We start from the raw sequence: 57,671 nt of genomic DNA, 5'->3' as shown, positions 1-57,671 counted from the left end.
GTGTTTTAATGCAATTATGTCAGTAACAGGGCGTATACATGAACTCAATATTTTACCCGTAGGATCATGACTTGCATATTACCAATTAACATTTTTATGACATAATACTGTTGTTTGTCCCCTGAGATTTCCTTTTCTTCTATGGCTTTAATTATACCTGCTCCGTGCATTGGATAAACAATGTTATCGCCAATTTGAAACAAATAATCCACCTCCATATATGGTTATATTCTTTATCTTAACATATGTATAGTTTTTTATCAAATTTTTAATAATATCATAAAATCATTTGACCTGTCAACTGATATGTATAAATTAAACTTGGTGGTTGCTGCGTTATAGTTGGTGGTCCTGAATATAATTGTAACGACTATATCATCTATACTAATTATTTAATTTGAATTAAATCGATTTAAAAAACTTCCCGATAAATTAATGTTTCAAATAGTAAGATTTAGTGGTGAATTTAGGCTGAAATATGCTGAGGGTGGGTAACGAATGGAAAGTGGCTTACAGTATCAAAAAAAGATCAATTATTAGTCAAACAATCCTAATGATGGGCTTGGTAGTGTGGGCAGGTTTTAGTGGTAGAGAGTTTATATTCCCGTTTTAACTAAGTCTAGCATATTTTTAAATTACTACTTATTAATGAAAGTTCAGAGTGAGGTATTATTAATTGAGTCATGTCTGTCAGTTATATTAGCATTTGTAAATTTACTAGCTGGAACATGATTATCCTTATTATTTTTTCTTATAACAGTTGGAAAAGTGGGATGAATCCTCTTCTTTTTACGAAATTATATAACCTATAACTCGTATCATTCATCCCATTTCTTAAGCCTTACGTCAATCATAAATTCATTGTCATGAACGTTGGCAACTACTTTTCCGTCTTGCTTGTTTATAAGTTGTTGAACAATATGGAGGCCTAATCCAAGTTGTCCCCCACTTCGACTAGTATCCAATGTAAAGGATCGGTCAAAAATTCGATTAAGCTCAGTACGATCAATCTGCTCAATATCATTTACTACTCGTAACCGAAAATACTTTTCTTCTTCAATCAAGTTAATTGTTACATAGCTTTTGGCATAACGTAGTGCATTTTGAATAATATTAGTTACAATTCGATTTGTTGCCTTTTTATCAGCTAAAATAGGAGATACTGTCACTTCATCCATATGTACCTTTAATTGATTCTTCTCAAAATCATTGTAGAACAAGAGCATCGCTTCTACGACGATTTTATCAAAAAACTGTTGCTCCAGGATTAATGGCTTATCGGAGGAGTCAATTTGTGATAGCTCATAGAATAAATCAGCATCATTGTGAGATGGTCAATTTTCTTTTGAATGATACTTAAAAACTCTTTCTTGTCTGCATCAGATAAAGAAGGGTCAGCAAGCAGTTCGGAAAAGCCTTTAATGGATGTTAAAGGTGTCCTCAAATCATGAGAGATGTTTGTCACTTCTTGTCTTAGTTCTTTCTCTCTCTTAAACATATTCTGCTGATCCTGCTTGAATAAGTAAATGAGCTGGTTGATTTTCGCAATGAATTGAATCAGAATTTTACTATGTGTATTTGTGCGAACCAATTCATTTGTACCAAAATTCCCGATGATATCTTCTAATTGCTTCGTCATTCTTTTTATATCGTAAAGGAGAAGCAGAAGCATTCCGATACTAATGATTAGTAGAAAAATTAAAATAATGATAATCAACCAGCTGTTCACTTTCTTTCATCCCTTCCTCCATCAATCAATATTTTGTTTAGCGAATTTATTTGCCCCTATTAGTAAAAAAATCACCGAAATCACAATACCAGTAACCCAAGGACGATACTCGAATTGAACCTGAACCGTTTGTGTTATGAAATTCATTAAATTATCGTCTAATAGTGTACTTGGTGCATATAGATATAGTTCATTTATTCCTGAAATCGATCGGAGTAGTATCCGAAATAGGTCACCTGAAAATAGGAAGAGGAATAGCAACAAGATGAAGATATAGACATCGCCGACCTTTACCATCTTAAGCACATGGATGACAATAAATCCACTAACCACAATCGGTACCATATTGAAACAAGCTATTAGGAAATTCCTGACTGCTTCTTCCTCACTGGCCAACAGGCTCTCACCCAATACAATTGTTAAGGCTAGACCAATCACACATAGTAACAGAAAATACATGGATGTTAGAATGAGCTTCGACCAAAAGACGGTGTTCCGAGAACTACCGAAGGATACAGATTGTTTAATGATAGCCGTATCTTTACCAGTAAGTGCCGAATTAAAGATGAATCCTATGATCATAATTAGGAGTCCACCACTAATGACGTTTGAATAAAAAAACATACTAGTTGCGTATGGAAAATCTGGATCTGAATTTGGAAGAAGGTATAAAACAGCCGCAGCTGCAACAATTAAGAATAACCCAATAACCCCTGTAATATAAGGTCCTTTTTTGTGTAGTAAACGATAATGTTCGCTCTTCATGTAATTTATCATTTTTCTTTGTCCTCCACTAATCCTAAGAAATACTCTTCTAAATTCAGTGCTTCGAAACGAAACTCCATCACTAACACACCATTGGTAGTTAAGAGACGATTAATCTCTCCACCTTCTTCTATATGGTTTTGAATGGTAATACTATGATTAGGAAGTACTTTATATTGAATATCTGGATAGGCTTGCTCTAACAATTGGGCTGTTTTGGCGGTATTATTGACCTTAAGCCGAATTTGCTTTTTACTTTTTTCATCTAAATCCTCTTTACGTAAATCATCGACAATAACACCATTCTTAATAAAGACAAAACGCGTAGCTAATAATTGTAATTCACTTAAAATATGGCTGGAAATTAAAATGGTTATTTGTTTTTCTTCATTTAGCTTCAATAATAACTGACGAATCTCCATAATGCCCTCAGCATCTAAACCATTAATAGGCTCATCTAGAACTAAACAATCTGGACTACTTAGAAGACAAAGGGCTATACCAAGTCGCTGCTTCATCCCCATTGAATAATCTTTAAACCGTTTCTTCTTTTCATTGGCTAAACCAACAATTTGTAAGACTTCATAAATCCTCTTTTTCTCAACGACCCCTCGTTGAATTCGAAAATACTCAAGATTTTGAGTGGCTGTAAAATCAGGAAAAACTCAGGTGTCTCGATCATAAAACCCATTCTCTTTTGTGCTGTGGTCATTTCTTTGCCTGATTTCCCAAATAAGTGAATGTCTCCTGAAGTAGGAATGAATTGGCCTGAAAGCATTTTAAAAAACGTCGATTTGCCCGCACCATTCTTTCCGATTAGTGCACAAATTTCCCCTTGCTGTAATGAGAAATTAAGCGGTTTGATAATTTCATCTTCTTTAAAGGCTTTCGTCAAATGAAATGTTTGAATAATGGTATCCATCTTGTAGACTCCTTCGCTAAAATTCTTATTATACTTAGTCTAGCTTAGGTGTCTTTAATATCCCTTAAGCAAAACATAAAGAAATCATAAAGAATTCAAATGAGCATGAAGCCTACACCCCAAATTGTTCTTATATACTCATCAGAAGTGATTTCTGCTATTTTCTTACGAAGATTTGAAACATGAACACTAATCGTATTGTCATCGCCCAAGTAGGTCCGTTTCCACGTTCTTTCGTAAATCTCACTTTTGGAAAAGGCACGCTCAGGATAACTAATGAATAAGGACAGGATATCAAATTCTGCATTCGTTAATTGTAGCTCGTTTCCTTCTAAGGAGACAGATCGCTTTTCTGGATTAATTTTCAGTCCACGCCATACTTTCACTGGAGCTTGTGATAAATGACTACTTGATTTTCGTAATTGAACTTCAACTCTTGCAATAACCTCTTTTTGATGAAAGGGCTTGGTTATATAATCATCGGCCCCATTTTCAATACTTGAACTTTACTTTCAATGTCAACCTTGGCGGAGATAACTATAATTGGGATGTTGCTATCTTCTCTAATCTCTTTGATTAATTCTTCCCCACTTTTTCCTGGTAACATTAAATCTAATAAAATTAAGTCATATGTATCATTCTGAAGCTGCAACAGACCTTCTGTACCAGAATAAGCCACAACGGAATCTATCCCTACATTTGTCAAAATCACACTTAATAGTCGACTAATTTCTTGATCATCTTCTATGATTAAAATTCTTTTATCTTCATTCACAATTATCAGACCCCTTGGTTCGATCTTATTGATTAAATCTCATTATAGCGTATTTCCTTGACTTAAATGGATCTTCATGCGGTTTGAAATGTTGAATGAATGAAAAAAGAATTGTTTTTCGCTCGTTATGTAGGAGGATGGAGAGGATAATGGTTTTGTAAATATATTCAAATAGGCTCAACTACAAAAACTTTTACGAATTTACTATTATCTAAGTTAGTCTTAAATAGCCAAATAGCTTTAGACGAGCCAATATCAACATACAAACCAGAATATAAAAACGCACTATCATATAACGGAAAAGAAGTGACATTTCGACATTTGTCTACACATCGCTCTGGCCTCCCTAGAGAAGATATAAAAATATTACGCAAACGAATAAGTGAACATAAGGACGAGAAAGACAATCCTTATAAATATTATACAGATCAAGATTTGCATTAATTTTTATAGATTTTGATTTAAGAAAAGAAATCGATAAAAAATGGAAATACTCAAACGTCGCAATTGGTTTACTGGGAAATGTATTAGCCGAAATAGTAGGATTAACCTATGAAGAAGCTATTACGTCACATATTTTGCACCCGCTCGGTATGAAGAATACATTTGTAACAGGAAATGAAGAACAACATTCACGATATATATCAGCATATAACAAAAAAGGTGAAAGAATCCCGCCATTTTTACTCCCCGCCATTAGTAGTACAGGTGGATTAAAAAGTACAATGAATGATATGCTTCAATACTTAGAACATCAAATGGGCATCCTAGATAGTCCTTTAAAAGAAGAAATTGAATGTACCCATGAATTTCAAGCAAAAACACCATGGAAAAATTATAATATGGGATTAGGTTGGTTAATTGCAGAGAAAAAATGGAGTGACTATCCAGTTATATATCATGATGGTAAAACGACTGGCTTTCATACGTATTGTGGTTTTATCAAAGAAAAACAAATCGGTATTGTAGTTTCTTCAACTATTCAATTAAAAAACATAAGGTTGATTCAAATTCTATTAAATCTTAGTAGAGTGGTAAACGAGGATATAGCAGAATCAATATTTAAACATAACTTAAATAAGCCGGGATAAAAATAATAATGTCATAAGTTAGTTCTTGTTTCTAAAAACTCTTCCTTCTACTATGTCTAGTTAAAACAAACAATGGGCGATGGTGATGAACAACTATTAATTCATGACCCAACGGGTGTTATAGTATGCAGAATAACTTACACACTTTCTTGACATGCCCCTCAAAAGCAATTGATGCATACATTTCCTTTTACAATTATGAAAGATATCAACAACGATTAAACGGCCTTAGCCTATTGAATATAGAGCTAAAGCCGCTTAAATCATTTTCTGAATATCCACTGTCTATTTAACAGGGGGCCGTTCAGATCAATTACTGTCTTTTCCTATTTCTTAATCTTCTACTAAAATAATTTCACCGTTTAGAGTGACTTCCTCTTCTATGAAAATTAAGTTATTTTCTTCTGATTGCTTAAGGGTTATTTCCTCTTGATTAATAATACTTTCTTGCTCTTCTTTAAAGGATTGAGATTCATTTGATCGTTCCACAGAATCTAGTGGAGTGCTCTGTTCTAAATGTTCTTGAGATTCTTTTCCTAAACTTTCTAATGGTACTAAATTGACGTCTTGTTGACTATAATTGTTTGATACTCTCGGTGTGTTCTCATGAGCCAAAACAGAACTTGCCATCCCAATAAAAGCAATAGAAATGAAAATAGCAGTAGAAAGAATAGTGATAGGTTTACTTCCCGCTTTCACTTTTAAAATGTTCGTCAATCTACTTTTTAAATTTCTTTGCCCAGCTGCAAAAGTTACCCCTAGAAAATCAAATTCTGAATCCTGATTTGCCCTATGCATGATATTTAATATCGTTTCTCCATACTTTTTTCTCTCCGCGTGAGACATTCTTATGACAACATCCTCATCACAAGAAAGTTCACTCCATTTCGTCAATTCCTTTTGTAAGACATAAATTAAAGGATTATACCAATGTAGAATCATTGCAAGTAACATAGCTTGTTTTACCCATAAGTCTTTTTTCTTAAAGTGCGTTAATTCATGTTTAATAATCATGTCTAATTCATCATCTGGAATATCATACATCGGTAATACGATTGTTGGTTTAACAACACCAACTAAAATAGGACTTATATTTACTTGACAGAACGTCAATTTTATATTGGTTTGAAGGTTCATTTCTTTTATATTTTTGCTCAGAAGAGATTGTGCGAAATGATCGTTTGGTATGGATACATAGTTTGCTTTTAACTTTTTAATAAATGTTTGATGTACATAGTAAACTCGCAAACTCGCTATAACCGTGCCTACCAACCAGATAGCAAATAATATTTGAATGACTAATAACGGTAACGATAGACTAGTTTCATTAATAGAATAATGACTTAAAGAATAGAACAGCGTCTCTTCTTGTTTAACTGAAGGGAATAATTTAAACAGTAAAAAAATCGGGACAAGGAATAAAAAAAGAGATAGCATTCTATTCCAATAGTGCCACTTGGCACTGAACATGCCCTTTGAAAGATAGGTACTCAAGCAAGAAAATAATAGAATACCACTTCCGGCAACGGATAAAGCAATGAATATACTTACCCACTCATTCATTATCACACCTACTTATCTGAAAACCATTTTTTTAGTTCATCTAATTCGTTAGAAGTAACCTTGTCATCGTAAAGGGTTGCTAAAAAATTCTTAACTGATCCTTGATACATTGTATCTAATAGACTTTGTGCTTCTTTTTTCTTGTATTCTTTTAACGATAGGCAAGGGGTGTACGTATTTGATCGGCCTTCCCGTTTTACAGATAACAAGCCTTTATCAACAAGTCTGGATAAAAAGGTGGCAATCGTTTGACCCTTCCATTCTTTACCTTCCTTTTCTGAAAAAAAGTCTAATAATTCACTTGATTTAACTGGGTGATTCATCTTCCAAATCACTTGCATTAATTTCATTTCTGTTTCAGATAAACTTTGAAATTTAGACAAAATATTCATCTCCTGTAAAATTTTATATTTACAATCCAATCACTACAGTGCTATAGTTCATATTATACTACAAGTTAGTAGTATTAATCAATGAACCTTTGCACTTTTATCGATAGGAAAGGAGAGTTGTTCCATATGATGTAAGGAATAGTATCTACATTGACATTTAAAATAAGAACGAGATAAAGGAGAAATTTAGCGTGAATATACGATTACTTTTTAAGTGTGGATTTTTACTAATGATTTGTCTTCTTATCATCACAGGCTGCTTCAAAGAGAACTCAGAGGAAGAGGGACAAGTTACAAATACTGATTTGAATAATAATCCATTTGAATTGGATGAGGAAGAAACAGTTATTTTGGGCTCAATTTTTCATGGATATCGTAACTTAGAGTTTGATGATAATGAAGAGGTACTTCCTTTATCCTATGATGGAGATGAATTAGTATTAGATTACTATGTCCAGGCAGAAGGAAAAGCTACCAATGTTGGTTTTCTAGTGTATGTGGATGGGATTGCACAACCTTACAAGCTAAATACGGCAAATTCTGATTATCAATATATGCACATTCTTGATTTAGAAGAAGAAAACAAAGATACACCACTTCAGTTTATATTTACACCTATCACTGGTAAGAAGGGAGAGACTGTTAACGTAACCACTACTAGCATATATAACCCAGCATTTATTCCCGACATGAAAGAAACAACATCCTATGGTGGTTACCATGATCGATTAGAAGTAACACGTCCATTAGTCTTTCAAGAAAATCCGGACCCTATAGATTCAGCTAGTCTGACGAGTGAGGTATTAAACGATGTTCGTCTATCGATTGAACCAGTGACAGAAGATTTAATGGATAAACTAGGTGGAGGAGTGATAGCGATTGATTCAGAAATGCTAGAGGTAGATGTGTTTAGTATGGTAGATATAGAAACGAAACCAGACGTAGAGACGACCTTCCAAATAAATGATCAAGAAAAACTACATGTGACGTTTAAGATAGTTGGCCATCCAGGGGTAATCTATCAGAATACATTTTACCTAAATCATCAAGCACTCTCTAATCAAGAAGGAGAGACCTCATTTCAAACAGAGCTAACTAAAGGGGATGTTTCTGTCATTGATGTGGAGCTTGATGTGGGGAAATTGGATGATTTCAGTACATTTTATGTTGTTTCAACACCTGTGAACTCTGAAGACTTTTATGATGACGGGGTTTCATCTCTGAAAACACCATCCTTACTATTATATAAATGAATGGAGAATAAGTGATGAACGCTAAATTTATTATCTCTGTAACCATCTTACTTCTATTTTTCATCGTAGGATGTACTAATCAAGAGAAGGAAGAAGAGCAAGAGAATATAGAAGATACTTCTAATCAATCGGCAGAAAAAGTAGATTCAGCTCTTGCTTCTCCCCCTCCTGTTGAGACTTTTAAAGATTTAAATCAAGTAAAAGGAGATATACGGAATGTGCATTATGCGGAAAATGGACATATTTTAATATCAGCTGAGAGTTTATATTTATTCGATGTAACGGCAGAGAATATAATAGCAGAAGTTTCACAGGAAGAAGCTGAAACTGAAAAAATTTGGATTGTTGAAAATGGATATGTTGCGATCAGAGAAACTCTTAATGACAGTACAGAAATGCTAGGAGGAACAGCTCAATATCAGGTCATATTTTATAATGATGAGCTCGAAGTTGTTTCGGAGTTTGACTTGCAACAGTTGATAGATGAAGAGGATTTGTTTTTGTCCTTACAGGAAATTTCTTTCAGTAAAGATGGGACAAAGATGAGTTATGCGACACACTTAGGGTTATATCTTTATGACTTTGCGACAAAGCAGAAGACGAAAGTAGTTGATTTGACATTGGAGGATATGGAGGCACGTTCTTATATAGCAGCATTTGAACAAATCGGTTTTATTCGTGATGAAACACAGATCGCTTTTAAAGCACAAACCTTGCCAACACAACTTGATCAACCTTCTTTTGACACTTGTGGAATAGTCGATATAGATGGTTCTAATTTGTTTAATCGGACATTCGATGAATATACTTGCAAGCGATTGACAGCTTATGATGAATTGCTGTTATTAGCAGAAGACCCTGTGGTTGCCTCAGGTAGATTACTGGTAATGATGAATGAGACTGAAGAGACAACGATACATACCTTAATAGAGAAAGAAGAAAGCGGCACGATATCAGGATCAGATAAAGGAGCGTATTTTGCCACATCCATTATAAATAACAATGATTTTACGATTCGTATTTACCAAACAGAAGATGGACAATTAGTAGGTGAGCAACAAGTTACTGCAGATGAGAATGGTCTCTATCTCTCCCATGATCCGATTGTAAAGGTCTTAGACGATACGAAGACTGTCATCGTTTTACTAGGTTCCAAACGAGAGGATATTGAAACGAAGATGTTGATTAGTCATTTTTAAACTTGTTACTTTACATGAAGGGAGAGTTCGCTAATGAAGGTATCGTTTAAAGAGATTTCCAAACAGTATAAGAACAAAAACGCCTTGAAAAACTTTACTTCTGATTTGGAAAACGGTATCTATGGTTTATTAGGAGAAAATGGAGCTGGAAAAACAACGTTAATTAATATCTTTGTTGGCATTTTAAAAAGTGACCAAGGCCAAATATTAATTGACGATGTTGATATAAAAAATCTCGGAATTGATTTTTTATCTCGTATTGGCTATTTACCACAGTACCCACAGTTTTATAAGCATTTTAAAGTAATCGAGTTTTTGCGATATATGTCGTCATTAAAAGGGATTCCAAAAGAACAAGGAGAAAAGAGGGCAAGAGAGTTACTGCAAACGGTTAATCTCAGTGAAGCAACTCATATGAAAATTGGTGCATTATCTGGAGGAATGCGACAACGAGTTGGTATCGCTCAAGCTATGCTGAATGACCCTGATATTTTAATTTTGGATGAACCAACGGCTGGACTTGATCCTCAAGAAAGGATTCGTTTCCGTAATTTAATTACGAAGTTTTCAAAAAATCGGGTTGTATTGTTAGCAACCCATATTGTTTCAGATATTGAGCATGTAGCGAATCAAGTTATTTTACTAAAAAAAGGAGAACTTCTCAAACAAGGGACTCCTCAGACACTTACTGATGAGATAAAAGGCAAAGTATGGTCTATCACAGTGACAGATGAATTACTAGAAGAAAAACTTGATCTAAAAATTAGCAGCATGATGAGAGAGGATGATGGTATTCATTTAAGAGTTATTGCAGATGAAAAGCCAGATATCCATGCGGTCAATGTGAGACCGAACTTAGAGGATGTATTTTTGTATCATTCTAGTGAGGGCGAAAAATGGTAAAATTAATTTATTTTGAATGGCAGAAACATTTCTTGAAAAAGTCTTTAGTTATCGTGATTATCTGTTTTAGTTTAATAAATATCATCAAAATATATACTGAGTATCATGAAAATTCCTTGCTATCCTCAAAAACGAACCCAGGGTGGAGTGAATTGTATTGGGAAATGTATGAGAAATTTAGCGGTATGATGACAGATGAAAAGGTTGAAGAACTGATGTCTATCTATAAACCACTAGAACAACAAACAGCAGAGAAGACAGCCAGTACAGAAACTAATAACCCGAACACATATACCGGAAATATATATAACGATCATTTATTTTTCCAATGGAATTTTGTTAATCCAATGGAATATGCCTACATGTATAAACATTATGCAGCTAATGTCGTAAGGAATACGGAAGAAAACTTAGTATTTTTTGAATCGGTGGGAAATGAATATGAATATAAAAAAATAGGATTATCATGGATCGGTTTGATGGAAGAAAGATCGAAACGTTTCCTATACGGAAATGTTCCAATACTATATTCACTATGACTTTTCTGCTTTTCTTGTTTTATTGATATGTTTATATGCTTTAATGAGTGTATTTATAACTGAAAAGGAAACAGAAATGGATATGCTTTTGTTGACTACAAAAGCAGGAGGATGGAAAACGACTTTCGCGAAATTACTTTCTGCTTTCTTCTTTGTCTGTCTCATCTCTTTTTGGTTTGGGCTAATTGATTTTTGTCGCGTTTGCTAGTTTTTTTTGGTTCATTAGAAGCTGTTTTTTTCTCCAGTTTATGCGATTGAAAACTTTGTGAATACGTCCATCAATATAAGTTTATGGGGATATGTATTTATATCATGGATGGTAAAAACGCTAGGAATTCTAGTACTTTCAATCTTCTTTTTATTCGTTTCTCTTTTCTTTAAAAATGCCTTATTTCCTTTTGTAGTTAGTTTATTTCTTACATTTGGATTGATTTATTTTCAAGAGGCATACATGGGTTCAGAGCGAATTATGCTAAAGGTTATGAATCCCTTTTCTTTAGTTGTTCATCGAGAATTATTTAGTAAAACAGAATTTGTGAACATAATAGGCTTTCCTATACTTAGTTACACAGCAGCAATATGTATGGCAATCGTATGGGGAATCATTTCTTTATTCGGTATCCTCACATTTCAGAAAAAAATACTATGTGCCGGATGGGAGTGAAGTAGCTTGTCCATATTAGGTTATGAGATGAAAAAAATGTTTCTTTATCAAAAAGGATGGTTATGGATTAGCATCTATTTTGTTATTAGTTTAGCAGTTCTTCTCCTTTTTGACACACCGAAAAATCTAGCTATGGAAATGAACGCTTCTTCGTATCAATATTACTTGGATTTAGTCCGTGGTCCGCAAACAGAAGAAGCAGAACAACTCTTCGCAAATGAAGCAATGAATATTTCGGAAGCTCGGGTAACGTTGACAAAAGTATATGATCATTATTATGACGGGAAAATTTCGGAAGAAGAATTACATGTTACGACCCATTCATTAGAAAAGATTGTAGAGAATGAACGAGGTTTCCAACTTATTTTGATCAATATATGTATGTGCGTGAAAATCCAGAGAACCGATATTATTTATCTACAAATGGCTGGGACGGTCTATTATCTACAGATCAACTAGACTTTGCTTTACTGCTGTTGTTACTAGTATTAGTGACACCTGTATTTTGTATGGAATATTCTAGTGAAATGAACTCTCTTCATTTAACATTAAGCAAGGGTACAAGAGTTCATGCTGTATCTAAAATATTGTTAGTATTCATCACCGTTATCGTGATTTCAATCTTATCGGCAATGTTGAAATACGGATTCTTTAATATGAAGTATGGCCTAGAGAATGGAGACTTTCCTATTCAAAGTTTATCTTACTTTGGGACATCTCCAAAAAATCTTTCATTAATTTCAACATTTCTTTGGTCAACAGGTTTAAAGATATTCGGTAATCTGAGTTTTGCCATGTTGATTATGCTGTTTTCCGTATGGACAAAGAAATATGCATTAACGCTATTTTCTTCAACTGTCGTCATTTTGCTTCCTTATTATATATTTACGCTGGAATCTTCGAAATATTTTTTACCAGGACCATTGGGTTTTATGCTTTCTACTGGTTTTTTTAGAGGAAGTGAATATGAGTATAACCTACTTACTGAGCAGATGGATCTAATATTATTTAAAGAGGTCACGATGACTACTATGTTTATCTTATTAGCTATTACGTTTTGTGTAGGCGTTTGTGCTTGGGTAATGATTCTCAATTGTCATACGAATGCATGGCTAGTAAGGAACGCCGTTATAAGTTGGAATCTTCCTATAGATTGTTTTTCCTGTGTATTGTTGTCGCTAGTCTTGTAGGATGTGATACATCCAATGAAGCTACGAATAACAATGATATTTTTAACTCGATTTCTAGACAAACGTTTGAAAATGAGTCCTATTTTTTTTATATAGATGAAACAGATTTGGATGATATTCGACCTGTATTTGAAAGTAAAGAAACAGGAGAAATAAAAAACCTGATGATAAGTCCTTTATCATCGTTAACCAATGTGGAACACTACATATATGGAAATGGCCCGTTTGTCTATTATATGAAAATGGATTATGATAAGTCAGGCTTTTATAAGGAAACAAATCGTCTTTCTATAATCGAAGTGGATACAAGAACTTTTGAGGAAACGGTTATTTATGAGGAAAATACGAATATGGTGAGAGATAGTTTTTTAGGATTGCATACGACAGATAGTATTGACTTTTTAGGCATCACATCCTTTTTTGTGGATAAAACAAATATCTATTTGGTAATAGATGATAATCAAATAAGACGAATCAATCGTTTAACAGGAAAAAAAGATGATATTATTCAATCTGCTTCTGTATTCAGTAACGTTGCTTACGATGGCAAGTTTATTTATTATCTTAGTGATACTTATCAAATTGTAAAATACGATACACAAACGGAGAATGAGATCGTTATTCCTGATGTGATAACAACTCATTTTTTCTTGACGGATACCGAATTACTTTATGTGAATCGTCAAGACAGCCATCGGATTTATGCGATGGATTTAAATGATTCCACAGTCCAAAAAATTTCAAATAATCCTGTGTGGAGTTTTACTTATAACAATCAATATATTTATTATACAAGCAAATTAGATAATGAACAGTATCGAATTAATAGAGACGGAGAAAATGAAACTCTTATAAATCAGGATAAGGAATAAACTGCTAACCAATAATAGTTAGGGGATTTCTGTACTTTTTCATTGAGAGTACGGTCTTTGCCAGGAGGAGCAGTTGAAGCAAAAGAAACCCTGAAAGAAGCAGCTATTAGAGAAGTTAAAGAAGAGACAGGTTATGATGTTACAGTTAGCGATATTATTGCAGTTAATGAAGCATTTATGAACAGTAATCATGTGTATTTTATTACGTTTCAAGGTCAAATTTTGAAATCACCTGAAGTAATTCCAGCAGAAGAAAATATTCTTAAAGTTGAATGGGTAGATTTGGAGGAAGTAGATCGATTAATACCGTATCTTCCTGAAGGTGTATCTAAGTTAATTAGAAGATCTGGAGCAAGATATACATTGCAAAAATAATGGTATGTTGAACGAACCGTTAGCATTCTACAATAAAGGATGCTTTTTTAATCCTATAAAAAGGAAATTAATGCTAAACTAAAGAGGCTGTTTAGTATAAATAGTAGGAGGAACATAAAGATGAATTGTATTTTCTGTAAGATTGTTAATAGAGAAGCTCCAGCAGAAATTATATATGAAGATAAAGATGTTATTGCCTTTTACGGGTTGCATTTTAGTGCCCCAGTCCATGCGTTAGTTATTCCGAAAAAACATATCGAAAACATCATGGACATAAAAGAGGACGATGTAAGAATTTTATATAAAATTCATCATGGATTAAAAGAAGTTGCAAAAATATTGGGTGTAAGTCGTGATGGTTTTAGAGTAATTACGAATACGGGAAAACATGGACAACAAGAAGTTTACCATATGCATTATCATATAATTGGAGGTCGCCAATTAAACTGGGAAATGTAATTAACTCACTGTTCAAACTAGAACTAACGGTCAAATTATGTTGAAGTGTATGTTGATTTTATATAAATAGAAACGCAAAGGTTTATTATGATGAAGTGATCGTCTTGGGAGAATTGCACAATTCATCATATATAGTAGAATGCTTTTACACTACTTTCCTTTATTGCTAAAATAACAGAGTGGAGACGTTTTGGAAGGGGATAAAGATTATAATGTGGAATAGCTTGTAGTGATTAGGAGTTGGATAGATTTTTTTGTCCTCGTTGATGAGGGTTATTTGCTATCTATAATCATTCAAGGACGGCATTAATTGGCTTCAATATCCCTTTCTAATGAACAGATACTTTCGTTATGTGTCTGACTTTTGTAGTGGGAAATGACATCTCCTATTGTTGTTATGAATGCGTCCTTCATTTGGAGGAATATGTATGAATCAATTATTAGAAAAAGTAGCAGTTGTTACAGGTGTTAGTCGTCTTAATGGGATTGGTGCTGCTATTTGTAAGGAGTTAGCTGAAGCAGGGTATCATATCTTTTTTACTTATTGGACGGAATATGATAAACAGATGCCGTGGAGCATTCACTTAGATGAACCATTGAAACTTAAAGAGGAATTAATGGAAAAAGGGGTCAAGGTTTCATGTATGGAAATAGATTTAACCCAATTTGATGCACCAGAACAACTATTTAATAGAGTAAAAGAACAACTTGGTTATCCTCATATTTTGATTAATAACGCAGCATATTCAACGAACAATGATTATTCAAATGTGACTGCAGAAGTATTAGATAAACATTACATGGTCAATATACGAGCTACAACATTATTAAGTAGTTTATTTGCACGAGGGTTTGACAAGAAATCTGGTGGAAGAATAGTCAATCTTACCTCAGGTCAGTTTCAAGGGCCAATGCCTGGTGAACTAGCGTATGCAACGACAAAGGGTGCCATTGATGCCCTAACAATAACTTTGTCGGCTGAAGTAGCCCCTTTAGGCATAACAGTCAATGCAATCAATCCAGGCCCTACTGATACTGGATGGATGACAGATGAAATAAAAACGCAGTTAAGACCATTATTTCCTTTTGGTAGGATAGGAGAACCGAACGATGTAGCAAAAACAATTAAATTCTTAGTGAGTGAAGATGCAGACTGGATAACAGGACAGATCATTCACTCAGAAGGTGGATTTAAAAGATAACATGATTAGCTTTTTTTGCATTCAACATTACTAATAACGGTGAAGTTTGTCGGTCGTTATTTTAGACATAAGTGAGCAAGGTAACACAGGAAATAACAAACGCCGTGCAGTATCATTTTCATTATGGGAGGTGGGGAATGGATTTTATTCAAAACCTGCAAACAGCGGTTGAGTATATTGAGGATTATATTTTAGAGCCAATTACTTATGAAGATGTAGCAAAGCATCTTCATCTATCAAGCTTTCATTTTCATCGAACATTTAGTATTGTGACGGGAATGACAGTGAATGAGTATATCCGAAACCGAAGATTATCTATGGCTGGACAGGAATTATCGGTATCTAATATAAAGGTAATCGATGTTGCTTTAAAATATGGGTATGAATCCCCAGAGAGCTTCACTAAAGCATTTTCAAGGTTCCACGGTATTACTCCAAATCTGGCTAAACGTGCAGGGGCGAAATTAAAATCCTTTAACCGTCTTCTCATTAAAATCAAAGTAGAGGGTGGTACTGTGTTGGACTACAGAATTGAATCGAGAGAAGAATTTACGTTATTGGCTAAAGTAAAAAAGTTTAAGTTTAGAAATGAGACTGCTTCAGAGAATGAGGCTAATGAAATTCCGAATTTTTGGGAAGAGTCGAAAAGCGATGGGACGTTTTCTATTTTAGGGCAACATGCAGTAAATAACGAAATGTACGGATTATGTGCTCCTATATCTAAGGGAAGTAAGTATTTTAATTATGGCATAGGGATGGCATATGCTGGCGGGTCCATACCTGATGGGTTCACAGAATGGAAAGTCGAACCTACTTTATGGGCCGTATTTAAATGTGTAGGCGACACTCCAGATTGTATCGCTGAAACGTGGGATAGAATATTTAAAGAATTTCTTCCAGGTTCCGAATATCAAATGCTCGATGATATGGACTTTGAATTATACTCTGATAAATTTCAGCCGGAGGTTTTTTGTGAAATTTGGATACCTGTAAAGAAAAAACAGTAGATTTAACGGTATGAATGCTAAATGTTGTTAGGTAGAAAAATAATAGTAAGCAAACGGTACGTTAATGAGATAATGATGATTATAAACTTAGAGAGGAACATTCTCTAAGTTTTTTTGTATGTCCACTTTTCTTATCATATACACGACCAAGTTAAATTTTATCTGCTGTCAAAGCAGGTGTATTAGCTTTACTTGTTGAAGTAATTGACAGGTATTTTAGAAAAAAGTTGATAATTGTCACTTGAATTAAAAATTGTTAATGAATTGGAGGACTATAAATGCAACATGAAGCGAATACGAAAATGGAGAAGAGGCAGCCTTTATTCATTGTACGGGTCAAGTGGATCGGGTAAAACTTCCAATTATGAAATACCTAAACTGTCGGTAGCTACATAATTTGAGGATCTGTACCAGAAATAGCACAAACCAAGATGGATACGTCCATAAAATGATGTAGAAAAATATAAATGTTGGAGGTTTAAAAATGAGTAATTTTATAAAAAATGTTCTAAAGATTAAACATCATGGAAGGGAAATCTATGGCGTTTCCTACATGCCGAATAATGGGAAAAAGAGTCCTGTCGTTATCTTCAGCCATGGTTTTAACGGAACGAATGCCGACTTTGCTATGAATAGTGAATATTTAGCATCCAATGGAGTGGGGGCATTTTGCTTTGACTTTTGCGGGGGGTCTGTTCATACGAAAAGTGATCTAAAGACTACTGAAATGTCTATATTTACAGAGAAAGAGGATCTATGTGCTGTTATTGATACGGTAAGAGATTGGGAGAATGTTGATCGCGATAATATCTTTCTCTTTGGGGGTAGTCAAGGAGGTTTGGTAACAGCCCTAGCTGCGGAAGAATATATTGATTACATTAAAGGGATTCTATTATTATTTCCTGCATTCGGTATCCCGGATAACTGGAATGAAAAATTCCCAACACTTGATAGTATCCCCGACACATGGGAGATTTGGGGAGTAACATTGGGGAGAATATTCTTTGAATCTATTCACGGGTATAATGTTTTTGAACATATTGGGAAATACGATAAAAATGTGTTGATTTTTCATGGTGATCAGGATGAAATTGTATCACTTGAATATGGAAAGAGAGCAGCAAAGCTGTATCCTCATGCTAGAATTGAAGTATTTCCGGGAGAGGGACATGGTTTTTCAGAAGCTGGTAATGCTAAAGTAGCTGAGATGACATATGAATTTGTTAAATCAAATATTTGAAAGCGATATCAAATGGTAGAACATCTAGGATTACTAGGATAGTTCAGTTCAAAAGTCCTATTTCCAAATGTGTTTTATATTGATATATTCTAGATACTACATATTATAACATTTAACTACATATTTTTCCTTGTTTACAACGTACGATAATGGCAAACCCATTGAAAAGTGGGGACGCAAAGCTACAGGGGCTAAGGTGGATAAGTTCCATGATGCCAGCCAGTTACCGAATACGACGGAAACCTCCGTCTTATCCTCTAAGATTGGAGGTTTTTTGGGTTTTTTCGAATAGTAAGTTTTTCGGAAAATTGGTTATTCAAGGATCTATTCCCAAACTAAACAAACCTCTTTAAAAGATGAAATGAACAAATAACGGTAGATTCTAATGGCTGAGTTCCTACTTAATTAATTCAGCTAGAGAAGAATCAACTTGTTGGATGTCAACAAAGAAATAGAATATTAAAACCGGCAGTTTTATTTAGGATGGCCGCCAATCTATTGTTTAATTTGGTTTTTGAGTTTGTCTTTTATCGATCACAAATCTCATAAAGGCTAAACTGTAATACGGCGATTCTTCAACAATAATATTCGGGGTCTGACTATTTTTTCGAAAGCGAGATTCTAAAGATAATATAAAAATGTCAACATATCTCGTTAATAATTCCAGTAATACTTGTTTCAACCAAATATAAAATTATGCAGAGCAGGTGAAGGAACAATGGAAAAAATGTTGTTTGTAACAGACTTATATTATGAAGCGAAAGGCTCACGAGTTTATTGTGAAGAAGACATCTACCTTACTTCTCAGCTTAGAAAGGATTTCCAAGTGGTCATTTGCCATCCAGAAGACACCGAAATGTTTGAAAAAAACTTTGACTTAATTGTATTTCGAAATGCAGGTCCGGTTATATATTACAAGGATAAATATCAAGCATTTCGGAATAGAATACGCTCTAATCATTTAAGAACGTACAATTCTCTCAATGGGAAAGGGGATATGAATGGGAAAGAGTATCTTATTGAGTTAACAGAAGCCGGTTATCCTGTAATTCCTACTACTGACAATCTGGATGATTTAGATAATCTTCCTACTGTAGAAACGTACATTATAAAACCGAAAGACGGAGCAGATTCAATAGGTTTTGAGTATGTCTCTAGAAATAAGCTTAATGATAAAGTGGATTCAAATAAAAAAAACACTTTAATACAGCCATTTATCAACTTTGAATATGAGGTCTCTTTCTACTTTATTGACAAAGAATTTCAATATGCACTTTATGCACCAAACAAGAATAAAAGATGGGAATTAAAAGAGTATGTACCACCGCACAGGATCTATCTTTTGCCCAAAGTTTTATTGAATGGAACAATCTTGACTGGGGAATTGAACGAGTGGATGCTTGTCGAACTAATAATGGAGACCTTTTATTAGTCGAACATGAAGATCTCAATCCATATTTGTCTCTATCTATGTTAGCACCAGATAAACGTAATAGTTTTGTAGAAACACTGAAAAAGTCATTAATAAAAGTACTTGAATCTAATTAAAACAGTAACATTTACTATTTAAAGATTTGATATATGCAAAAACGGTTTTCTGTCATTGAAATTATTTCTACTTGATTCGATTAACAGATATGAACAATAAACTAATATGTTAGGTGGTTTTTGTGTGAATATAACTGTATCTAATAGAATGAGGTTTTTCCAGCCATCAATTTTTAGTGAATTGGCAACTTATAAACAGCAGAAGCTTGCTGAAGGGGCGCCAATCATTGATTTAAGTATTGGGAGCCCTGACTTAGCACCTCCATCTTTTATCACAGAAACGTTAGCTGAAGAGGTTCTGAAATCTGATCAGTATGGATATGCAATTACAGGAACAAATGATTTTAATCATGCTGTTTCTACTTATTATGAAAGAAAGTATCAAGTGGAATTAAATCCAGATAAAGAAGTTTTACTTGTGATGGGGTCTCATGATGGACTTGTACATTTTCCAATGGTGTTTGCAAATCCTGGTGATATCATTTTAGTACCAGATCCGGGATATACAGGATACGCTGCTGGAATTGCACTAGCTGGAGCAGAGCCATATTTAATGCCCTTAAAAAAAGAAAATAACTTTTTGCCTGACCTTACAGTGATTCCAGAGGATATTGCTAGTCAAGCGAAGGTGATGATACTAAACTTTCCTGGTAATCCTGTTCCTTCATTAGCGAGTAAGGAATATCTAGCAGAGGTTGTAGCCTTTGCAAAAAAATATAATATTATAGTGCTTCATGACTATGTCTACTCTGGAGTTTATTTTGATGAAAATAAATCGGTGAGCTTTTTATCGATTGAGGGTGCCAAAGAGGTTGGAGTTGAATTGTTTTCCTTTTCCAAAAATTACAATATGGCTGGTAGTCGAATTGGATATTTGGCAGGTAACGAAAAAGTTGTAAAAGCCATGTATCAATTGAAAAGTAATTTAGATTATGGAGTATTCTTACCAATTCAGCATACAGCAATTCAAGCATTGGAAAAAGGTGAAGAGTTTAGTGAAACAACTCGAAAAATATATCAGGAAAGACGAAATCTATTGGTGAATGGCTTGAATGAAATAGGCTGGGAAGTAATGAAGCCTGATGCAGGAATGTTTATTTGGGCTGAAATACCTAAAGGGTGGACATCTTATGAATTTACATATGCATTAATTGATCAGGCAAATGTCGTTGTTACCCCAGGTGATGCTTTTGGGCCAAATGGTGAAGGATATGTAAGAATAGCATTGGTTCAAAGCCTAGAAAAAATAAAGAAGGCGATTTCAAATATTAAAGAAGCAAACATAATTAACTATAAGAGCAAAAAAAGTTCTTAGCCAGTCAATTGAGAACGAATGATCACCTTGGGCTGAACATTCATAATTTATGAAACTATTTCTATAAAAAAAAATATGAATATAAACGTTATTACTATCGTGGAGCAGTTTAGTTTAAAAGGCTTACAGCCGTAGAGCAAACCACCCGTTGTCACGGGTGGTTTTATTTATGGAGATGGCACTTCATTTTGTATTGAAATTTTTCAAATTCGAGGTAATGATGTATAATAAGAACGAGTGTTCTTAGAAGGTGTGGAGGAGATACTAAGTGAAGCAGAATGACTTAATAATCTTAAATTTTGAAGAAATTAGACGTCGGAGTATAATAGTATGGAAAGCAATACCAAGTGTGATGCTCGATTGGAAACCAGATGAAGAGGCAATGACTTGTGCTGAGATGATTAGACATATATTGGAAGGTGAGTTTTATTACCACCAAATTCTTATAGGAAAGAGTAGTAAAGTATTAACGGATGTATCCAATCCTTATGATCAAAAAAAATTTACAACAGTAGAAGATGATCTAGCCTTTTCCAAACCGTATCGTGAACAATTCATTAGTTACATAAAGACAATCGAACCTAGTGATTTAGAAAACATTAAAATAGACCGATCGGATGTCGGGTATGTTAGAACACTTGGCGATATGCTATTGCGTATTGCTTATCATGAATCTGTTCACACAGGTCAATTGTTAGATTATATGAGAACGATAAATATTGATAGACCACGAATATGGGATTAAATATTTTAATTAATTAAGATCATTCATGAAACTGCAACGAATTCCTTGCATGGAATAGGAATACTAGAACGTATTAATTAGCCACTACTATTGGTCAATAGGTTTAATTATTAGAAAGAAGGAACATTTATGACTCAATATGTTTACATAGCTTCCCCAATGAGATTGCCTGAAGGTACATTCGGTGAAAATCCTGTATCGTCTGATCAACCACATGTCTTTAGAAATGAATTGGATTTCACACATTTATATTTTGAAAGTAATTATGACAGTCAATTAAAACGGAGATTCTCATATAGTCCGCATTTTTCATATAAACAACAAGTGGCAACATCCTCTAATCATATTCCCTTACACAATCAATTAAGAGGAACTGCAGAAGAAGAAAAATGCTTAACGATATTATACAATTATCTTGAAAAAGCCATTCAAAATAGTGGATTTATTGAGTATTTTACTTGTTTGAACGGTAAAGAAGACTTGGTTCTTTCAAAAAAGAGATCCGTTCATTGGACGGATATAAAACCTTATGACTTAGTAATAGAAGACCGTGAATTTCTGGAGATTACTTATTGGAAACAAAATGATTATTATACGAGCGGGTAGCGTTTCTGCAACAGCAGCAGGAACGCTATTTGACAATTGAGCACTGTACTAGATTTGATTGGAGGCAGTTAAGAGTTATATATGTTTCATAAATGAAGGAGGTTTACTACATGAAATACAATACGATTCTATTCGATGTTGATGATACATTATTTGACTTCGGTATTTCAGAGGAAATGGCATTGAGTAAAACATTTATGGAGTTTGAATTACCTAGAGGTTTGGCAGATTATCATGCTAGTTATAAACAAATCAGTAAGGTATTATGGCAAGAGTTGGAGCAAGGGAATAAAACCTTGCCAGAATTAGGGGTGGAAAGGTTTAATAGATTATTCAATAAGCATAGGATAAATATTAATCCAGAAAAGTTTAGCAATAGCTATCTCAAAAATTTGGGGGAAGAAGTCCACCCGATAGAGGGAGCCGAAGAGTTGTGTCAGTCTTTAAGCAATTTTCGACTAGCGATTATAACAAACGGATTTGCGACGGTACAAAGATCAAGAATTGAGCTTTCACCTTTCACAAACGTATTTGAGCATATTATTACTTCTGAGGAGGCAGGAGCTCAAAAGCCAACAAAGGAAATTTTTGAATATGCTTTTTCGAAACTACTTCTTACTGATAAATCTAAGGTTTTGATTGTTGGAGATTCTTTAAGCTCTGATATACAGGGGGGGAATAATTTCGGAATTAGCACTTGTTGGTTTAATTCTAAAGGAAAGGAAAATGACAGTGGGATTAAACCGACTTATGAAATTAGTAAGTTAACTGATCTTACGAAGATTTTAGCATTATAATAAAATAGAGTATTCTATTGCGAGAAAACTCGTTGAAACGGATGTTAGAATTACATGGTACAGCTAATAAGTAATGCTCGCGAGAGAATTCTCTCCATTAGAGGATTTTCTCTCGCGAAACAGCTTAGGTATTACAAGATGTGTGTTTAAATATCAGGTATTAAATAAATGGGTGGTGACGTTTTTGAATAAGTCCTTTTGGATCCCACTATTCGCTTCATTCGGATCAATGATATTACTTTATGTAATTGGCTTTATGGCTAATATAGATTTTCTTATATTTAAAATGACGCTTTCCTATACTGAAATTTCATTCATCCCAATTATCGTTGGGCTATTGATAGGATTAATAATTGAACGAATGTTAAAAAGACAAATCTCAAAGAATGATTATTAACGGATAGCTCAGTTTTAATAGGATAGCACGAGTAATAGTATTGAAACGTCGGAGGTGTTCTTCATGGATCTTACTGTTTACCTTTTTTTATTATGTTCTCTGATCATTTCTACTATCTGTACAATTTGGTTCTATAAAAAGACTGCTAGTAAATGGCTAGGAGTAATCATAGGTTTTGGTATAAATACAGTTCTGTTAACGATAGCGACTGTTATCTTTTATAAAGTTGATCATTTCAAAGGAGTAGAGGGGTTATTTGCTAGTTTAGGAATTCTTATATTTGCTTTTTTTATACCTATCATTACTTGTATTAACTTTTATATCCTAGAAATGGTCAAACATAAAATTGTCTATAAGCACTAAGTGTTTATCGTATTTAGATCTTGGAGTATATGAATCTATAAATAGTATTTTCACTAACCTTCAATATTCATTACTTGATATTACTTCGAATCACGATACTGGAATTTGTACTGAAAGGAATAAACCTCTTCATCAGTTTTGAATGAATATCGATCCCATATACTCGAATTGGTAATGGTTTCGTCAGTTTCCAAGAGTAGTAGCTCTCTAGGTTTTATTGTTATCAAATTCGACTCTATCGTTTTTAACTCATTTTGTTCTTCATTAAAAGCACGTATGATAAACTGAACTTCTTTTGTTTCATCCAAATTGTTTTTAATAAAAAATTGATTATCATATCGCATGTTTGTACAATTTCTAGCACGTAGACAATCCGGTTCAGAACGAACTAGTGCAATGGAAAACTCTGCCTCCTCATCACTAGATACAGTATCAATGGCATCATGTAATGCTAAAACATAGTCAATCTTTTCTGCCAGTGGCATAAACCAGAGCAAAAATACGAAGATAGTCACACCTAATACGCCAATAAATTTCCAAACTGTCGAGCTATTATGTAACTCTTTCGGCACATTATTTTTCCGACAGATAATAGTTACGACGATATTAACTAAGGCAATAATCCCAAGGAAAATTCCAATAACAAGAAATGCTATCATGCTGTCGTTACTACTTAGGAACAAAGGGAGATCATAGGTGCTTAATAAATAAAACTGCCCGATAACACTTCCCACCATTAGCATTATCGCAATAAGGAGCGGGAGCTTCCAATTGATTTTATCTCGTTTACCATTCTTCACATCAATAAATGACCATCCTATTAGCATAAATGGAAAAGTAAAAAGAAAAATGAATAATACAATCATAATTTCCTCCTAAATAAATGAATTAAAATTTGGAACTATAACAGTGGTTCGTAGTAACAAATGGAAATTGTAGATATAATAACATACTATTTAGGTCTTTATCCATTAAAATTGGTCAGTAATGAATGGACCTTTCAAAGAATACTAATGTCATGTAAGATAGATGGGAAAGAGTTGTGAAAGGGGAAACGTCATTGAGGAAAGTTAGTTTATTATCTATTATGTTCTTGATCCTACTAATAGGATGTCAGAGTCAACCAGAGGACTCTTCTGTAGATGAAGGTCAAGAAGAAAAGCAAGAGCAGTCTTCGGACGAGGGCGTTAATGAGTCAGAAGAATTGGCGTCAGACGAGCCAAATAGTGCAGCGGTTATTACTGTTGAGGAGCTACAGGAAATTTGGGGAAACGGAGAAACGACATTTGAAACACAAGCTCCGCTAGTAGGGGTTGGTGATGAAACCAGAGCATTTATTGACTATTTCGGGGAACCGGATGATGGTGCAGGAGGATTTTATATATTTCTAAACGAATATATGCATGTACTTGAGAACACGGTTAATGATGTGGGGCGAATTGTAGGTGTTTCATTAGACTTTGAGAAAACGGATCAGCCACAACGAACGATTGATGAAACATTAGAGGAAATCGCAGCTTTTATTCCATTAGATGCAAAAGAGATTGATTCCTATGAACTTCCTTCTGGTCATGGGCTAGAATATTATTATGAAAGTGATTATGTAGCGAAGGTTTTTGAAGACAGTTGGCATATTTATGAGATAGAGAATCGAGGAGGTTTTTCCGTTCAAGCCTTTTTTGATCCTAATTCGAACGATCAGTTTAACAGTGTCGTTATGACAGTGGGGTATAAAGAGGAGCCGGAAGGCGAGTAGGTATCATTGATAGGTTCTCTAATTTAATATTTCTAACCTTGTTTTCGTATTACGAATGCAAGGTTTTTTTAGCTACTGTTGAATATATTAGATGGTTGATTGTTTAAATACAAATTTGGTAAAGAAAGTGTTTCCGATTGAATAGCAAAAATTGTCCATTTCACTAGACATTCACAGCTTACAGACGATCAATAACAATTGTTTCATATAATTAATGTTAAATATAAAATTATCCATTTGATCAAGCAAATTTTAGCTACCCATGACAACGGTACGAATACATAATTTCCGTTAGCATTGTCCCTTTACTCAGTAGATTTTTGTTGTAGGAAACAGCTAATTAAATGTTTGACTTTCCCCTATACTGGAAGGTTTATACTCAAATAAACATAGGAAAAGGAGGTAACAATGTTTAAAATTAGTGAGTTTTCCATGTTAAGCAAGATCCCTTTGAAAACACTACGATACTATGATCAAATTGGGGTGCTAAAACCAGATAAAGTTGATCAAGACACTAGGTATCGATATTATTCTGCAGAACAGCTTTTGAAAGTCAATCGTATCCTTATTTATAAAGAATTAGGCTTTACCTTACAACAAATTTCTCCACTTCTAGAGGAAGAGATTTCCCCTGAACAAATTCGAGGAATGCTCAAGCTTAAAGTAGGTGAGATACAGCAGTTGATTGAAACGGAGCAAATAAAATTAAACCGTATTAAAGAACGTATGAAGTTGATTGAAGCTGAAGGATGTGTTGAGAAGGAACAGGAGGTAATCATAAAAGCAATTGAAACGCAAGAAATTGTTTCGATTAATTCGACTGGATCTACGGAAGATATACCAAATATGTTCCATACTTTAGATCAATTAATAGAAAAACGCAACCTTCCAATGATTAAAATACCGAAAATCGTTTTATGGAAAGAGTCAAATGGTAAAGATGGAGAATTTGATTTGGAAGTCGGCTACTCTATTAAACGAGACAGAAATACAATTTCTGAAGAACTGAATATACGATCTTTACCTGCTGAATCGTCCATGGCAACACTTCTCTTTCGTTCAGATTCAGATATTGCATGTACTGCTTGCGTTGATTTAGCATTATGGATTCAACAAAACGGTTACAAGATTAAAAAAGATCAACCTGGAAGGGAAGTTCATTTGCCAATGTCGGGGAATGAAAACATCAAATTAATCGAAATTCAAATACCGATTGAGGATGAGGGTTGCATTAATGAAAAATAGAGTACATGTTTATTTACTTGCCTTCGCAGTATTTTTAATAGGAACGATTGAATATATTATCACTGGTGTTATACAAATGGTATCAAACGATTTCAATGTATCGACTTCTGCAGTTGGATTGCTTGTAACTACTTTTGCTCTCTCTGCTGCCATTGGTGCACCTATAATTATTGCCCTGACTGTTAACATAGACCGAAAAAAACTTTTGCTAACGATGCTTACAGTCTTTATTGTTAGTACCTTATTATCCTTTCTTAGCCCTTGGTATGACTGATGCTCTTTACAAGAATCCTGCAGGGGGTCAGCGGGGGTGTTGTGACAGTCGTCGCCATGGCTGTGGCTACGCGTCTCGTTGAAAAAGGAAAAAGAGGCAATGCGATAGGAATCATTTTGATGGGACTAAGTAGCTCTCTTGTACTTGGCGTTCCAATCGGAACCTTTCTTAGTAGTGTAATTGGGTGGAGAGCACTATTTATCATAGTTGGAATATTAACAGTAGTACCTCTAATTGCCGTCTATAAGTATGTACCAAACATAAAAGAAAAAGAAATTATCACAATTAGGATGCAATTATCAATATTGAAAAACAAAAAAATCGTGATACCTGTAATCGTCACATTGCTTTATATTGGTGGATATTCGACCTTGTTTACTTATCTGACACCCTTTTTACAAGCAAAATCAAACTTGATCGTCTCGCAAATTAGTGGGGTTCTGCTACTAGCAGGCATTAGTAGTTTTATAGGCTCAAAACTCGGTGGGGTGACTGTTGATAAAAAAGGACCTAGGTTTACCATTTTTATCGGGCTTCTATTACAAGTTATTATGTTACTCTTGCTTGCAATTTTCGGCGGGCATTTAAGTTTATTTGGCTTGATTGTTGTTATTATGATTTGGATGTTAGTAACGTGGGGGACGTCTCCAGCACAACAATTTTATTTAGTCACACAAGCACCAAGATCTCCAGATATTGCTTTAAGTGTAAATACATCTTTCATTCAATTTGGATTTGCATTAGGTTCAGCTTTAGGGGGCTATGTGATTAACATATCATCTGTTTCGAACCTAGGTTGGATAGGGCTATCTATTGTTCTTCTATCATTACTAATTGCAACGATTTTATTTGCTTCCGAGCGAGCCTCTAAAGATTTAGACCAATCATTGAGTAAAGAAAGCTGAGCTATTTAAGCGTATACATCGTGCTCGGGATGTAAGAAATCAATTATTATTTTTGCGAAGGGAGTAAGAACAAATATGAAAGATTACGAAATATATTCACTTAAAAAAGTAAACTTACAATCAGGGGAGAGCCTTCCTGATGCATTTCTTGCTTATAAAACTTACGGGACCTTAAACGCTGACAAAAGTAATGTCATTGTTTATCCTACCTGGTTTGCTGGTCAACATACTGATAATGAGTGGTTGATAGGAAGGGGAAAAGCACTTGACCCTGAACACTATTTTATAATTGTTCCAAATATGCTTGGGAATGGATTGTCTTCATCACCAAGCAATACTCCACCTCCATATGACAAAGCTAATTTCCCCTTAATAACCATTTATGATAATGTCCGCTTTCAACACCAGCTAGTAACTGAAAAGTTTGGTATTACAAAAATAGCTCTCGTTGTAGGTTGGTCCCTCGGTGCAATTCAAACATTTCAATGGGGGGCCAGTTATCCCGAGATCATAGAACGCATTGTACCGTTTGGAGGTGTAGCAAAAACTCGTCCTCATGCACAAGTTGTTTTTGAAGGGCTCATTGCGGCATTGCAAGCAGATTCCAAATGGAATGGAGGATTTTATACTGAACAACCTAAAAATGGATTATCGGCAATGGGACGTGCTTATGCTCCTTGGGGGTTTTCACAATCCTATTATTTAGAGCAATTATATCAATCAGAAGGATTTACAACTTTGAAGGAATATTTAGAAGATTATTGGGATCAAGTGTTTTTTACGTTTGATGCCAATGACTTAGTGGCTATGTTACGTACAGGAATAAACGGAGATATTAGCATGAACCCGAAATATAATGGTAATTTCGAACAAGCATTAAGGAGTATCACAGCTCGAGCTCTTGTCATGCCAGGATCAACAGACCTCTTCTTCCCTCCTGAAGACAATGCGTATGAAATAGAGCATATGCCAAATGCCGTTTTTCATCCAATTGATTCTAAGTGGGGACATTGCTTTGGGATTGGTCAGAACGAGCAGGATTCTATTCAAATCGATAAACTCATAAAAAAGTTTTTATTAGAGGAATTACAAGAAGGGCAATAAGAATTCACGACGCACCTATGCGTCATGGGCTACTTATGTCTTACCAACATGCACTACTTATAAGAAAATTCTTTAATCATAATTTTTAATAGTAGAAAAGGGTGTTTTTATCAGGTTCCGTTGGGACCTTCAATGGAGGAACGTGAAGCCTGTGATGACTGAAGCAATAAATATTTAAATAACAATGAAACTTTAAGTTTGGAGGGAATCTTATGAGAAGTGAACGAGTAATGATGAATATGTTTATTCGTCTTACTAATAATTATGAAAAAATGATAGGTGGTTAATATTTAAAGAAGGTTGAAAATCATCATGATCTATCGGATTATGCATATATTCATTAAAGAATGAAGGTATGGGAGGGGTCCGATGAACCAAGAAGATAGTGCTCGCAGAGTTGAACAAATTAAGAAAGTGCAAAAGAAGTTTATCGACGAAATGCAAAAAGAGCCATATCCACTTTATCCTAACTACGGTAAGATTACTCGTTATGAGGAAATCCCGCTTAGTGCACCAGAACAAAGACAGCTGAGACACCCTGGAATTGAGGGATTGATGGCTCCACTTCCGATTGTAGAAAATCCCCATTATAAAGGAAGTGGAAAATTAAAGGATAAAGTTGCACTAATCACAGGTGGGGATAGTGGAATTGGAGCTGCTGTGGCAATTGCTTATGCGAAAGAAGGAGCAGATGTTGCTATTTCCTATTTGGATGAACATAATGATGCAAATCGTACAAAAACCAGAATTGAAGAGCTAGGACGACGCTGTTTGCTACTGCCGGGTGATGTACGTAATAAAAAACATTGTATAGATATTGTGGAGAAAACAGTACAAACGTTTCAACGGTTAGATATTTTATGTAACAATGTTGCCATTCAATTTCAACAAAAAGAATTAACTGATGTTACTGATGAGCAATTTGACGATACATTTAAAGTTAATATTTATTCACATTTTTATACGACAAGAGCGGCATTGCCTTATTTAAAAGAAGGAAGCTCGATCATTGGAACGTCCTCTCTTGTAGCATACAATGGGGAAGAACAAATGATTGATTACTCCGCTACAAAAGGAGCGATTGTGAGTTTCACGAGAGCATTAGCGAAAAATGTCATTGATAAAGGGATTCGGGTAAATGCAGTCGCACCTGGAAGGGTATGGACACCTCTTATCCCAGCAAGCTTTACGGCAGACCAAGTAGCTACTTTTGGTTATTCTAATCCGATGAATAGAATGGCTCAACCATTTGAATTGGCACCAACGTATGTTTACCTTGCTTCAGATGATTCTCGCTTTGTTACAGCACAGGTCTTGCATATCAATGGAGGAGAAGCAACGAGTTCTTAAATGATAGGGAAGGGGGGAATCTATTTGAAATTTGAATTTAATCCAAAAGTTACATTGCTACTAACGAACCATTCGGATGAAAAGGTAACAATGCATTACGTGAACCACTCTTGGACAATGCAAAAAATCGGACCTAGGCCGCCTTATTATGTGTATCCTAATTATGAAATGGAGTTCCCAGTAATCTAATATATTTTTTGAAAAGGGCTTATGAGCAAAGCTTGTTTAGAAAGGTTAAGGTCATTACCATGACATTTGTAAACAAGTATAAAGGATAAAAATAACCGCCGTTCATGATTTGACGGCGGTTACTCATGATGACTAAATATGAAGTGAAGCGTATAGGTTCCTTTTTTTCACGGACGGTATGTAACCAATGCTTTATTTTACATATCCAGTTAGATACATAATGATTTTTGTATCTGTCTCCATATTAATGTAATTCGAGCCACCAATATCAATTTCGATTTCTTTCTGATCTCCCTCAGATACGGTAAACACTTCGGTCTTTTCTTTGCCTTCGTGACCAGTTGTAATCGAAATGTCAGTTGAGTCACTTCCTGATGGAATTTCCTTAATGCTAAGAGTTAGATATGCTGTTTTCTTTTTGCCCTCAGTGTCTATAATTAATTGTCCACCACTAGAGATCATATGAAAATATCCAATCTCTAAATCAAATCCTGGTCCTAAATTCTCTCCTTCGAAAGTTAAACTATCCCTTGGAGTTGCAGTTGTATGGCTTCGATCATTATAATTTAAAGTATTTAAATAAACCTCAGTAGAAGACTCACCTAGTTCAATAATGTTTGCTTGTCGATCTCGATATACGGGTGTATCTCCAATCATTTCTACGACTCTATCAGGTATAAACAGTTGTCCGTCATATTCTAAATAGTTATAGTTAGTGTCTCCTGGCGAAGTCCAATAATCATCATAATCAAATCTCCAATATTCATTCACTTCTAGAATACTAGATGAACGATCAGTATTGACCATCTCATGTGTGTACGTACCTTCTCCTTCGAAAATTTCGGAGAAGAAATTATCAGCATCATAGTTAACATTTAAATTTAAAACATCAGACAAAATATCATTTGAGAAAAATAATGTTTGATCATACTCTAACACAATATGTTTGCTTGGATCATAACCTTCAATTTCCTCGAGATCGTAGAGGAGTTTATCTAATTCTAATACTGTTAAATTTAAGCCTGGAAGTTCTTCATCTGTTTCAGGCACATCACTTACCGCACTTTCATCTAGAGCTGATTCTTCCTCATTCGTTTCTTCTTCGGGGGTTTCAAGCTCTACTTCATCATTCGTTAGATCTTCAGTCTCATCGGGCTCATTAGACATTGGTTCTGTTTCTTCACCAATTGTGATGCACCCCGCTAATAGTAATGGTATAGATATTCCTAAAATAGTGTTTTTAAGCTTCATAATTAAATGACCTCCTGTTATACCACGGTGAACTTTCTTAAAAGCTATAGTAGTGGTTATTTTCTTTAGTCTTACTGTATGTTTTGTTGTTTTGTTTCTTCTTTTTCTTTTGAAATTAACTGACGGAACTTTGAAGAGTTGTCGTAAATTTTTTGGCTTAAGTCAAAAGAAAGTTCTTTATTTTCGATATTTTTGTGGAACTCTTTAATCATTAATGCTGTTGCTATAGGATCGACAAAAGCTTTACTCATGCCAGATGCCAAGAAGAACCCGAAGATCAATGGTAAGATATTTAATACAGCTAAATTACCTTCAAAAGTAACAATACTAGAAATAAGGAACATACCTCCGAAAAAGCTTCCCCACCAAATTGCTGCTTTTAAAGCTACAATAATAACCGCCGTTTTTAAGATTCCTTTCCATGATTGAGCATAGTAAACAATCCCGTCACCAGAATTACGCCAAACGCTCCTGCCATTTTTCTCAAATCTCATCGTGTAGCTTAGAACAGCTTCATCGACATATTGTAAGGATGTTCCGATAATTCGTGAGATGATACCTATTAAAGATTTTGCTTGTGGGATAAAACTTAGGAAATCAGCAGTTCGCATGAGCACCTTTGAATCTGTCTAACAGCCCCATCAACTAATGTATTTATTACAAAGAACACACTCGTTTTTCCGAAGGTTTCAACAACCTTATCTTTACCGTAGCCTAATTGGCTTTTTCCTTCAGGTATATTTCCAGTCGTTAATAATTCAGTCATGACATAAATATGTCCGGCTTTTACTAAGTAGATGAAATATCGTTCAACCCATTTAATGATACCAAAACCTACGAGTAGAGAAACGAGAGTAAGGATAATAACCGGAAGAATAGCCCCTTCCCCCATGAATTTAAATATTTGCCATCCAATCAGTGATACGATTAATACATAAAGAAATGAACCTACTATAATTGCACCATAAATCCCAAGACGAACGTAGATAAATGGCAATGTCTTTTTAATTAAGTCAATTGAAGACATGATCATATCCCTCCTTATAATTAATGATTATTGGAATCTAATAATAATGATTGCTTTATCGACCAATCTAAAATAGCTTTGCATAACCAAACCTCGGAACCTATATGTTGTTGCCATGTAAATAGAACTTCCTTTCATAAGCGGCAACCTACTATACACCTCCTTTCGTAAATGCATTGTTTATGAGATTCAAGTATGAACGAATTACTTTTCGTGAGAATCTCATTATAAATAGGAAGAAAGAAGAGATTTTGTTTATGCTTTTTCTTCTACGTATGTCATTTTCCAAAGGTTCCATGGGGAGAATTGAGCTAATGAAAGTAAATGAATGGATAGGGAAGAAAGTATTGAGTGAAATATATTATTTATTTATGAGATGAATGTTTATTTTTACAAAAATTGGTTTTTTATATTACTTAATAGGTTCGTTTGTCTTGGAGGTGATGCTCATAATTAGGACAAAAGTAATTTTATAGAGAAATCTAAATTTTTACTGGTGAATTGGTAATAGTTTGTAATTTAAACATTAAATAGCCCCTAACAGTAAGTTAAGGCTACATTTTTCGGACATTAGAGTATATGTGAGGTTTAGAATTTCCGATCTTGATAAGGAAGTCCAGTCCCTTCTTCACAATACCTTTTAAGACTATATAAAAACATCGCCCAATTGTAGTTGCAGAAACGATAGAAGTCTGTGATTTCCTTCCAGTTCATATGACGCAAAATGATATTTGTAATACTGCCTTTTTCATTTAAATCAAAAGTTATCTTCGTACCGGTCCATTCTATGTCTGATTCTGTACAGAGCCATTCGATTCGTTTGAATGGCGTTAACTCGACTATCTTCATCTTCGTTAAATCGTTATCCCCAAAATGAAACTCATTGACTGCTCCAACGTGTTCATACACTGTAAGCTCACGGGTCCAAATTTCAGACAACCCTTCAGTAGTCGTTAAAGCTTTATATACTTTTGCTGCAGGTGCATGTACGGTTTGTAGTTGTTCAATATTAGCCATTATCATTCTCCTCCATTTCTATTTTCTTAGAGTATAGCAGTATAGGAGCACAAATCATTCTTTTCAATTGCGATTGTTGTCTTTTATGTGGAGGTTTTTGCCTGCTTTTATAGAATTCATTGGTTAGGTGATAATTGAATCTATGATGTAATGGCTTAAATTATCATAAAATGAATGTGTTATTGGTTGAGACCATCCTTAAAAAAAAGTTAAGGCCGCACTAAATATATGAATGACTGAAATATGGAAGAATGATTCTCAGGTGGGTTAATGTTAAAGGAGAATATATGAGTAATCGTTTTGAAATGTTGCTGTACGTTAGTTGAAAATCAACAACAAATAGAAAAAGGAGAGTGTTAAGAAATGTGTGGGATTTATAAATAATCATAACAAACGCGATTGGAAAATACCTAAGCATCGCAAAATGCTCATGAATTGGATCGAACAGGACCTAAAAATAGACGAAAATGTAATAGCAGTGTTTTACGGAGGATCATTAGGTAAACAGAATACGGATTTATACTCCGATATTGACCTTCGAATCGTTGTGATAGATGCGATGTTTGAAGAATATCGATTGAATAAAAAAGCGAGAGCGGAAAACTGGGGGAAGGTACTGTATTATGAAGACCTACCATGGACAAATTATAGTATTGCTCATTTCGATACGTTCGTAAAGGTTGATACTTTCTATTATAAAATGAAAGATATTCAACCATCTGTATGGCTGCAAGACATTTGTATTTTTTATGATAAAGAAGGGTTCATGGAAGCTGTATTGGAAAAATCAAAAAAACTGGTTTATCATCCCACTGTGCAAGAAGTGGAAATATGGCGAACAAAATTCTTTGCCTATGTTCACGAGGCTTATCGTAGAGTGAAAAGAAAGGAAATGTATTATGCACTAGAATGCTTGGATAAATTACGGTTTTCTATGGCAACTGCCTGGTATATGGATAAAGGATTACAACCTAATGCATTTGGGGATTGGGCGAAATACGAAGGTGAACGAAGTGAATTGGAGAAATGGCAGCTCGCACTTTTAGCAGATTGGTATAGTAGTAGAGATCCTTTTCAATTAATGCGGGTCATACAAAATATGATTCCAGAATTTAAAAAGACGCATAGGAGTCTTTGTAAGAAAGTTGGGTTAGAAGAAAAAACTGAGTGGGTGGATGAAATCCTAGGGATGGTTTTTTAATAATTAATAAAAAAATTTAATGATGATATGGGGAATGATTATGGATGGAAATGTTCAAATCAAGTTAGTCGAGGATAGTGAAAAATCTGTTCTTAGGCAGTTAATAGAATTATATGAGTATGATTTTAGTGAGTTTAATGGTAACGATGTGGATATGCACGGCTATTATGGTTACCGATATTTTGATCATTATTGGACTGAAGATGGCAGAGTGCCGTTTTTTGTTACAGTTGACGGGAAACTAGCAGGCTTTGTGCTAATAAATGACTATTGCTATGTATTGAAAGAAAAACCATCACGTTCTATAGCAGAATTTTTTATCATGCGTAAATATAGAAAGCTAGGCGTTGGAGAGAAAGTCGCTCATAAAGTCTTTGATCAATTTAAAGGGAATTGGGAAGTACTCGTGCATCCTGAAAATCATGTATCTTTTACTTTTTGGAAGAAGGTAATTGATAAGTATACACGAGGGAACTTTTTGACAGAAGAAGTAGCAACCGATGATTGGGTAGGTACTGGGTATATCTTCTCTTCAGAAGGAAAGTAGTACGCACACTCTAGCCTTACTTATTACTCCTAACTATTTAGTTATCAGTTTAGTCAATGGATGTTTCTTACATGTAATGTTGGAACAGTTATGGTTATTCTGAATTAAATTAGGCCCTAAACGGAACAAAAAATAGATTTGGTTATCATCTTTGAAACCAAATCCATTTTTTTATGGTTTAGAAAACCCCTTGCTATGCCGGGGGTGTGGTATAAAAAAACTCATTTCATTCCACCTATGCCCTGTGAAAGACATGAATAGGCAAGCCACAGAGTAAACCACCAGTTCACACTGGTGGATTTACAATGGCTTGGAAAAGGTCGTCAAGAATAAGAGCATAAGTTGCGTTCTAGTTTCAAAATGAGATCAAGAGGTTGGGGCAAAATAGACAAACTATGTCATGTTCAGAACGACATAAACTAGAGTGACTGAATAATAAGATGCAGGTATTAACACCTCCAAAGTCGTATAAAGTAATAGTCGACATTTGGAGGTGTTTTTTCTATGGCAACTCTGTCCTTCTTCTTACAAAAAAACGGTTATTATTTCAACGAGAGAGTTGTATACCGTTGTTGCAGTCGATGGTAACCGTTCTCTATCTTCAATACAATCAGTAGTCTCATGCAAACCAGGGTCCTCACCTTGCTTAGGACGAACAGGCATGCAAGGTTGTTAATGATAGAAGAGAATGTAATAAATATTTTGGGGAAATGGGGCCGTTAGGGACTGCAGCAGCTTTGGATGGAAGGGATCTTGTGAGAAGGATTTTTGATCGAGCTATCGAAAATTAGTAATTGGAAATAACCTTTTAGTCTCCTGTTTTTTTCGCTGACACAGGTTTCTGTCGCATATATAGGGAGTGTTTGAACGTGCTTATATGATAGAAAGACCTAGACTGATACGTTCATCTGTTATTAGCGGTGCTGCTTTAATGGCGTTAGTAAACAGTGTGGAGTTATAATTAAGGAGTTAAACATATCTAATTTACAAACGATAAAATAAATCATTTCACATAATGTTTTATTAACAATGGAGGTTAAACATGACGTTACAACAACTAAAATATGTGATCGAAGTAGCAAAAAGCCGGTCGATTAATAAAGCGGCACAAAGGCTATTTATTAGCCAACCTAGTCTTTCAAACGCACTTAAAGAGCTAGAGGATGAAGTTGGGATCACGATTTTTTTCCGATCGAATAAAGGGATAACGATTACTCCAGAAGGATCTGAGTTTTTAGGTTATGCTAGACAGGTTGTTGAACAAGGGGAGCTTTTGGAAAAACGTTATATGAAAGAACGATCTACTCAGCAGCATTTCTCTGTGTCTACTCAGCATTATGCTTTTGCAGTGAGTGCATTTGTACGATTGTTAAAAGAATACGATCGAGACGAATTCGATTTTACTTTAAGAGAAACGAAGACCTATGAAATCATTGATGATGTGAAACATTTGCGGAGTGAAATTGGTGTTTTATATGTGAACGAATTTAATCAAAAGGTTATTCAAAAGTTTTTGAGAGAAGGAAATTTACAGTTTCATAAACTATTTACAGCCGATCCCCATGTTTTTATTAGCTCTACGAACCCACTTGCGAAAAAGGATTATGTTACTTTAGAGGACATGGAACCATATCCGTATCTTTCGTATGAGCAGGGGGAGTATAATTCCTTTTATTTTTCGGAAGAGATTCTTAGCACTCTTTCTAGACCGAAAAACATACGTGTTACGGATCGAGCCACGTTATTTAACTTATTAATTGGTTTAAATGGTTATACGATTTCAACTGGCGTCATCAGTCATAAATTAAATAGCAAGGATATTATTTCTGTTCCTTTGAAGGTAGATGAACGAATTAATGTTGGCTACATCACTCATAGAAATGTGACACATAGTACGTTAGCAAACATTTATATACAGTATTTAAAAGACTCTATCAAGAAGAACTGAATCAATTATAGGTGAAAGCTATAACGAGAGATAGATTTTCTGTGTTACAGTATAACGATTTTTCCATGCTACACTTACCTCAAGTTAGAAATATAAAGAAAACAAAAGGAAGAGGGAGAATTGTTATGACACAAACAAAAGTCAACGTTACATTTAGAGCAGATCACGTAGGAAGTTTACTACGACCGGAAAGGATTCATAAGGCTAGAAAGGATTTTCAAGAGGGAACTATTACGGCTCAGCAATTACACACAATTGAAACAGAAGAAATTAAAAAAGTGATTGATAAGCAAATTGAGGTTGGACTTGAAGCTGTTACAGATGGAGAATTTCGTCGAAGATTTTGGCATACTGATTTTCTAGAGCATTTAAACGGGGTAGAAGGCTATGTTCCTGAACGTGGTTATCAGTTCAAAGGTGAGGAAACTGAAAGATATAATATACGTGTAAACGGGAAGATAGCGTTTAACGTCGATCATCCACATATTAAAGAATTTATCCAATTTAAAGAAATGGTTGGAGACCGAGCAGTTGCAAAACAAACGATTCCAAGTCCGAATCAATTATTTAATGCTGGAATTCGCAACATAGACATTTATCCAGATATTGAAGAATACGCAAATGATATTATTCAAACGTACCGTGATGCCCTGAGAGCATTTTATGATGCAGGCTGCCGTTATATTCAACTAGATGACGTATATATAGCTGGACTTAATTCGGAGGGTATTCCATTTAATGATAGTGGTTTTTCTAGAGAAGAATTAATTGATTTAGCATTACGGGTGGCAAATGGTGTGTTGGAAGGCAAGCCAGAGGATTTAATTGTCACTACTCATCTTTGTCGCGGTAACTATCGTTCGAAATGGGCTTTTGAAGGAAGCTATGCAAAAATTGCTCCAACATTATTTGCGAAAGAAAAAGTAGATGCATTTTTCCTAGAATACGATGATGACCGTTCAGGTGATTTTGAACCGTTGAGATATATCCCTAATGGAGGAGCTTACGTTGTATTGGGCTTGTTTACATCAAAGCATGGGAAGTTAGAGGATAAGGAAACGATAAAAGCTCGTGTAAAAGAGGCGACACAATATGTGCCACTAGAGCAATTGTGCATTAGTCCTCAATGTGGCTTTGCATCTACACATCATGGAAATATATTAACAGAAGATGAGCAATGGGCGAAGTTAAAGTATATCATCGATATCTCAAAAGAAATCTGGGGATAAATTTGAATGGATAAATGACGAGTTTGGAAACAAAGTTGCTCCAAGCATTAGTAAATAATAGAAATAATAAAAAGGATCTAAATGGCTTTAGCAAAGTTATTATTGATAGTAATAGAGATAAGAAAAGTTAAATAGAAATACGTAAGTTAGTCAATCATGTTTTGATGGGAATTTAAGCAAGGTTACTTCGTCTTCAAAAAACGTATAAACAAAAATAACCGCCGTCATTGATTAGACGGCGGTTTATTTCATTATTTTGCTAGTTGAGTTTTTTTCAAATCTTGGCGATTAAGATCAAAACGGTCAGCATTCATCACTTTAACCCAAGCATTGATAAAGTCTTTGACAAACTTCCCTTTATGGTCATCTTGTGCATAAACTTCAGCAATCGCACGTAGAATCGAATTCGATCCGAACACTAGGTCAACACGAGTTGCAGTATGAACAACTTCGCCAGTTTTACGATCACGACCTTCGAATACACTGCCGTCAACCGGCTTCCACTCAACTCCCATGTCAAGTAAGTTCACAAAGAAGTCGTTCGTAAGTGTACCTACGCTATCAGTGAATACACCGTGTTTTGTATCACCGTAGTTTGTTCCTAGAACGCGCATACCACCGATAAGAACAGTCATTTCTGGTGCCGTTAGGCCAAGTAATTGTGCTTTATCTACTAAAAGTTCTTCAGAACTCACGCTGTATTCTTTCTTTTGATAATTACGGAAACCATCAGCGACTGGCTCAAGTACTGAAAAGTTTTCTACATCTGTTTGCTCTTGAGTTGCGTCACCGCGACCTGCTACAAATGGAACAGTCACATCAAAGCCAGCTTCTTGAGCAGCTTTTTCAATTGCTGCACTACCACCTAATACAATTAAGTCAGCGATGCTAACTTTTTTATCAACTTGGCTTTGGATTTCTTCGTATACATTCAACACTTTATCTAGCTGTTCAGGTTGGTTCACTTCCCAATCCTTTTGCGGAGCTAGACGGATGCGGGCACCATTGGCACCGCCACGGTTGTCTGAGCCACGGAACGTGCTAGCAGAAGCCCAAGCAGTTGTAACTAACTCGCTAACTGATAGTCCAGAATTAAGGATCTTCTCTTTTAGCTCAGATACCTCTGCATCTGTTAATTCATAATCGACAGTAGGTACCGGATCTTGCCAAATTAAATCTTCTTCTGGAACCTCTGGGCCTAGATATCTAGCTTTTGGCCCCATATCACGGTGAAGTAATTTGAACCAAGCACGTGCAAAGGCATCAGCAAACTCATCAGGATTTTTATGGAATCGACGTGCGATCTTCTCGTAAATTGGATCATGACGTAATGCTAAATCAGTTGTAAACATAACTGTTGGAACTTTCTTAGATGGATCTGCTGCATCAGGAGCAAGATCTTTTTCATCAGGGTCTACAGCCATCCACTGATACGCTCCTGCAGGACTCTTAGTTAACCACCATTCGTATCCGAATAATAAATCGAAGTAACCATTATCCCATTGCGTTGGTTAGCAGTCCAAGCACCCTCAAGACCACTCGTAATGGTGTCGCCACCTTTACCACTACCGTTAGTGCTTAGCCAACCTAAGCCTTGTGCTTCAATTGGGGCAGCTTCTGGATCTGGTCCAACATGAGATTTATCTCCTGCGCCGTGTGCTTTACCAAATGTATGTCCACCGGCAATTAGAGCAACAGTTTCTTCATCGTTCATTCCCATACGCCCAAATGTTTCGCGAATATCTCGAGCACTTTTTATTGGATCAGGCTTACCGTCTGGACCTTCTGGATTTACATAAATAAGTCCCATTTGAACCGCAGCAAGTGGATTTTCAAGCTCACGATCGCCTGAGTAACGATTATTGCCTAGCATTTCTTTTTCAGAACCCCAATAAATATCTTCTTCTGGATGCCAGATGTCTTCACGCCCAGCTCCAAAACCAAATGTTTTAAGCCCCATTGACTCAATAGCAACATTACCTGCTAGAACGAGTAAATCTGCCCAAGAAATTTTATTTCCGTACTTTTGTTTAATTGGCCAAAGCAGTCTGCGTGCTTTATCAAGGTTTCCGTTATCTTCCCAGCTGTTAAGTGGAGCGAAACGTTGATTACCTGTGTTAGCACCACCACGACCATCACCGATACGATATGTACCAGCTGCATGCCATGACATACGGATAAAGAAAGGACCATAATGGCCGTAGTCAGCAGGCCACCAGTCTTGGCTGTCTGTCATTAATTCGTGAAGATCCTTTTTCAGAGCTTCATAGTCTAGCTTTTTAAATTCTTCTGCATAATTAAAGTCTTCGTCCATAGGGTTAGACTTTCTGTCATGCTGATGTAATATATTTAAGCTTAATTGATTTGGCCACCAGTCTCTATTAGTCGTACCATTTGATTTGTGGCTAGTCATACTCCCATGATTGAATGGCACTTTCCACCAGTTGTGTTCTTAACGTCCATTATTTTCCCTCCTAAAGAAAATCAATAAAATTAATAATTATGTCTCTTAATTTAAAATGTGAGTTAAATGACAATAATTATTATTATGTAATTATTATAATAAATAAATTCTAAAAAAGAAAGAATAATAGCTTATATTTTTAAAAATTATTTTTTTTATTGTTTTACGTGTATGAAAGCTATCGGTAATGCTCACGTTTGTTGACTTTCTCTATTATAAAGTGAAAAATTTATTATTTTGATTTTCGATTAAGGAGATTTAATTGATAATAGAGTGGTTCCTTTTTCAATAAAAAAATAAATCCTTACAATCAATATGTATATACCCTTTTATATATTTAATGAAACAATTTTTGATCAATTAATTATTTTTAGTTTTTGATTTAAGTTCATTTACTAGATTTCATTAATAAGATGTTAGTGAATAGATGAAATAAATTGAGGTTTAAACAGAGATTCGTCCTTTTTAATTTTGAATAATTTAAGCTGGCAATTCATACGATTTACCGAAAGGGGACGATGCACATTGAGTAGAGAGACTGATCATAATGGCAAGAGTAAAGATGAGCAGCTAGGGCTGTTTCGCGTTGATGATAGAGGAAAAAAACTCACGACAAACCAAGGGCTTAAAATGGCAGAAGATGAGTTTTCGTTAAAAGCTGGTGAGCGTGGTCCTACGTTAATGGAAGATTTCCATTTTAGAGAAAAAATGACCCACTTTGATCATGAGCGGATACCGGAAAGGGTTGTTCATGCACGTGGCTTTGCTGCTCATGGTGAATTCCAAGTATATGAAAGCTTGAAAACCTATACGAAGGCGAAATTCCTTCAAGATCCAGCAGCAAAAACACCTGTTTTTGTCCGATTTTCAACTGTAGTAGGCTCTCGAGGATCTGCTGAGACGGTCCGTGATGTCAGAGGATTTGCAACAAAGTTTTATACGGAAGAAGGAAACTATGATCTTGTCGGTAATAATATTCCCGTTTTTTTATTCAAGATGCGATTAAATTTCCAGATCTCGTACACGCAATTAAACCTGAGCCTCATAATGAAATTCCTCAAGCTTCTTCTGCCCACGATACTTTCTGGGATTTTGTTGCCAATAATCAGGAGACGGCACATATGGTCATGTGGTTAATGTCAGACCGTGCCATCCCAAGAAGCTTTCAAATGATGGAAGGGTTTGGTGTGCACACTTTTCGTTTTGTCAATGAGGAAGGAAAGGCTCATTTCGTCAAGTTCCATTGGAAGCCAACACTAGGAACTCATTCACTTGTATGGGATGAAGCACAAAAGATTTCAGGTAACGATCCTGATTTCCATCGTCGTGATTTATGGGAGAGTATTGAAAAAGGGATTTATCCTGAATTTGAATTAGGTGTTCAATTGATACGTGAAGAAGATGAATTTCGCTTTGATTTTGATCTATTAGATGCAACGAAGATTTGGCCTGAGGAGGATGTTCCGGTTAGAAAAATCGGAAAAATGACTTTGAATCGGAATGTCGATAACGTCTTCGCAGAGACAGAGCAGGTAACTTTTCATCCCGGTCATGTTGTTCCTGGAATTGACTTTACAAACGATCCACTTTTGCAAGGTCGTTTATTTTCATATACAGATACACAGCTTATCCGACTTGGTGGCCCAAATTTTCATGAGATCCCGATTAATCGTCCGGTTTGTCCTTTTCATAATAATCAACGCGATGGATTTCACAGACAAACGATCAATGTAGGAACTGTAAGCTATCATAAAAATTCATTGGCGGGCAATACACCAGCTCCAGCCAGCGAAGAACAGGGCGGATATGTTCATTATCAGGAAAAAGTGGAGGGGCGGAAAATTCGCTCAAGAAGTGAGAGCTTTAAAGACCACTTTAAGCAAGCGACCCTTTTTTGGAATAGTATGAGTCAACCTGAGAGAGAGCATATTAAAGAAGCTTTTAATTTTGAACTTGGGAAAGTTAAGAGTGAATCAGTAAAGCAGCAAGTAGTTGATATGTTTGCTCATGTTAATATGGAACTAGCTACATCAATTGCGAACTACATCGGTGTTAGGCCACCAAAAGATCATGTTGAAGTCAGTACGACAAAATCATCTCCGGCACTTAGTCAGTTGAACACAACGTTTCGTCCTAATATGCGAAAAGTAGCTGTTATTCTAACTGATGGGTTTCAAGGTCGAGATGTAAAGTATGTGTTAGAGAAATTGGGGCAAAGGGGCATACAACCAGAAATAATTAGCGAAACGTTAGGGAAAGTTATTGGATCAGACGGGACTGAGCTTGAAGTGGACCATACGTTTTTAACGGTTGAATCTGTGTTATTTGATGCGGTTTATATCGTGAGAGGAAGTAGGGACTCCTTAGACTTTAATAAAAAGGCTGGTTTCTTTATATATGAGGCTTTTTCACATTATAAACCGATTGGGGCAACTCATGATGGGCAAAGGTGGTTACAATCAGAGGAAATTGGTCAAAGCATTGGTGTCGTTTTAGCAGACGATATGAGAGCTTTTGTGGATGACTTTGCTGATGCGATTGCAGTACATCGCCATTGGGAGCGTCGGGTAGATAACGATATATAATATGAAAATACTGTTAATATAAAATCCCGCTAAATAGCGGTTTTTTTTTGTTTAGTTGGATAATTTAAAGAAGAGATTTAAAAGGAGCGATGGCCTATGATAACAAAAAGGCACTTTGTATTTAACATACTATTTATCATCATACCGTGGTTATCATTAGTATTTATCGGAAAGAGAAGCTTAAAAAAACACTCGTTAGCGAGCTTTTGCATTGTCATTTTTGAAATCATTAACCATATGTATGGTCACAAGAGAGAATGGTGGGAGTTTTACGAGAAAGAAAAATCATTTCTAAGGGATGAACTTCCTTTTACTATTGGACCATATATGCCAATATCCATGTGGTTTCTAAAATATTCGTTCGGTAATTTCAAAAAATTTGTGTTCATAAATGCAATCGCTAATGGTCTTTTTGCGTTCATCTTTATAAATATTTTACGTAAGTTCAAAATTGCTAAATTGAAACGATTGAGCAATTTCCAGTTTTTCCTATACTTACATTATAAGTCGTATATATTGTATCTCATTCAGTATTTATTAGATAAAAAGAAGACAATGGCATCATCCTAAACGTAAAACAGTAGCTTTCTTCACATGGTGAGATAATGAAATCTAACCCTTGTGCCCTCCGTTACGTCATATGTTAATGTGATTGTATAACAGAGGAAAGGGATGTTTGTTATGGAAAATCAAGAACAAACTTTTACGATTAGTGAGTTTGGCCGACGGGCGAGAATTACGGTTAGGACATTGCGATTTTATGAAGAGTTAGGTTTGCTTGTGCCATCTCGACAAAATCATTTAGGTCATCGCATATATGGGTTGGGGGAGTTAGCAAAATTACAGCAAATACAATCATTGAAATTTCTAGGGTACTCGCTACAAGAGATAAAGAGTTTACTACAAAGTGAATCCAAATCTGTAGAACATTTAGAACAATCGTTGCCATTACAGTTAAAAATGTTAATGGAGAAAAGGGATGAATTGAATCGAGCTATAGATGCAGTGAAACGTGTTCAATTATTAATAAAAGAGGGAAAGCCTTTAACGTGGACGGTGCTGTCTTCATTACTTTATCAAATGGAGCATGAAGATGATCAAAAGGAGTGGATGAAAGAGTACTTTTCAGAAGAAGTAGTCGAACAATTTTATTCCCTTTCTAAAGAGCAACGTCAACAGATTGATATTGAGATATTAGATATTCTGGAAAAGGTAAAGAAATTAATGAAAGAAGGGGTTCCGCCTCAATCACCTCAAGCGTTCGATTTACTCGCTAAACTAACTGATTTGGCATTAAAACATGTAGATGATCCTGAGGAATTTGCGAAGCAGCTTGAACAAGTGGATGATATACAAAACTCAGAAGAACTAAATTTTCAATTTCCGACCTTTTTTAATTCTGAGGAAGAGGCATATATACTCGAGATAGGTAAATCGATGGAAGCGTTGTATAATGAAAGCAAGGAGAATTAAGATTCTTCAAATTTCACTTTTGAGGTGATTCAATTGCCAAAAGTAATGGTAACGTTTCCAGAGGGGAAGCATAAAGTGGTAACGCTCAGTTATGATGATGGTAAATTAGCCGATCGAAGGTTAGTGTCTCTCTTTAATGAGTACGGCCTAAAAGGTACGTTTCATTTAAACTCTGGATTAAGTGAATGTGGAATAGACGACCGTATTCCCCTAGATGAAATTGCCAAGCTTTATGATAACCACGAAGTATCTGCTCATACAGTTACTCACCCTACTATAGCTAGATCGCCGAAGGAGCAGCTAATTGAGGAAATCATTGATGACCGAAAAGCGTTAGAAGATGCTGTCGGTTATCCTGTTAGAGGGATGTCTTATCCGAACGGCTCCTATAATCAGATGATTAAAGGGCTTTTGCCTCATTTAGGTATTGAATATGCTCGTACTGTACATAGTACAGGTACATTTGCGATGCCAGATGACTTTTTGGAGTGGAATCCAACGTGTCATCATAAGCACAACCTAGAAAAGATAGCTAAAGAGTTTATTCAGCTTCATAAGCAGCAGTATTTGTATATGCTCTACGTTTGGGGGCATAGCTATGAATTTGATCAAGACCAAAATTGGGATGTGATCGAATCATTTTGTCAGTTGGTCGGAGGCCGTGATGATATTTGGTATGCGACAAATATTGAAATAGTAGACTATTTAAAAGCGTTCCGAAATCTTAAGTTTTCAGCAAATAGTCAATTTGTTTATAATCCAAATTCAGCTTCAGTATGGCTGAATGTGGATAATAAGATCTATGAAATAAAAGGTGGCGAGCAAGTAAATCTAGTTGATCAATAGAGAGTAATAGAAACTGAGCATTAGGATTAACATAAGCTAATCTAATCTTGTATAATACTTACTATATATAAGTGAGGGGGCATTATAGTGAGTAAACAAGTAGTTGTCTACTCAGCCGATGGCTGTGTGGAATGTTCGTATGTAAAACAAATGCTAAAAGATGAAGGTATTTCTTTTGAAGTAAGAGACGTGTTAAAGAATAGAGAGTATCAAAAGGAAGTTGAAAAGTATGGATTTATGGGTATTCCTGTGACAGTCTATGAAGATAGAGCGATAAAAGGATTTAATCCTGAATTAAAAGAGATTGTTGAAATGGTTAAGGACTAACATGGAAGAGACAACGGTCATCAGTACGATGATCGTTGTCTCTTTTAAGGCTCTATAAGGATCAATCAATGGTTAGAATGATATTTCCTCGCTTACGTTTTGTGTCTAAATATTCATGAGCTTCAACGATTTGCTCTAATGGATACGTGCGATCAATAACTGCTTTGATTTGATTGTTTTCATGCAGTGCTGCAAGCTCTTGTAAGAATTGTGCTGATTCCTTTGCAACTTCCGTTCCTCCAACAGTAACAAACGTTCCATTTGTTTTTAATCTAAGTTTTGCTTCTTTTTTAGATAATTTTCCTACGCAATCGAAAATGAAATCATATGTCGTTAAATCTTCTATCCATTCCCTTTTTGATAGTCTAAAATTCGGTCTGCACCAAGAGATGTAACTAGTGAATGGTTTCGTTCGCTACATACAGCAGTGACTTGAACTCCCTTTATAGATAATAGTTGAAGGGCCATCGTTCCAACTGCACCTGATGCACCATAAACAAGCACAGTTCCATCTCGTAAAATGTTTAATTTTTCGATGAAATGAAGAGCGGTCTGTCCGCCAAAGGGGAGAGTCGCTGCGTCTGCAAACGTGGCGTTAGTAGGCATTTTGGCAATTGGGCTTGTTGCTTTTACGGCAATTTTTTCAGCGTATCCGCCACTTTTAAATCCAGTTGAACCAAAAACACGATCGCCTACTTGGAACTTTGAAACCCCATCTCCAATCTTTTCGACAGTTCCAGCATAGACGTTTCCTAAAATGGGATTGCGAGGTTTATTCCATCCCAAAATGAGACGCATCATCCCCTTCATCATCCTGGGAACATCGAGTGCTCGGATTCGTGCATCACCACTATTGGCAGCAGTGGCTCTAATACGTATTAACAATTCATTTGATTTTATCGTTGGTTCTGGGACATTTGAAACGGTCAGCACTTCTGGTACACCATATTGTTTACAAACTACAGCTTTCATTTTTTTCACTCCTTCTCCGACTTTTTAGTCGCTGATAATAGAAGATTTCTTCTAAAGGCTGATTAAAAATTTCTGCAATTTGAAAGGCGAGGTCTAAAGTCGGTGAATATTTTTCATTTTCAATGGCGATAACCGTTTGCCGACTCACTCCTAGTTTATCTGCTAACTCTTGCTGGGTCATTTCTCCATTCATAAATCGATAATAGCGAATTTTATTTTTGACATTTGTTTTGCTACTCAAATCTAATAGCCCCTTTCATAATAAAAAATGTATGAAAGGTAAAGAATGATGCCAGATACAAAATAAGAAAAAGCAAAAGTATGAAACAAAAGTGTGACTGATCGGGTAATGAAGACAAGAATCATAGCTAAGAAAAAGCCTAATGAAAAAACGTAACTGAAATTTCGAACAGACCTAGCTTCAAACAAATGATCACGTTCATCTGTAACGGTAAAAACAGATTCCTTTGATAATATCTTTGTAAAAATATTGACGACAATAGTCATGATTATAATAATCGCAATAGAAAGACCAAGTAATTTTAGAAAAAAACTTGACCAGACTAAGATTTCAGTTTCAAGCGATTGTGCGTTTTGCAATGTTTGATTGTTCTTAATGTATAAGTAACTAAAGGTGAGTATTTGGACGATGATTGACAGTAATGCAATTTTTGAACGATGAGCCATATAGAAGTCCTCCCCAACGTTTATTTGCTCATTTATAATGTAAATTATTATACACCTAATGTCAATAATTTTTAACATGAAGTAAAATTAACTTCACCTTAAGTGATTGTTAATGTTGTTGTTCATTTGTTCTTTTGAAGTAAGAGACGTGTTAAAGAATAGAGAGAATCAAAAGGAAGTTGAAAAGTATGGATTTATGGGTATCCCGTAACAGTCTATGAAGATAGGGCAGTCAAAGGATATAATCCATAACTAAAGGAGATCGTTGAACTGGTGAAGGGATAACATAACGTCATCATGGGAGGCAACCAACCGTCAAAGGACGAGGTTGTCTTTCTTTTCTAAGGGTACTGAGCTTATCAGGAAATTGTAGAGGGCAGAGGGAAGCTTCAACGTGAAAAAAACTAAAAACCATCCGAACTCATTAGTAACAATTGCGATGAGTTTGGATGGTTAAGTTGAAAGCTTATACGTGATTGTCAAATTCCTTTTGAACAGTTGTGAGTGCAGCACCAATAACTTGATGCATATCATAATATTTATAGGTCGCTAATCGACCACCAAAGATGACATTTGGTTCTTTGCTAGCTAATGCTTTATACTTTCGGTAAATTTCATTATTTTTATCATTGTTAATTGGATAGTATGGATTATCACCTGGATTCCATTCTTTCGGATATTCTTCGGTAATGACCGTTTTCGGTTGTGTACCAAACTCAAAATGCTTATGTTCAATGATCCGTGTATAAGGTGTTTCTTTGTCAGTATAATTAACGACAGCGTTGCCTTGATAATTAACTGTATCATCAAGCACCTTCGTTTCAAAATGTAAGCTTCGATAATCAAGTACACCAAATTGATAGTTGTAATATTGGTCAATCATCCCCGTGAATACGACCTTTTCAGCTAAGTGTTCGAGTTCGGTTTTATTTTCAAAAAAGTCTACATTTAATTTGACATCAATTCCGTCTAACATTTTTTCAATGATTGCCGTATAACCGCCTATGGGAATGCCTTGATAGCGGTCGTTGAAATAATTATTGTCATAAGTAAATCGAACGGGAAGACGTTTAATGATAAAAGCAGGTAATTCCTTAGCGGAGCGGCCCCATTGCTTTTCTGTATAGCCTTTAATGAGCTTTTCGTAAATATCGGTCCCAACTAGTGAAATTGCTTGTTCTTCTAGATTTCGCGGTTCGGTAATATTTGCAGCATCACGCTGCATTTTTATTTTTTCCTTAGCCTCAGCAGGTGTTGTGACACCCCATAGCTTTTGAAATGTATTCATATTAAAAGGAAGGTTGTATATTTCTCCTTTATAATTTGCGATCGGGGAATTGGTGTACCGGTTAAACTCGGCAAATTGATTTACATACTCCCAAATGTTTTTGTCGTTCGTATGGAAAATATGTGCACCATATTTGTGTACATGAATATCCTCAATCTTCTCGGTATATATGTTACCACCGATATGATCTCGTTTGTCTATAACGAGACATTTTTTCCCTCTTTTTGTTGCCTCATAAGCAAATACTGAACCAAATAAACCTGCACCAACAATCAAGTAATCATACATACTCCATTCCCCTTTTATGTTATCACTACATCCTTCATAAATATCTTTTCCATTATAGCAAAAATCCATTTATTTTAAATATGAAAGATTTACATCCTTCGCTTAGATAAATTATCTATAAGTTTCGGGTTGATTTTAGTAGATCATCTAATTTGTCTACCTTCATTTTAAGAAAGTTTTTCCTTTAGGGAAAAATGCTAAGAAGTGGAAGCGAGCCAGAGTTTTTCTTAATTGATATAGGAGAACTACAGTGCTATACTTGCTATACTAGCATAGGAAGTGTATGATGCGATATGAATATAGAAGTATTACAGCATTTTATTAAAGTATACGAGAAGAAAAGTGTCAATTCTGCAGCGAAGGATTTGTTCATTACACCACAAGGATTAAGTAAAACCATTAAGCAATTGGAATTGGATTTAGAAGCGGAACTGTTCATACGTGGGCCACGCGGAATGGTAGCGACTGAATGCGGAGAGCTTTTACATGCAAGGGCGAAACACATTTGCTATTTAATGGAAGATATAAAAAGGAAATAAGTATTATTAGTGGCAGAAAAGGTGTTCTAAATATTGTTGTCACCTATTCAGCTTCAACCATTATTCCCGTCGATGTTGTTTACAGGTTTTCTGAAGAAAATCCTGATATCACGATAAAGCTTAGGGAGTATCCTGACGAATATCCTATTGAAAGTATGTTAGAGGAAGAGGTGGATATCGCTTAATAGTCGGTGATGGTGAAGAAATTGTTGATTGCGAATATGAGCACATCGCTCAAGGTGAAGTCGTTGTCGCTGTATCGAAAGAGCATCCTTTAGCAGATAAGGAAGAGGTTTCCTTGATGGAATTAGCAGAGGAATCATTAGTAATTAAGGCTCCCGGAAAGGGCAAAGAAAATGGTTTTGTTGAGAAATGCCTTGAATACGGGTTTACACCGAATATAACTCATGAGTTTGGGAGTGTTTTGACGGCACATCGATTATGTGAGCACCAAGGGTCGTAGCCATTTCGACTGATTTTACTGAAAATGCTGTCCAAAATGACAAGATAAAAGTATTGAAATTAGTGGAGAAAATTCCACAGAATGTGTATTTAATTACAAGAAAAAGAGGGATACAATCGAATAGTGTCACGTCTTTTCAAAGATATATAAGAGAAAAAAGCCAGTCGTTATGATGTGGAGACCCGCATCAGACGGCTTTTTTTATCTTTATCAACTTGTAGTTACCCCCTTGTAACTTTTGGTTGATAGCCTATAAAAACGTGGTACGTTAGTCTTATACATACAGTCATGAGTATTTTTGAAAACGAAATCATGATTGAATGAATGAGGCAGTTTATTTTAGGGGGGTAACACGTGAGTAAGGTAGTAGAGAGTAAAAAACGACAGTTGGGTTAATGGTAGCTTTATTTGCCCTAATGATTGTAACGGTTGTAATCGCTTCGATGCTATTATCGGTTCCGCAATTGGTTCAATCGTTCATGATTGGAGTTATTATCGTTGGGGTACTCATTTTCATTCTTGGTCTAATATGGTCTAAGAAAAACAAGACAGAGAAAAAAGGAAAACGTGTAGTATTGATTTCATTATTAAGCCTTGGAATCATTGCATTAATTGGAATTAATATTGCGATTTATCATTATCAAGTAGTCATTGATCAATACTTAACGAAAGTTGAAGTAGATCAGGATGAGCTTGCTGAGATTGAAAGCGATTCAAGGGATCTCACGGAGAAAATCCAAGAAGAAGGAATTGTGTTACTAGAAAATAAAAATAATACACTTCCATTGAATACAGAAATTGAAAATGAAATGAATATTAGTGTTTTTGGTCAAAGATCTGTAGGGATTGTTTATGGAGGAAGTGGCTCAGGTGCTGGTGATGAGAGTCGGAACGTCAATTTAAAGCAAGGTCTTGAAAATGCTGGATTTAATGTGTACGGCGAATTAACGGAGTTTTATGAGTCTTTTGCTCCTGAAAAAGATGATCAGAATAACTTTGAGCTTCATGGTGGAGATTTTACATTAATGGAGCCTGAATTAAGTGAATTCTCTGAGGAATTATTAGCTGGTGCTGAGGAGTTCTCTGATGTAGCACTTATCGTTCTTGCAAGAGAAGGTGGCGAAGGGGACGACCTTCCGTTTGAAACAGAAGAACATGGAGGCTCAGAAGATCGACACTATTTACAGCTAACAGAAGCTGAAGAAGAAATGATTGATATGGTTACATCAATGGACTTCGAAAAAGTTGTTGTATTAGTAAACTCAAGTAATGCTATGGAGTTAGGATTTTTAGAAGATGACGCAATTGATGCAGCTTTATGGATCGGTGGCCCAGGTTCAACAGGATTAAATGCAGTTGGTAGCGTACTTGCCGGAGATGTAAATCCATCAGGTCGTCTAGTTAATGTGTATGCCTATGATCTTTCAACGGCACCTGGATTTTATAACGCTGGTGATTTTAGATTTTTAAATTCAGAGCATGTTACGGTAGATAAATTTGGAGAATCAAGTGATAAATATCATGCATTTTTAAATTATGCAGAAGGTATTTATGTTGGTTATCGTTTTTATGAAACACGATTTGTCGACAATGAAACAGGTGAAATTGATGAAGATGCTTACGAAAGTGTAGTTCAATATCCATTTGGTTATGGATTAAGTTATTCTGATTTCACTCAAGAAATAACGAATTATAATGCAACATCTGAGATGATTACAGTTGAAGTTGAAGTAACGAATACAGGTGATGTTGCTGGTAAGGAAGTTGTACAAGTTTATTATACATCTCCATATTATGAAGGTGGTATTGAAAAGTCACATGTTGTATTAGGTGCTTTTGATAAGACAGATATGCTAGAGCCAGGTGCTTCTGAGACAGTTACACTTGAAATTCCTGTTGAAGAAATGGCTTCATATGATTATCAAAATGAGCAAGCGTACGTTCTTGATGAAGGTACTTACGAAATTAAATTGATGAATAACTCTCATGATGTTATTGATTCTCGTGATTTTGAATTAACGGAAACCATCGTCTTTAATGAAGGCAATGAGCGCAGTACAGATGAAATGGTAGCAACAAACGTATTTGATGATGCACTTGGTGATATCACATATGTTTCGAGAGCCGATTGGGAAGGTACACTTCCGACGGAGCGAACACCAGAGATGGATGCTTCTGAGGAGATGCTTGACATTTTAAACAGTCACTTAGTCATTGATAACGACGGAGATGAAGATATTGTTTTTGCTGATCACGGATTAACGTTAGAGGATGTTCGTGGCTTAGATTATGATGATCCGTTATGGTCTGACTTATTAGAGCAACTGTCGATTAATGATATGGCAAGACTAATTGGTTTTGGTGGGTATGCAACACAGGAAGTAGAATCAGTTGGAAAGCCTGCTACGATTGAACTAGACGGTCCAGCTGGAATCAATAGTATTTTTACAGGTTTACAGGGTGTTCAATTTGTCAGTCAAGTCGTTATTGCATCAACTTGGAATGTTGATCTTGCAGAGCAAATGGGTGAGCAATTTGCTGCTGAAGCAACAATCCATGGTGTAAGTGGTCTTTATGCACCAGGTGTTAATATTCACCGTACACCATTCTCTGGAAGAAACTTTGAATATTACTCCGAGGATGGCTTCCTTTCAGGGAAAATGGGTGCAGCATTTGTACAAGGTTCAGAATCTAACGGTGTTTATACGTTTGTGAAACACTACGCTTTAAATGATCAAGAAAAAAATCGTGATGGTGTCGTTGTTTGGACAAATGAACAAGCGATTCGCGAAATTTACTTGAAGCCATTTGAGTTAACTGTAAAAGAAGGTGGAGCAACTGCAATGATGTCTTCCTTTAACCGTATTGGAACGACATGGCTGGTGGCCACTATGGCTTATTAACGACTGTATTACGTGACGAATGGGGCTTTAATGGTACAGTAATTACCGATTTCAACTTATTCGCTCATATGAATACAGATCAAGCGATTCGTGCCGGTAATGATTTGATCCTTACTCCACTTGGAGATGAACCATCAGAGGCGAGTACGACAACAAATACAGGGAAGCAAGCGATGAGAAATGCTTCACATAATATTCTATACACTGTCGCTAATAGTAATGTATTTGAATTAAATCCACGTCAATTCCCTTATTGGTATTACTGACTGGACTTGCTAATACACTTCTTCTTGCTCTATTAACACTTGGGTTCTATAAAACGGCTCATGCTAGAAGACGTAAAGAGGAAAGTAACGAAAGTGTATAAAAGTAGAAATAAATAAGCTAAGTAGGTTAAGCGGGACTAGTAAGGTCTAAGCGCCTAATGAGGAGAAGTAGCTCCTCATTAGGCTTTAATCAGTATGGTATAGAGCTAGATAACCGCTAATAAGCAAAAGAGGAGTACATCATGAAACATAAAGAAATCATTGAACAAATGACATTAGAAGAAAAAGCGTCTTTAATGTCTGGTAAAGATTTTTGGCAAACTGAAGCGGTGGAGCGTCTTGGCATTGAAAGTATGTTTCTTGCTGACGGACCACACGGTATTAGGAAACAAGCAAAAGCGGCCGATCACCTTGGGTTAAATGAAAGTATTCCTGCAACTTGCTTTCCAACAGCGGCGACGGTAGCCAATAGTTGGAGTGAGGAGCTTGCTGAACAGATAGGTGAACATCTAGGAGAGGAAGCTGTCGCACAAGGGTTCATGTGTTACTTGGCCCTGGTATTAATATGAAGAGAAACCCGTTATGTGGACGTAACTTCGAATATTTTAGCGAAGATCCTTATCATACGGGAAAGCTTGCAGCACGATATATTAAAGGAATTCAGTCACATGGTATTTCTGCTTGTGTCAAGCACTTTGCTGCTAACAATCAGGAAGAAAGACGAATGTCTATTGATACAATTGTTGATGAACGAACGTTAAGAGAAATCTATCTGACTGCATTTGAAATTGCTATTAAAGAAGGAAAGACGAAAACAGTCATGTCTTCTTATAATATGGTAAACGGAAGCTACACGAATGAAAATATTCATCTTATGCAAGAAATTCTTCGTGATGAATGGGGCTTTAATGGAGTTGTTGTAACCGATTGGGGAGGCAGCAATGATCGTGTAGCTGGTCTAATTGCAGGTAATGAATTGGAGATGCCAACTACTGCAGGTGAAACAAATAAAGAAATTATTCATTCAATTAAAGAGGGAATTATAGACGAAGAAGTGTTAGACGTATGTGTTGATCGCTTACTTGATCTTCACTTTACAACGAAGCAAGCCTTTGAAAAGGAGAAAAAAGAGATTGATCAAAATAAGCACCATGAGATGGCTCAAAGAGTAGCAGAAGAGTCAATTGTATTATTAAAAAATGATGATCAGATTTTACCATTGAAAACAGATAAAAAAGTAGCTGTTATCGGTGATTTTGCGAAGGAAGCTCGTTATCAGGGCGCTGGTTCATCAGTTGTTAATCCAACAAAATTAGATAATACGCTTGACTGTATGAATGAATTAGGATTTAACGTTATTGGCTATGAGCGTGGGTTCGAACGTTACGGTAAGAAAAGTCAAAAATTAATTAATCAAGCAAGTGCTCTAGCAAAAGAAGCAGACGTTGTTCTTTTATATATTGGTTTAGATGAAGCAACAGAAGCGGAAGGTTTAGATCGTCAGAATATGAAAATTCCACAAAATCAATTAGATTTATTGCATTCACTTTACGAAGTGAACCATAATATTGTCGCAGTTCTTTCATGTGGATCAGCGGTTGAAATGCCTTGGATTTCTAAAGTGAAAGGATTGTTGCATGGCTATTTAAGTGGACAAGCAGGTGCGAAAGCAATCTTAAGAGTTATTGCAGGTGAAGTCAACCCATCTGGTAAATTAGCAGAGACGTATCCATTACGTTATGAAGATACGCCATCATATCGACACTTCCCAGGAAAGGAAGTAAGTGTTGAATATCGTGAAGGACCATTTATTGGTTATCGTTATTTTGATACGGCTGATGTTGATGTATTGTTTCCTTTTGGATTTGGATTAAGCTTTACAACGTTTGAATACGACAATATCCAAGTAACGAAGAATGGCGTAACCTTTTCAGTGACTAATACTGGATCTGTAGCTGGTAAGGAAATTGCACAACTATATGTTAGTTGTCAATCAGAATCTATTTTTAGACCTAGCAAAGAGCTAAAAGGGTTTACGAAAGTGCACTTAAAAGCGGGAGAAACAAAGACGGTTACAATTTCGTTTGATGATAAAACATTCCGCTATTTTAATGTGAAAACAAATCAATGGGAAATTGAAGAGGCTGACTATTCAATAATGGTCGGAGCATCGGTTGCAGATATTCGCTTAACTGCGACAATGTTTGTAGAAGGGACGAATGCACCGTTACCATATAAGAAAGAACAGTTACCGAGCTATTATTCAAGGAAAGTCAATCACGTCCCAGTCGAAGAATTTGAGCAATTAATTGAGAGGAAAGTTCCTACTCCACATTTCGATAAAACAAAACCACTTGGATACAATGATACGATTGCTCAATGTCAATATGCTAAAGGAGCATTAGCCCGGATGGCGTTCCGTCTTATTTCCTTTACTCATCGGTCTTAACGAAGATTGGACAAAGGGAAAAGGCAAATTTAATTATGATGTCTGTCTATCACATGCCATTTAGAGGGGTTGCTAGAATGACGGGTGGAGTTGTCAATATGCCGATGTTAGATGGAATATTAATGATTGTGAATGGACAATTTTTCAAAGGCTTAAGACATTTCTTCAAGGAACGTAGAAAAATGATCAAGGTCGCAAAAAGCCAATAATTTTCGCTAGCTTAAGCGACAAAGGAGATGTAAAATGAAAATAGAAGATAATAAACCTAAGAAGAAAACTGGATTAATAGGCCTTTGGACTAACTATCAAGAAAAACACCCGAATATTGCTCAATTTCTAATGTTTTTCATACTGAGTAATGGTGTAACAGTCCTTCAAATTGTTATTATGCCAGTATTTCGGAGTATCTTCTCAAAAACTGAGCTAGTAAATACTAGTTTTCAAATTTGGCAGCTTGGACATAACTTCGATGGAACACCTTACTATGTATTTGACTATGCAGCAGGAGCGATAGCTATTGGTGGAGGAGGCGGACTAGCCTATTTTCTATCAGTACAGCTTTCGATTGCTATTGCTCAGGTAATTAATTTCTTTGCCCAACGTAAAATTACGTTTAAGTCGAATAGTAATGTTTGGAAAGCAGCATTCTGGTATTTTATTGCCTATATTATTATCACTATTGGTGCTGCTGCAGCTCAAGGCTTCTATAAAGCACCGATTTATGATTTACTAATGAATTCGTGGGGGCTAGGCTCAACTGGAGAAACTTTAGCGGATTTCGTTACGATGATTATTAATAGTGCAATTTCATTCTGGGTGTTCTTCCCAATATTTAAGATTATCTTTAAGCAAGAGCCTGAAAAAGTAGAAAAGTAAAGGTAGTGTTTGAGTATGAAATTATTATCAGTAGTTATACCGTGCTATAATTCCGCAGATTATATGAAAAATTGTATTGAGTCTCTGTTGCCTGGGGGAGAGGACGTTGAGTTACTGATAGTGAATGACGGCTCTGTGGATGGGACTGCAGCCATTGCAGATGACTATGCTAATGCATATCCTACGATTGTTAAAGCGATCCATCAAGAAAATGGAGGTCACGGTGAAGCTGTGAACGCTGGCATTGCCCATGCAACGGGACTGTTTTTTAAGGTTGTAGATAGCGATGAC

At 35.6% G+C, this 57,671-nt stretch carries 61 protein-coding genes, 5 pseudogenes and 1 riboswitch (2 of these 67 running past the window's edge); of the genes and pseudogenes, 46 read left to right on the top strand and 20 right to left on the bottom strand.

Annotated features, from left to right (window positions below):
* The 7 genes and pseudogenes from JCM19034_RS10815 to JCM19034_RS24925 form a co-directional block, all read right to left on the bottom strand.
* Positions 1 to 203: pseudogene (locus JCM19034_RS10815) on the bottom strand (CarD family transcriptional regulator); it reaches 258 nt to the left of the window's first position.
* 615 nt (positions 204 to 818) lie between these two features.
* On the bottom strand, positions 819 to 1,220 hold the full coding sequence (locus JCM19034_RS23185) for a HAMP domain-containing sensor histidine kinase (protein ID WP_231686917.1): 402 nt from the start codon (positions 1,218 to 1,220) through the stop codon (positions 819 to 821).
* 47 nt (positions 1,221 to 1,267) lie between these two features.
* Positions 1,268 to 1,729, bottom strand: a complete 462-nt coding sequence (locus JCM19034_RS23180) for a histidine kinase dimerization/phospho-acceptor domain-containing protein (protein ID WP_231686916.1) — start codon at positions 1,727 to 1,729, stop codon at positions 1,268 to 1,270.
* A 21-nt stretch (positions 1,730 to 1,750) separates the two neighbouring features.
* Positions 1,751 to 2,506, bottom strand: coding sequence for an ABC transporter permease (locus JCM19034_RS10805; protein WP_062049642.1), 756 nt, complete (start codon positions 2,504 to 2,506; stop codon positions 1,751 to 1,753).
* A pseudogene (locus tag JCM19034_RS10800) lies at positions 2,503 to 3,416 on the bottom strand (ATP-binding cassette domain-containing protein). The gene JCM19034_RS10805 and the pseudogene JCM19034_RS10800 overlap by 4 nt, the downstream one beginning before the upstream one ends.
* A 95-nt stretch (positions 3,417 to 3,511) precedes the next feature.
* Positions 3,512 to 3,802 (bottom strand): winged helix-turn-helix domain-containing protein, encoded by a 291-nt coding sequence (locus JCM19034_RS24930; RefSeq protein ID WP_370621894.1) that lies wholly within the window; start codon positions 3,800 to 3,802, stop codon positions 3,512 to 3,514.
* 83 nt (positions 3,803 to 3,885) lie between these two features.
* Positions 3,886 to 4,191, bottom strand: a complete 306-nt coding sequence (locus JCM19034_RS24925; protein ID WP_370621893.1) for a response regulator transcription factor — start codon at positions 4,189 to 4,191, stop codon at positions 3,886 to 3,888.
* Between the two features lie 165 nt (positions 4,192 to 4,356).
* Here JCM19034_RS24925 and JCM19034_RS24920 point away from each other — a divergent pair, with 165 nt between their 5' ends.
* The 3 genes from JCM19034_RS24920 (at position 4,357) to JCM19034_RS24915 (ending at position 5,575) form a co-directional block, all read left to right on the top strand.
* Positions 4,357 to 4,635 (top strand): serine hydrolase, encoded by a 279-nt coding sequence (locus tag JCM19034_RS24920; RefSeq protein WP_082393979.1) that lies wholly within the window; start codon positions 4,357 to 4,359, stop codon positions 4,633 to 4,635.
* Positions 4,608 to 5,282, top strand: a complete 675-nt coding sequence (locus tag JCM19034_RS10790; protein ID WP_082393977.1) for a serine hydrolase — start codon at positions 4,608 to 4,610, stop codon at positions 5,280 to 5,282. Before JCM19034_RS24920 ends, JCM19034_RS10790 begins: the two co-directional genes overlap by 28 nt.
* Positions 5,283 to 5,407: 125 nt before the next feature.
* Positions 5,408 to 5,575 (top strand): IS3 family transposase, encoded by a 168-nt coding sequence (locus JCM19034_RS24915; protein ID WP_370621892.1) that lies wholly within the window; start codon positions 5,408 to 5,410, stop codon positions 5,573 to 5,575.
* Between the two features lie 40 nt (positions 5,576 to 5,615).
* Here the strand turns inward: JCM19034_RS24915 and JCM19034_RS10785 are convergent, their stop codons facing one another.
* Together JCM19034_RS10785 and JCM19034_RS10780 are read right to left on the bottom strand one after the other, a co-directional pair.
* Positions 5,616 to 6,845, bottom strand: a complete 1,230-nt coding sequence (locus JCM19034_RS10785; RefSeq protein WP_062049637.1) for a M56 family metallopeptidase — start codon at positions 6,843 to 6,845, stop codon at positions 5,616 to 5,618.
* A gap of 8 nt (positions 6,846 to 6,853) precedes the next feature.
* Positions 6,854 to 7,237: a BlaI/MecI/CopY family transcriptional regulator gene (locus tag JCM19034_RS10780; protein ID WP_370621900.1), complete on the bottom strand. Its 384-nt coding sequence runs from the start codon at positions 7,235 to 7,237 to the stop codon at positions 6,854 to 6,856.
* Positions 7,238 to 7,428: 191 nt separating this feature from the next.
* Here JCM19034_RS10780 and JCM19034_RS10775 point away from each other — a divergent pair, with 191 nt between their 5' ends.
* The 18 genes from JCM19034_RS10775 (at position 7,429) to JCM19034_RS10685 (ending at position 23,911) form a co-directional block, all read left to right on the top strand.
* Entirely contained in the window at positions 7,429 to 8,490 is a 1,062-nt protein-coding gene (locus JCM19034_RS10775) for a beta-glucanase/beta-glucan synthetase (protein ID WP_156323957.1), read from the top strand.
* 14 nt (positions 8,491 to 8,504) lie between these two features.
* Positions 8,505 to 9,689 carry a hypothetical protein gene (locus JCM19034_RS10770; protein WP_062049632.1) on the top strand — a complete coding sequence of 395 codons (1,185 nt, stop codon included), beginning with the start codon at positions 8,505 to 8,507 and terminating at the stop codon, positions 9,687 to 9,689.
* A 33-nt stretch (positions 9,690 to 9,722) separates the two neighbouring features.
* A complete protein-coding gene (locus JCM19034_RS10765; protein ID WP_062049630.1) occupies positions 9,723 to 10,592 on the top strand; it encodes an ABC transporter ATP-binding protein in 870 nt (289 codons plus the stop codon).
* Positions 10,586 to 11,131, top strand: a complete 546-nt coding sequence (locus tag JCM19034_RS10760) for a hypothetical protein (RefSeq protein ID WP_062049628.1) — start codon at positions 10,586 to 10,588, stop codon at positions 11,129 to 11,131. Before JCM19034_RS10765 ends, JCM19034_RS10760 begins: the two co-directional genes overlap by 7 nt.
* 670 nt (positions 11,132 to 11,801) lie before the next feature.
* Positions 11,802 to 12,254: a hypothetical protein gene (locus JCM19034_RS23175; RefSeq protein ID WP_062049623.1), complete on the top strand. Its 453-nt coding sequence runs from the start codon at positions 11,802 to 11,804 to the stop codon at positions 12,252 to 12,254.
* A 616-nt stretch (positions 12,255 to 12,870) separates the two neighbouring features.
* On the top strand, positions 12,871 to 13,857 hold the full coding sequence (locus tag JCM19034_RS23170) for a DUF5050 domain-containing protein (protein WP_062049621.1): 987 nt from the start codon (positions 12,871 to 12,873) through the stop codon (positions 13,855 to 13,857).
* 57 nt (positions 13,858 to 13,914) lie between these two features.
* Positions 13,915 to 14,232 carry an NUDIX domain-containing protein gene (locus JCM19034_RS21770; RefSeq protein ID WP_062049619.1) on the top strand — a complete coding sequence of 106 codons (318 nt, stop codon included), beginning with the start codon at positions 13,915 to 13,917 and terminating at the stop codon, positions 14,230 to 14,232.
* Positions 14,233 to 14,352: 120 nt separating this feature from the next.
* Positions 14,353 to 14,691 carry an HIT domain-containing protein gene (locus JCM19034_RS10735; RefSeq protein WP_062049618.1) on the top strand — a complete coding sequence of 113 codons (339 nt, stop codon included), beginning with the start codon at positions 14,353 to 14,355 and terminating at the stop codon, positions 14,689 to 14,691.
* 428 nt (positions 14,692 to 15,119) lie between these two features.
* Complete coding sequence (locus JCM19034_RS10730; RefSeq protein WP_156323954.1) at positions 15,120 to 15,893, top strand: SDR family oxidoreductase; 774 nt, start codon at positions 15,120 to 15,122, stop codon at positions 15,891 to 15,893.
* 137 nt (positions 15,894 to 16,030) lie between these two features.
* Positions 16,031 to 16,900 carry an AraC family transcriptional regulator gene (locus tag JCM19034_RS10725; protein WP_062049613.1) on the top strand — a complete coding sequence of 290 codons (870 nt, stop codon included), beginning with the start codon at positions 16,031 to 16,033 and terminating at the stop codon, positions 16,898 to 16,900.
* Between the two features lie 484 nt (positions 16,901 to 17,384).
* Entirely contained in the window at positions 17,385 to 18,140 is a 756-nt protein-coding gene (locus JCM19034_RS10720) for a S9 family peptidase (protein ID WP_197276394.1), read from the top strand.
* A 141-nt stretch (positions 18,141 to 18,281) separates the two neighbouring features.
* A riboswitch (cyclic di-GMP riboswitch) is annotated at positions 18,282 to 18,371 on the top strand.
* A gap of 487 nt (positions 18,372 to 18,858) precedes the next feature.
* Entirely contained in the window at positions 18,859 to 19,572 is a 714-nt protein-coding gene (locus JCM19034_RS10715; protein ID WP_231686915.1) for a hypothetical protein, read from the top strand.
* Between the two features lie 240 nt (positions 19,573 to 19,812).
* Positions 19,813 to 21,003 (top strand): LL-diaminopimelate aminotransferase, encoded by a 1,191-nt coding sequence (locus tag JCM19034_RS10710; protein WP_156323953.1) that lies wholly within the window; start codon positions 19,813 to 19,815, stop codon positions 21,001 to 21,003.
* A gap of 268 nt (positions 21,004 to 21,271) precedes the next feature.
* Positions 21,272 to 21,748, top strand: a complete 477-nt coding sequence (locus JCM19034_RS10705; RefSeq protein ID WP_062049611.1) for a DinB family protein — start codon at positions 21,272 to 21,274, stop codon at positions 21,746 to 21,748.
* 129 nt (positions 21,749 to 21,877) lie between these two features.
* Positions 21,878 to 22,354 (top strand): hypothetical protein, encoded by a 477-nt coding sequence (locus JCM19034_RS10700; RefSeq protein WP_062049609.1) that lies wholly within the window; start codon positions 21,878 to 21,880, stop codon positions 22,352 to 22,354.
* Positions 22,355 to 22,464: 110 nt separating this feature from the next.
* Entirely contained in the window at positions 22,465 to 23,151 is a 687-nt protein-coding gene (locus JCM19034_RS10695; protein ID WP_062049607.1) for a YjjG family noncanonical pyrimidine nucleotidase, read from the top strand.
* Positions 23,152 to 23,335: 184 nt separating this feature from the next.
* On the top strand, positions 23,336 to 23,548 hold the full coding sequence (locus JCM19034_RS10690; protein WP_062049604.1) for a hypothetical protein: 213 nt from the start codon (positions 23,336 to 23,338) through the stop codon (positions 23,546 to 23,548).
* 63 nt (positions 23,549 to 23,611) lie between these two features.
* Positions 23,612 to 23,911: a hypothetical protein gene (locus JCM19034_RS10685; RefSeq protein WP_062049602.1), complete on the top strand. Its 300-nt coding sequence runs from the start codon at positions 23,612 to 23,614 to the stop codon at positions 23,909 to 23,911.
* Between the two features lie 80 nt (positions 23,912 to 23,991).
* Here the strand turns inward: JCM19034_RS10685 and JCM19034_RS10680 are convergent, their stop codons facing one another.
* The gene (locus JCM19034_RS10680) at positions 23,992 to 24,777 is read right to left on the bottom strand and encodes a hypothetical protein (protein WP_062049600.1); all 786 of its coding nucleotides are present in this window, start codon (positions 24,775 to 24,777) and stop codon (positions 23,992 to 23,994) included.
* Positions 24,778 to 24,971: 194 nt separating this feature from the next.
* Here JCM19034_RS10680 and JCM19034_RS10675 point away from each other — a divergent pair, with 194 nt between their 5' ends.
* From JCM19034_RS10675 to JCM19034_RS22285, 6 genes and pseudogenes are all read left to right on the top strand, one after another.
* Positions 24,972 to 25,667 (top strand): hypothetical protein, encoded by a 696-nt coding sequence (locus JCM19034_RS10675; RefSeq protein ID WP_156323952.1) that lies wholly within the window; start codon positions 24,972 to 24,974, stop codon positions 25,665 to 25,667.
* Positions 25,668 to 26,075: 408 nt separating this feature from the next.
* Positions 26,076 to 26,912 carry a MerR family transcriptional regulator gene (locus tag JCM19034_RS10670; protein ID WP_062049597.1) on the top strand — a complete coding sequence of 279 codons (837 nt, stop codon included), beginning with the start codon at positions 26,076 to 26,078 and terminating at the stop codon, positions 26,910 to 26,912.
* Positions 26,902 to 28,091 (top strand): annotated as a pseudogene (locus JCM19034_RS10665) (MFS transporter). Before JCM19034_RS10670 ends, JCM19034_RS10665 begins: the two are co-directional and overlap by 11 nt.
* Before the next feature lie 75 nt (positions 28,092 to 28,166).
* Positions 28,167 to 29,195, top strand: coding sequence for an alpha/beta fold hydrolase (locus tag JCM19034_RS10660; RefSeq protein WP_062049594.1), 1,029 nt, complete (start codon positions 28,167 to 28,169; stop codon positions 29,193 to 29,195).
* A gap of 438 nt (positions 29,196 to 29,633) precedes the next feature.
* A complete protein-coding gene (locus JCM19034_RS10655; protein WP_370621899.1) occupies positions 29,634 to 30,545 on the top strand; it encodes an SDR family oxidoreductase in 912 nt (303 codons plus the stop codon).
* 24 nt (positions 30,546 to 30,569) lie between these two features.
* A complete protein-coding gene (locus JCM19034_RS22285) occupies positions 30,570 to 30,734 on the top strand; it encodes a hypothetical protein (protein WP_197276393.1) in 165 nt (54 codons plus the stop codon).
* Between the two features lie 192 nt (positions 30,735 to 30,926).
* Here JCM19034_RS22285 and JCM19034_RS10645 read toward each other — a convergent pair whose 3' ends face one another.
* From JCM19034_RS10645 to JCM19034_RS10630, 4 genes are all read right to left on the bottom strand, one after another.
* A complete protein-coding gene (locus tag JCM19034_RS10645) occupies positions 30,927 to 31,985 on the bottom strand; it encodes a hypothetical protein (protein WP_062049588.1) in 1,059 nt (352 codons plus the stop codon).
* Between the two features lie 71 nt (positions 31,986 to 32,056).
* Positions 32,057 to 32,596, bottom strand: coding sequence for a hypothetical protein (locus JCM19034_RS10640; protein ID WP_062049585.1), 540 nt, complete (start codon positions 32,594 to 32,596; stop codon positions 32,057 to 32,059).
* Positions 32,575 to 33,012, bottom strand: coding sequence for a hypothetical protein (locus tag JCM19034_RS10635; protein ID WP_062049583.1), 438 nt, complete (start codon positions 33,010 to 33,012; stop codon positions 32,575 to 32,577). The genes JCM19034_RS10640 and JCM19034_RS10635 overlap by 22 nt, the downstream gene beginning before the upstream one ends.
* Before the next feature lie 588 nt (positions 33,013 to 33,600).
* Positions 33,601 to 34,029 (bottom strand): SRPBCC domain-containing protein, encoded by a 429-nt coding sequence (locus tag JCM19034_RS10630; protein WP_062049581.1) that lies wholly within the window; start codon positions 34,027 to 34,029, stop codon positions 33,601 to 33,603.
* 367 nt (positions 34,030 to 34,396) lie between these two features.
* On the opposite strand from JCM19034_RS10630, the gene JCM19034_RS10625 reads away from it, so the two are divergent.
* The 4 genes from JCM19034_RS10625 (at position 34,397) to JCM19034_RS10610 (ending at position 38,954) form a co-directional block, all read left to right on the top strand.
* Entirely contained in the window at positions 34,397 to 35,230 is an 834-nt protein-coding gene (locus tag JCM19034_RS10625) for a hypothetical protein (protein WP_197276392.1), read from the top strand.
* A gap of 40 nt (positions 35,231 to 35,270) precedes the next feature.
* On the top strand, positions 35,271 to 35,777 hold the full coding sequence (locus JCM19034_RS10620) for a GNAT family N-acetyltransferase (RefSeq protein ID WP_062049579.1): 507 nt from the start codon (positions 35,271 to 35,273) through the stop codon (positions 35,775 to 35,777).
* A 1,042-nt stretch (positions 35,778 to 36,819) separates the two neighbouring features.
* Entirely contained in the window at positions 36,820 to 37,725 is a 906-nt protein-coding gene (locus tag JCM19034_RS10615; RefSeq protein ID WP_062049577.1) for a LysR family transcriptional regulator, read from the top strand.
* A 125-nt stretch (positions 37,726 to 37,850) separates the two neighbouring features.
* Positions 37,851 to 38,954 (top strand): 5-methyltetrahydropteroyltriglutamate--homocysteine S-methyltransferase, encoded by a 1,104-nt coding sequence (locus JCM19034_RS10610; protein ID WP_062049574.1) that lies wholly within the window; start codon positions 37,851 to 37,853, stop codon positions 38,952 to 38,954.
* 251 nt (positions 38,955 to 39,205) lie between these two features.
* Here JCM19034_RS10610 and katG read toward each other — a convergent pair.
* Positions 39,206 to 41,367: pseudogene (katG, locus tag JCM19034_RS10605) on the bottom strand (catalase/peroxidase HPI).
* 681 nt (positions 41,368 to 42,048) lie between these two features.
* On the opposite strand from katG, the pseudogene JCM19034_RS24910 reads away from it, so the two are divergent.
* The 5 genes and pseudogenes from JCM19034_RS24910 to JCM19034_RS10580 all read left to right on the top strand — a co-directional run.
* Positions 42,049 to 43,121 (top strand): annotated as a pseudogene (locus tag JCM19034_RS24910) (catalase); the annotation flags it as partial.
* Between the two features lie 201 nt (positions 43,122 to 43,322).
* Complete coding sequence (locus JCM19034_RS24905; protein ID WP_370621898.1) at positions 43,323 to 44,003, top strand: catalase-related domain-containing protein; 681 nt, start codon at positions 43,323 to 43,325, stop codon at positions 44,001 to 44,003.
* Positions 44,004 to 44,684: 681 nt separating this feature from the next.
* Positions 44,685 to 45,476: a MerR family transcriptional regulator gene (locus JCM19034_RS10590; protein WP_062049700.1), complete on the top strand. Its 792-nt coding sequence runs from the start codon at positions 44,685 to 44,687 to the stop codon at positions 45,474 to 45,476.
* 33 nt (positions 45,477 to 45,509) lie between these two features.
* On the top strand, positions 45,510 to 46,322 hold the full coding sequence (locus tag JCM19034_RS10585; protein ID WP_062049698.1) for a polysaccharide deacetylase family protein: 813 nt from the start codon (positions 45,510 to 45,512) through the stop codon (positions 46,320 to 46,322).
* Between the two features lie 87 nt (positions 46,323 to 46,409).
* On the top strand, positions 46,410 to 46,649 hold the full coding sequence (locus JCM19034_RS10580) for a glutaredoxin family protein (RefSeq protein ID WP_062049570.1): 240 nt from the start codon (positions 46,410 to 46,412) through the stop codon (positions 46,647 to 46,649).
* Between the two features lie 61 nt (positions 46,650 to 46,710).
* Here JCM19034_RS10580 and JCM19034_RS24900 read toward each other — a convergent pair whose 3' ends face one another.
* The 5 genes from JCM19034_RS24900 to glf form a co-directional block, all read right to left on the bottom strand.
* A complete protein-coding gene (locus tag JCM19034_RS24900) occupies positions 46,711 to 46,968 on the bottom strand; it encodes a zinc-binding dehydrogenase (RefSeq protein WP_370621897.1) in 258 nt (85 codons plus the stop codon).
* 23 nt (positions 46,969 to 46,991) lie between these two features.
* Positions 46,992 to 47,621, bottom strand: a complete 630-nt coding sequence (locus tag JCM19034_RS10575; protein ID WP_062049568.1) for an NAD(P)-dependent alcohol dehydrogenase — start codon at positions 47,619 to 47,621, stop codon at positions 46,992 to 46,994.
* A complete protein-coding gene (locus JCM19034_RS10570) occupies positions 47,602 to 47,862 on the bottom strand; it encodes a helix-turn-helix transcriptional regulator (RefSeq protein ID WP_370621891.1) in 261 nt (86 codons plus the stop codon). The genes JCM19034_RS10575 and JCM19034_RS10570 overlap by 20 nt, the downstream gene beginning before the upstream one ends.
* A 2-nt stretch (positions 47,863 to 47,864) precedes the next feature.
* Complete coding sequence (locus JCM19034_RS10565) at positions 47,865 to 48,308, bottom strand: hypothetical protein (protein ID WP_062049566.1); 444 nt, start codon at positions 48,306 to 48,308, stop codon at positions 47,865 to 47,867.
* Between the two features lie 466 nt (positions 48,309 to 48,774).
* Positions 48,775 to 49,884: a UDP-galactopyranose mutase gene (gene glf / locus JCM19034_RS10560; RefSeq protein ID WP_062049564.1), complete on the bottom strand. Its 1,110-nt coding sequence runs from the start codon at positions 49,882 to 49,884 to the stop codon at positions 48,775 to 48,777.
* Positions 49,885 to 50,177: 293 nt separating this feature from the next.
* On the opposite strand from glf, the gene JCM19034_RS23160 reads away from it, so the two are divergent.
* The 10 genes from JCM19034_RS23160 to JCM19034_RS10530 form a co-directional block, all read left to right on the top strand.
* The gene (locus JCM19034_RS23160; RefSeq protein WP_062049562.1) at positions 50,178 to 50,423 is read left to right on the top strand and encodes a LysR family transcriptional regulator; all 246 of its coding nucleotides are present in this window, start codon (positions 50,178 to 50,180) and stop codon (positions 50,421 to 50,423) included.
* Complete coding sequence (locus tag JCM19034_RS23155; protein WP_062049555.1) at positions 50,390 to 50,608, top strand: hypothetical protein; 219 nt, start codon at positions 50,390 to 50,392, stop codon at positions 50,606 to 50,608. Before JCM19034_RS23160 ends, JCM19034_RS23155 begins: the two co-directional genes overlap by 34 nt.
* A complete protein-coding gene (locus tag JCM19034_RS23150) occupies positions 50,608 to 50,886 on the top strand; it encodes a LysR family transcriptional regulator substrate-binding protein (protein WP_370621896.1) in 279 nt (92 codons plus the stop codon). The genes JCM19034_RS23155 and JCM19034_RS23150 overlap by 1 nt, the downstream gene beginning before the upstream one ends.
* A 395-nt stretch (positions 50,887 to 51,281) precedes the next feature.
* On the top strand, positions 51,282 to 53,789 hold the full coding sequence (locus tag JCM19034_RS10545; RefSeq protein ID WP_197276391.1) for a glycoside hydrolase family 3 protein: 2,508 nt from the start codon (positions 51,282 to 51,284) through the stop codon (positions 53,787 to 53,789).
* The gene (locus tag JCM19034_RS24080) at positions 53,762 to 54,055 is read left to right on the top strand and encodes a glycoside hydrolase family 3 N-terminal domain-containing protein (protein WP_197276390.1); all 294 of its coding nucleotides are present in this window, start codon (positions 53,762 to 53,764) and stop codon (positions 54,053 to 54,055) included. Before JCM19034_RS10545 ends, JCM19034_RS24080 begins: the two co-directional genes overlap by 28 nt.
* Positions 54,056 to 54,297: 242 nt before the next feature.
* Entirely contained in the window at positions 54,298 to 54,624 is a 327-nt protein-coding gene (locus JCM19034_RS23145) for a hypothetical protein (RefSeq protein WP_231686914.1), read from the top strand.
* Positions 54,597 to 56,504 (top strand): glycoside hydrolase family 3 C-terminal domain-containing protein, encoded by a 1,908-nt coding sequence (locus JCM19034_RS10540; RefSeq protein ID WP_231686913.1) that lies wholly within the window; start codon positions 54,597 to 54,599, stop codon positions 56,502 to 56,504. The genes JCM19034_RS23145 and JCM19034_RS10540 overlap by 28 nt, the downstream gene beginning before the upstream one ends.
* 77 nt (positions 56,505 to 56,581) lie before the next feature.
* Positions 56,582 to 56,713: a hypothetical protein gene (locus JCM19034_RS24075; protein ID WP_269431689.1), complete on the top strand. Its 132-nt coding sequence runs from the start codon at positions 56,582 to 56,584 to the stop codon at positions 56,711 to 56,713.
* A 34-nt stretch (positions 56,714 to 56,747) separates the two neighbouring features.
* Positions 56,748 to 57,380, top strand: a complete 633-nt coding sequence (locus tag JCM19034_RS10535; RefSeq protein WP_062049553.1) for a hypothetical protein — start codon at positions 56,748 to 56,750, stop codon at positions 57,378 to 57,380.
* Positions 57,381 to 57,395: 15 nt separating this feature from the next.
* Positions 57,396 to 57,671, top strand: the 5' portion of a protein-coding gene (locus JCM19034_RS10530) for a glycosyltransferase family 2 protein (protein ID WP_062049551.1). The gene runs 741 nt beyond the window's last position; the window shows 276 of its 1,017 coding nt (coding positions 1-276); it begins with the start codon at positions 57,396 to 57,398; its stop codon lies beyond the right edge, outside the window.

The organism is Bacillus sp. JCM 19034 (assembly GCF_001310635.1).
Lineage (GTDB): Bacteria > Bacillota > Bacilli > Bacillales > Bacillaceae_D > Halalkalibacter.
Note: the sequence above shows the minus strand (reverse complement) of the source record. Positions and strands in the feature narration are given on the sequence as shown.

What these genes read in the sequence shown, in the direction of transcription:
- JCM19034_RS10715 (WP_231686915.1), top strand. Translation starts at nt 18,859, where the DNA reads ATGGAAAAAATGTTGTTTGTAACAGACTTATATTATGAAGCGAAAGGC.
- JCM19034_RS10770 (WP_062049632.1), top strand. Translation starts at nt 8,505, where the DNA reads ATGAACGCTAAATTTATTATCTCTGTAACCATCTTACTTCTATTTTTC.
- JCM19034_RS10655 (WP_370621899.1), top strand. Translation starts at nt 29,634, where the DNA reads ATGCAAAAAGAGCCATATCCACTTTATCCTAACTACGGTAAGATTACT.
- JCM19034_RS23160 (WP_062049562.1), top strand. Translation starts at nt 50,178, where the DNA reads ATGAATATAGAAGTATTACAGCATTTTATTAAAGTATACGAGAAGAAA.
- JCM19034_RS10685 (WP_062049602.1), top strand. Translation starts at nt 23,612, where the DNA reads ATGGATCTTACTGTTTACCTTTTTTTATTATGTTCTCTGATCATTTCT.
- JCM19034_RS10635 (WP_062049583.1), bottom strand. Translation starts at nt 33,012, where the DNA reads ATGTCTTCAATTGACTTAATTAAAAAGACATTGCCATTTATCTACGTT.
- JCM19034_RS10545 (WP_197276391.1), top strand. Translation starts at nt 51,282, where the DNA reads ATGGTAGCTTTATTTGCCCTAATGATTGTAACGGTTGTAATCGCTTCG.
- JCM19034_RS10720 (WP_197276394.1), top strand. Translation starts at nt 17,385, where the DNA reads ATGAGTAATTTTATAAAAAATGTTCTAAAGATTAAACATCATGGAAGG.
- glf (WP_062049564.1), bottom strand. Translation starts at nt 49,884, where the DNA reads ATGTATGATTACTTGATTGTTGGTGCAGGTTTATTTGGTTCAGTATTT.
- JCM19034_RS10760 (WP_062049628.1), top strand. Translation starts at nt 10,586, where the DNA reads ATGGTAAAATTAATTTATTTTGAATGGCAGAAACATTTCTTGAAAAAG.
- JCM19034_RS24080 (WP_197276390.1), top strand. Translation starts at nt 53,762, where the DNA reads ATGGCTGGTGGCCACTATGGCTTATTAACGACTGTATTACGTGACGAA.
- JCM19034_RS10785 (WP_062049637.1), bottom strand. Translation starts at nt 6,845, where the DNA reads ATGAATGAGTGGGTAAGTATATTCATTGCTTTATCCGTTGCCGGAAGT.
- JCM19034_RS10735 (WP_062049618.1), top strand. Translation starts at nt 14,353, where the DNA reads ATGAATTGTATTTTCTGTAAGATTGTTAATAGAGAAGCTCCAGCAGAA.
- JCM19034_RS10575 (WP_062049568.1), bottom strand. Translation starts at nt 47,621, where the DNA reads ATGAAAGCTGTAGTTTGTAAACAATATGGTGTACCAGAAGTGCTGACC.
- JCM19034_RS10805 (WP_062049642.1), bottom strand. Translation starts at nt 2,506, where the DNA reads ATGATAAATTACATGAAGAGCGAACATTATCGTTTACTACACAAAAAA.
- JCM19034_RS23145 (WP_231686914.1), top strand. Translation starts at nt 54,298, where the DNA reads ATGAAACATAAAGAAATCATTGAACAAATGACATTAGAAGAAAAAGCG.
- JCM19034_RS24905 (WP_370621898.1), top strand. Translation starts at nt 43,323, where the DNA reads ATGAGTCAACCTGAGAGAGAGCATATTAAAGAAGCTTTTAATTTTGAA.
- JCM19034_RS10630 (WP_062049581.1), bottom strand. Translation starts at nt 34,029, where the DNA reads ATGGCTAATATTGAACAACTACAAACCGTACATGCACCTGCAGCAAAA.
- JCM19034_RS24075 (WP_269431689.1), top strand. Translation starts at nt 56,582, where the DNA reads ATGACGGGTGGAGTTGTCAATATGCCGATGTTAGATGGAATATTAATG.
- JCM19034_RS10615 (WP_062049577.1), top strand. Translation starts at nt 36,820, where the DNA reads ATGACGTTACAACAACTAAAATATGTGATCGAAGTAGCAAAAAGCCGG.
- JCM19034_RS10590 (WP_062049700.1), top strand. Translation starts at nt 44,685, where the DNA reads ATGGAAAATCAAGAACAAACTTTTACGATTAGTGAGTTTGGCCGACGG.
- JCM19034_RS10765 (WP_062049630.1), top strand. Translation starts at nt 9,723, where the DNA reads ATGAAGGTATCGTTTAAAGAGATTTCCAAACAGTATAAGAACAAAAAC.
- JCM19034_RS10660 (WP_062049594.1), top strand. Translation starts at nt 28,167, where the DNA reads ATGAAAGATTACGAAATATATTCACTTAAAAAAGTAAACTTACAATCA.
- JCM19034_RS10780 (WP_370621900.1), bottom strand. Translation starts at nt 7,237, where the DNA reads ATGAATATTTTGTCTAAATTTCAAAGTTTATCTGAAACAGAAATGAAA.
- JCM19034_RS10610 (WP_062049574.1), top strand. Translation starts at nt 37,851, where the DNA reads ATGACACAAACAAAAGTCAACGTTACATTTAGAGCAGATCACGTAGGA.
- JCM19034_RS24915 (WP_370621892.1), top strand. Translation starts at nt 5,408, where the DNA reads ATGCAGAATAACTTACACACTTTCTTGACATGCCCCTCAAAAGCAATT.
- JCM19034_RS10620 (WP_062049579.1), top strand. Translation starts at nt 35,271, where the DNA reads ATGGATGGAAATGTTCAAATCAAGTTAGTCGAGGATAGTGAAAAATCT.
- JCM19034_RS10700 (WP_062049609.1), top strand. Translation starts at nt 21,878, where the DNA reads ATGACTCAATATGTTTACATAGCTTCCCCAATGAGATTGCCTGAAGGT.
- JCM19034_RS10680 (WP_062049600.1), bottom strand. Translation starts at nt 24,777, where the DNA reads ATGATTGTATTATTCATTTTTCTTTTTACTTTTCCATTTATGCTAATA.
- JCM19034_RS10640 (WP_062049585.1), bottom strand. Translation starts at nt 32,596, where the DNA reads ATGCGAACTGCTGATTTCCTAAGTTTTATCCCACAAGCAAAATCTTTA.
- JCM19034_RS10670 (WP_062049597.1), top strand. Translation starts at nt 26,076, where the DNA reads ATGTTTAAAATTAGTGAGTTTTCCATGTTAAGCAAGATCCCTTTGAAA.
- JCM19034_RS10695 (WP_062049607.1), top strand. Translation starts at nt 22,465, where the DNA reads ATGAAATACAATACGATTCTATTCGATGTTGATGATACATTATTTGAC.
- JCM19034_RS10725 (WP_062049613.1), top strand. Translation starts at nt 16,031, where the DNA reads ATGGATTTTATTCAAAACCTGCAAACAGCGGTTGAGTATATTGAGGAT.
- JCM19034_RS10730 (WP_156323954.1), top strand. Translation starts at nt 15,120, where the DNA reads ATGAATCAATTATTAGAAAAAGTAGCAGTTGTTACAGGTGTTAGTCGT.
- JCM19034_RS10535 (WP_062049553.1), top strand. Translation starts at nt 56,748, where the DNA reads ATGAAAATAGAAGATAATAAACCTAAGAAGAAAACTGGATTAATAGGC.
- JCM19034_RS10565 (WP_062049566.1), bottom strand. Translation starts at nt 48,308, where the DNA reads ATGGCTCATCGTTCAAAAATTGCATTACTGTCAATCATCGTCCAAATA.
- JCM19034_RS10645 (WP_062049588.1), bottom strand. Translation starts at nt 31,985, where the DNA reads ATGAAGCTTAAAAACACTATTTTAGGAATATCTATACCATTACTATTA.